Here is a 47,338-nt window from a genome sequence, read left to right as displayed (position 1 = left end):
GCGCCGGCCGCCGCCCCGGTCCCAGTGCCCGTCCCGGTCCCGGTGCCCGCCCCGGCCCCGGTGGCCGCGGTCGCCGCGCCGGTCCGGCACGAGGGTCCCGTCGCCGTCATCTCCCCCCTGGTGCGGCGCAGGGCCCGTGAGCACGGCCTCGATCTGCGCGCGCTGACGGGCTCCGGTCCCGACGGGCTCATCCTGCGCTCGGACGTGGAACGGGCCATCACGACCGGGTCCGCGGCGCCGGTCACCGTGGCCGCCCCCGCGGCGCCCGCGGCCCCCGCCGCCGAGGGCACCCGCATCCCGCTGCGCGGCATCCGCGGCGCCGTGGCCGAGAAGCTCGGCCGCAGCAGGCGGGAGATCCCCGACGCCACCTGCTGGGTGGACGCCGACGCGACGGAGCTGCTCGCGGCACGGGCGGCGATGAACGCCGCCGGAGGTCCCAAGGTCTCGGTGCTCGCGCTGTTCGCGCGGATCTGCGCGGCGGCCCTGGCCCGCTACCCGGAGCTCAACTCCACGGTGGACACCGAGCGCGGCGAGATCGTCGTGCTGCCGGAGGTGCACATCGGCTTCGCGGCGCAGACCGATCGCGGTCTGGTCGTGCCGGTCGTCCGGGACTCCCACCGGCGCAGCACCGAGGAGCTGTCGGCGGAGATCGGCCGGCTCACCGAGGCGGCCCGCTCCGGCGGCCTGACCCCGGCCCAGCTGACCGGTGGCACCTTCACGCTCAACAACTACGGCGTGTTCGGTGTCGACGGATCCACGCCGATCATCAACCACCCCGAGGCCGCGATGCTCGGCGTCGGCCGGATCACCCCCAAGCCGTGGGTGCACCAGGGCGAGCTGGCGGTGCGTCAGGTGGTCCAGCTGTCGTTCACCTTCGACCACCGGGTGTGCGACGGCGGCACGGCGGGCGGCTTCCTCCGCTTCGTCGCGGACTGCGTGGAACAACCGGCGGTGCTGCTCCGGGCGGTGTGAACGCGTCACGGTGGGCGATACTCCGGGCATGACTCCGGAGCCAGGTGAGCCGCGTGACCACTCCTCGCCGCGTTCGCCGCACGAGCAGCCCTACGACGCGGTCGTCCTCGCCGGCGGCGCCGCCAGGCGCCTCGGCGGGGCCGACAAGCCGGGACTGCCGGTCGCCGGACGCGCGCTGATCGACCGTGTCCTGGACGCGTGCGCGGGCGCGGCCACCACGGTGGTCGTCGGCCCGCGCCGCCCCACCGTCCGCCCGGTGGCCTGGGCCCGCGAGGAACCACCGGGCGGGGGCCCGCTGCCCGCGCTCTCCGCCGGGCTGCGCGAGGTCACCGCGGACGTCGTGCTGGTGCTCGCCGCCGACCTGCCGTTCCTCTCCCGCACGACGGTGGGCGCGCTGCTCGCCTCGCTGCGCGGCGGGCAGGGCGAGGACGGGGTCGTGCTCACCGACCCCGACGGGCGTGACCAGACGCTGGCGGCCGCCTACCGCACGGAGGCGTTGCGCCAGCACCTGGCGCTGATCGCCGCCGAGCACGGGACCCTCGCCGGGCTGCCGTTGCGGCTGCTCACCGGTGAACTGGCCCTGCGGAGGCTGCCCGACCCCACCGGGCAGGCCTCCTTCGACTGCGACACCTGGGACGACCTCTCCACAGCCCGGGCCCGCATCAGGGAGCATGGGGGCGTGTTGGATGAATGGATCACCGCAGCCAAGGCCGAACTCGGCATCGACCTCGACGTCGACATCCGTATGCTCCTCGATCTCGCCCGGGACGCCGCGCACGGCGTCGACCGCCCTGCCGCGCCGCTGACCACCTTCCTGGTGGGCTACGCGGCAGCCACGGCGGGCGGCGGCGAACAGGCCGTCGCGGAGGCCGTCAGGCGCGCCGCCGCACTGGCCGAGCGGTGGGCGAAGGAAGCGGAGAGCGGGGACCCGGGCGCATGAACCTGCCGGGTGCGGCGGGCGGTGCCCGCGACACCGGTGCCGGGGACGCCGCCGACGACGAGTTGGCCGCGGCGCTCGCCCTGGCCAACGGGCGGGCCACCGGCCGGCACGACCCCGTGCAGCCACCCTCCGGCGGCACCGGCGCCGACGGCTCCCGGTCGTCCCTCCCCCGTCCCCACGGGACCCATGGCGGGACCCACGGCGGGACCCGGGCCGGCGCCCACGGCGGGCACCACGACCTGGCGTGGCCGCGGGCGCGGCACATCGCAGGCTCCGCCGCGGGACCGCTGGGACGGCTGTCCGTGCCGCTCGGCGCCGCGCTGGGGCACGCGCTGGCCGAGCCGTTGACCGCGCTCACGGACCTGCCCGCCTTCGACACCTCCGCGATGGACGGCTGGGCCGTCGCGGGCCCCGGCCCGTGGCGCACGGCAGGCAGCGTCCTGGCCGGGCAGCGTTCCGCGGCCCCGCTGCTCGACGGCCACGCGACCGTCATCGCCACCGGGGCCGCACTGCCCCCCGGCACGACGGCGGTGCTGCGCCGGGAACACGGACGCGTCACCGCCGACGGGCACCTGCACGCCACGCGGGGCGGCCCCGGGCCCGGGCAGGACGTGCGGCCCCGCGGCCAGGAGTGCCGTGGCGGCGACGAGTTGCTGACGGCCGGCGTGCTGGTCACGCCCGCGGTGCTCGGCCTGGCCGCGGCGGCGGGCTACGACGAACTGACCGTCACCGCGCGGCCCTCGGTGGAGGTCCTCGTCCTGGGCGACGAGTTGCTGGACGCCGGAGCCCCCGGCGGCGGCCGGGTGCGGGACGCGCTCGGACCGCTGCTGCCCGCATGGCTCACCGCGCTCGGGGCCGGCACGGTCCGTGCGCGGCGGTTGAAGGACGACGCCGGCCTGCTGCAGGACGCCGTCACCGCGTCCACCGCCGATCTCGTCGTCACCACCGGTGGCACGGCGGGCGGCCCGGTGGACTTCGTCCACCCCGTGCTGGAGCGCATCGGCGCGCGGTTGCTCGTCGACGGCGTCGCGGTCCGCCCCGGCCACCCCATGCTGCTGGCCGAACTGCCCGGTGGCGGCCGCCTGGTGGGCCTGCCGGGCAACCCGCTCGCGGCGGTCTCCGGGGTGCTGACCCTGGCCGTCCCCCTGCTGCGCACGCTCGCGGGCCGCCCGGCCCCGGTGGCGTACGAGGCGCGGCTCGGCGGCGACGTGCACGGTCACCCCACCGACACCCGCCTGGTGCCGGTGGTGCTCGACGAGGAGTCGCAGGCGGCCCCGCTGCACTTCAGCGGTCCTGCCATGCTCCGCGGCATCGCGACGGCCGACGGCATGGCCGTCATCCCGCCCGGCGGAGCCGTCAAGGGCGACCGCACGGCCGTCCTGGAGACGGGCTGGGGACGGCTGTGAGGGAGGCGGGCCGCGGACGCGCCACCTCGGGGGCGGACGGCGACGTCGTCCACCTGCCCCGCAAGAGCCCCCTCGGCCCGCTGCACCAGGTCGTCCGGCGGTTGCTGATGGCGCTGTTCGTCCTGGTGCTCACCGTGCTGATCGTGTACCTGGACCGGGGCGGCTACCACGACAACGCCGGCGGTTCGATGTCGCTGCTGGACTGCGTCTACTACGCCACCGTCACCCTCTCCACCACCGGCTACGGCGACGTCGTCCCGTACAGCCCGAGCGCCCGGCTGACCAATGTGCTCCTGGTGACGCCGCTTCGCGTGCTCTTCCTGATCATCCTCGTCGGCACCACTCTGGAGGTGCTCACCGAGCGCACCCGCGAGCAGTACCGGCAGCAGCGCTGGAGGTCCACCGTGCGCGACCACACCGTCATCGTCGGATACGGCACCAAGGGCCGTTCCGCGGCCAGGACGCTGACCGGGCACGGTGTGCCCGCCCAGCAGATCGTGGTGGTCGACCCCGACCCCAAGGCGGTGGAGTCCGCGGTCGCCGCCGGGTTCGCGGGCGTCACCGGGGACGCGACCCGCAACGCCGTCCTGCTGCGCGCGGAGATCCAGCGGGCCAAGGAGCTGATCATCGCCGCGCAACGGGACGACACCGCCGTCCTGGTGGCGCTCACGGCCCGCCAGTTGAGCAAGCGGATCAACATCGTCGCGTCCGTGCGTGAGGAGGAGAACGCCCCGCTGCTCCGCCAGTCCGGCGCCAACGCCGTCGTCACCAGCTCGGGCGCGGCGGGCCGGCTGCTCGGGATGTCGATGCTCAGCCCGAGCGCCGGCGAGGTGATGGAGGAGCTGATCACCTACGGCAGCGGGCTGGACCTGATCGAGCGTCCCGTCACCAAGGCCGAGGCCGGGCTCGATCCGCGGGAGGTCGCCGACCTGGTGGTGGTCGTCAAGCGCGGCCACCGGATGCTCGACCACGACAACCCAGAGGCGAGCCCCTTGCAGTTGACCGATCGGCTCATCGTCATCCACAGGACGAGTCAGGACGACCCGTCGCACGTCCCGCAGGGGTAGCGTCGGCCCCATGCATGCGATCACCATCCCCGAACCCGGCGGCCCGGACGCGCTCGTCTGGGCCGAGGTCCCCGATCCCGTACCCGCCGAGGGCGAGGTGCTGGTCGAGGTCGCCGCGACCGCCGTCAACCGTGCCGACCTGCTGCAGCGGCAGGGCTTCTACGACCCGCCACCCGGCGCGTCCCCCTACCCGGGCCTGGAGTGCTCGGGCCGCGTCGCCGCCCTCGGCCCGGGGGTGAGCGGCTGGAGCGTGGGCGAGGAGGTGTGCGCGCTGCTCGCGGGCGGCGGGTACGCCGGGAAGGTCGCGGTCCCCGCCGGGCAGCTGCTGCCGGTGCCCAAGGGCGTGGGGCTCGTGGAGGCCGCGGCCCTGCCCGAGGTCGTCTGCACCGTCTGGTCCAACGTCTTCATGGTCGCCCACCTGCGCCCCGGCGAGACGCTGCTGGTCCACGGCGGTTCCAGCGGCATCGGCACGATGGCGATCCAGCTGGCCAAGGCGGTCGGCGCCAAGGTCGCGGTCACCGCGGGCAGCGAGGACAAGCTCGCGAAGTGCCGCGAGCTGGGCGCGGACCTCGGGATCAACTACCGCGAGCAGGACTTCACGGCCGAGGTGCGGGAGGCGTTCGGCGGCGCCGACGTCATCCTCGACATCATGGGCGCGAAGTACCTGGGCCGGAACGTCGACGCCCTCGCGGTCAACGGCAGGCTGGCAATCATCGGGCTCCAGGGTGGCGTCAAGGGAGAGCTCGACCTCGGCAAGATGCTGGCCAAGCGGGCCGCGATCACCGCGACGTCGCTGCGCGGACGGCCGCTGGAGGAGAAGGCGGCCATCGTGGCGGCGGTGCGGGAGCACGTCTGGCCGCTGCTGGAGTCCGGCGTGGTGCGCCCGGTGGTGGACTGCGCCCTGCCGATGAGCGAGGCGGCACAGGCGCACCGGCTGGTCGAGGCCAGCACCCACGTCGGCAAGGTGCTGCTCACGGTCTGAGCCGCCGCCGGACGGCCGGTACGGGCCCGGTGGGCACGACTGGCCGCCCATGACGCTCCGTGTGACGCTGAAAGCATGGAGTTGCGGAAGGTGGTCGTGGCGGCGACGGTGACCGGGGTCGCCCTCCTGGTCACCGGCGCGGCGGCGCCGCCCCCGCCCCATCCGGCGGCGTCCTCCGGGCCGGCCGGCAGCGAGGCCGGCGAGGGGCGCAGGCACCCGGGTCGGGTGGAGCCGCCCGCGACCCCGGGCGACGGTGGCGGCCGGCCCTCCGCGCCGCTCCCCGTCCACGTCGAGGAACCGCAGGACCAGGGCCCGGCCGCCGTCCAGGCGCCCATGGGACGGGTGCTGGAGGTGCTGCCGCTCGGCGCGGGGCTGGTGCTGATCGGGCTGGGTCTGGGCTTCCTCGGCCTGCGGCTGCGCCGTGGCCGCTGACCTCGGACGCCCCGCCCCCGTACACGGGTCCCCGGCACGTCCACCCGCCGCGCACCGCGTCCGGGTCGCACACCGGGCCGGCCTGGCCGAGGCGGACGAGTGCCGCGCGGGAGGGGTAGCGCGGGGCGTCGGGGGGCACAAATCCCGGAGGGGCGACGGTGCGCGACAATGGCGGCATGGAGATGCCGATGAACGAACGGTCGCAGGAGAGCCCGCAGGTCCTGGTCGTCGGCCCGGACGGGATGGCCCTCGGCGGCGGCGGACACGCCAACCGCGCCGGAGAAGGCGACGAGCAGCGCGAGGTGCCCGTGACGGAGATGGTCGAACAGCCCGCGAAGGTCATGCGGATCGGCAGCATGATCAAGCAGCTCCTGGAAGAGGTCAAGGCGGCGCCGCTGGACGAGGCGAGCCGGGCGCGCCTGAAGGAGATCCACCACAGCTCCGTGAAGGAGCTGGAGGCGGGGCTCGCCCCCGAGCTCGTCGAGGAGCTGGAGCGGCTCTCGCTGCCCTTCGCCGAGGACGGCGTGCCGAGCGACGCCGAGCTGCGGATCGCCCAGGCGCAGCTGGTGGGATGGCTGGAGGGCCTCTTCCACGGCATCCAGACCGCCCTGTTCGCCCAGCAGATGGCCGCACGCGCCCAGCTGGAGCAGATGCGCCGCGCGCTGCCGCCCGGTGTGGGCCACGAGGGCGACGAGGAGGGGCACGCCCCGGGCGGGGCGCGCACCGGCCCCTATCTGTGAGCGGTCGGCATGGACGGTACGTACGCGTAGGTACAGACGGCGGGGACCCGTGGGGTCACCCGCCGTCCCTCGTTCCGTCCGTCGTCGCCGCAAGGGCACGCCCGGGGCGGGTCAGCCGCCCTGGCCGGTGGAGACCCACAGGGTGATCTTGTCCTTCTCCGGCTTGAACGCCGTGTAGGTCTTGGGCTTCTGGTCGACGACCGCGCCCTTCCCGTAGATCTGCTCGTTGCGGTACTTGACCTCATACTTCCAACCGGCCGCGTCCATGCAGGACTTGACGGAGTCGACGTACTTGGTGAAGAAGTCCGGCATCACCACGGCGTCCGGGTCGTCGCCCAGGTAGCTCTTGGTGGCCTCGGTGCAGCGCGAGGCGTCGATGGTGCGGGTCTGGTCGGCCTGGCTGACGCCCGGCGCGGGTTCGTCACCCGCCGGCTGCGAGGGGGTCTCCTCGCGGGCGGTGGCGGAGGCGCTGCCCCGGGAGTCGTAGGTGGGGGTGCCGCCGGTGTCCCCGGTGTCGTCCTTGCCGCCCATCGACATCGCGATGATGACGACCACGACCACCGCGATCACGGCGACCGTGGCGCCGATGGCGACGACCGCCGTCGAGGCGCCGCCGCCCCTGCGGCCGCCGCCCGCCGGGGTGCCCGGGCGCATCGTGTAGGGCGGGGTGGCGTGCTGCTGCACGGCCTGCGGGTGGGGCTGGTGGGGCGCGTGCGGGGCGTTCTGCGGGTAGCCGTAGGACGGTCCCGGGCCGGGCGGCGGGGTGTGCGCGGGACCGCCCTGACCTGCGGTGCCCCACCGCTGCTGAGGCTGCGGCTGAGGCTGGGGCTGGGGCCGCGGATAAGGAGCCGGGGCCGGGGCCTGGTACGGGGTCTGCACGTTCGGCGGCGGGGTGCGCAGGTCTCCCTGCACCGGCGGGAAGACCGCGGAGGAGACCTCCTCGCCGCGGCCGCGCGGGCGCGGTCCGCCGCCGATGATCAGCGGTGTGGTGCCGGCGCCGCGCGCCGGTGCGGCGACCCGCTCCGCCTCGTCGCGCATGGTGTCGGCGGTGGGGAAGCGCTCGGCGGGGTTCTTCTTCAGGGCCCGCGCGACGAGCGCGTCGACGCCCGGCTGCACCGCCCGGTTGAGCGCCGACGGGGCCGGCGGGAGCTCCTGGACGTGCTGGTAGGCGATGGACAGCGGGGAGTCGCCGTCGAAGGGCAGCCGTCCGGTGAGCAGCTCGAAGAGCAGACAGCCCACCGAGTACAGGTCGGAGCGCTCGTCCACGCCGCGTCCCAGTGCCTGTTCCGGCGACAGGTACTGCGGGGTGCCGACCACCATGCCGGTCTGCGTCATCGACGAGACGCCGGACTGCATCGCGCGGGCGATGCCGAAGTCCATCACCTTCACCACGCCGCGCTTGGTGAGCATCACGTTGCCCGGCTTGATGTCGCGGTGGACCAGGCCCATGCTGTGGCTCTCGGAGAGCGCCGCGAGCACGTCGGCGGTGATCTTCAGGGCCTTCTCGGTGGGCATGGCCCCGAACTGCGCGATGTCCTCGTCGAGCACGTCGCGCAGCGGCTTGCCCTCGACGTACTCCATGACGATGTACGGCACGAGCGCGCCGTCGACGGTGTCCTCGCCGGAGTCGAAGACCGAGACGATGTTGGTGTGGTTGAGCTTGGCGACGGCCTGCGCCTCGCGCCGGAACCGCTCACGGAACGACTGTTCCCTGCCGAGGTCGGTGTGGAGCGTCTTGACGGCCACCGGCCGGTCCAGCACCGTGTCGTGCGCCAGGTGCACGGCCGCCATGCCGCCCTGCCCCAGCAGGTCGCGGAGGACGTAGCGACCGTTACCGACCGAACGCCCCGAATGAGTGCCCCGCGTGCCGTCCCCGCTCATCCGTACCCGTCCCCTTGACGATCCCCCTGGGCGCACCGCGTGTACGCACAAGACAGTTGCCCCGATCCTGACCGCCCAGTCTGCCGGACGGCCTGGACAGGTCAAGTTCGTTGACCTGTTCGTCACCGGATGCGTATGAATCCCTTCATCGGGGGCACGGGTGCCACGGGAGCGCGTCCGTCCTGGAACGCGGTAGCGTGGTGCGCTGGAGGACCCTGTACGGCGACGATCGACGGCGAGGACTGATGGCACAGACGACAGCCGCCGGGGGCCCTGACGAGCCCTCTGCCGACGGCCGGGGAGTGCCCGACTCGCCCGAGCTGTGGGGCGCCGCAGGCCTGGTGGGCGACGGCCGCTACCGGCTGACCCGGCGCCTCGGACGCGGCGGCATGGCCGAGGTCTTCGCGGCGGAGGACGTGCGCCTGGGGCGGACGGTGGCCGTGAAGCTGCTCCGCTCCGACCTCGCCGAGGACCCGGTGTCCAAGGCCCGCTTCACGCGCGAGGCGCAGTCGGTCGCCGGGCTCAACCACCATGCGGTGGTGGCGGTGTACGACTCGGGCGAGGACGTCACGCCGGGCGGCACCGTGCCCTACATCGTGATGGAACTCGTGGAGGGCCGCACGATCCGTGACCTGCTGGTGGGGTCTGACGAGCCGCCGCCGGTCGACCAGGCGCTCATCATCGTCTCGGGCGTGCTGGAGGCGCTGGCCTACAGCCACGCGCACGGCATCGTCCACCGGGACATCAAGCCGGCGAACGTGATCATCACCAACACCGGCGCGGTGAAGGTGATGGACTTCGGCATCGCGCGGGCGCTGCACGGCGCCTCGACCACGATGACGCAGACCGGCATGGTCATGGGCACCCCGCAGTACCTGTCGCCGGAACAGGCCCTCGGCAAGACGGTCGACACCCGCTCCGACCTGTACGCGACGGGCTGCCTGCTCTACGAACTCCTCGCGCTGAGGCCGCCGTTCACCGGTGAGACCCCGCTGTCGGTGGTCTACCAGCACGTCCAGGACGAGCCGCGCCCGCCCTCCGAGCTCAGCGACCGGGTGCCGCCGGAGCTGGACGGGCTGGTGCTGCACGCGCTGGCCAAGCAACCGGACGACCGCTTCCAGACCGCCGAGGAGATGCGCGGCGTCGTCCAGTACGCGCTGGCCATGCTGAGCGAGCGCGGCGGTCACACCGGTACCTGGAACACCGGTTACGTGCCCGTGGCGAACGCCGCCCCGACCGCGCCGATGGGCGTCCCCCCGCAGTACGGGCAGCAGCACCCGCACACCACCGCGGAGTTGCAGCCGCCCCTGCTGCTCGGCCCGCCCGGTGGTGACGGCGGCGGCCACGGCCACGGCTACGACGACGGACGGCCCCCGCACGGCGGCGGGCGGTGGGTGAAGCCCGTGCTGTTCGTGATCGCCGCGGTGCTCGCGGTCGCGCTCGGCATCTACTTCGCGGTCTCCAAGACCGGCGACAAGACGCCCCCGGCGGAGAAGGTGACGCCCACTCGGTCGCAGCCGGAGAAGCCGACGTCGCAGCCGACCCAGGACGACTCGACGGGCGGTACGCAGGACAGCAGCGGCAGCGTCTCGGAGCAGCCCTCGTACACCCCGAGCCCCTCCTACACGCGGCCGACCTCGCAGGCCCCCGCGACCTCCCCGCCGCCGACGCAGAAGCCGAGCACCCCGGCCACCTCCGCGCCGCCCACGCCGACGCCGACCGCGTCCGAGACCGGCGGCACCGAGGGGACCTCGGGGGACGTGTCCGGCGGCACGGCCGGCACCGAGGGCGCCGCGGACGGCGGCGTCACGGGCGGCTGACCGGCCGCCGGCCGCCGGGTCAGCCCGTGAAGGCCTCCAGCACGGCCTCGTACGCCGCGGTCCACCAGACGACCAGGGCGGACGAGGCCGGGAAGAGGGGGTCGGTCCTGCGGTCGTCGAGGACGTAGCGCCAGCGCAGCATCCAGAAGTCGTTGAGCCGTTCCCACCACACCCGGTGCACGGCCGCGGCCAGTTCGTCCCCGGGCACGCCCGCGGCGGCGCGGTAGGCCCGGGCGTACGCGCGGATCTTGTCGAGGTCCAGGGCGCCGCCGGGCTGCACGAAGAAGATCACGGCGGCCCGTACCGCCTCCTCGGCGCGCGGCTGCACACCGAGCCGGTCCCAGTCGACGATGGCGACGGGTTCGTCCTCGCGGTAGAGCAGGTTGAGCGGGTGGAAGTCGCCGTGCACCCAGCCGGACACCGGGCCGGCCGCGTCGGGCGGGCGGCGGTGGGCGTGACGTTCCAGCAGGGCGCGGCGCTCCAGCAGCCGGTGCTCGGCCAGTTCGTCGAAGGTCTCGCGCGGGGCGCTGGCGCGCACCCGCCGCAGCAGCGCGGTGATCAGCGCGTAGGTCAGTTCGGGGTCGGCGCTGGCGTGCCGGCCCGGCTCGGGGGCGGGCTGCACCTGGGCCAGGGTGGTGTGGACGAGACCGAGCAGGGCGCCCAGGCGGCGGGAGTCGCCGGTGGTGAGTTCGCCGCCCTCGCGGTGCCGTCCCTCCACCCACGGGTAGAGCGCGAAGCAGCGGCCGCCGACCACGGCGACGGTGCGGCCGTCGGCGTCGGGCACCGGGGAGGCGACGGGCAGGCCCACCTCGTCCAGCCGCTGGGTCGCCCGGTGCTGGCGGGCGATGACGGCGGAGTCGGCGGTGGCACCGTCGACGTACAGCTTGAGGAAGTAGCGGCCGCTGGTGGTGGCCAGCCGGAATCCCCGGTTCAGTAAGCCCTGGGCAACGGGTTCGCAGGACAGCGGGGCGCCGGCGTCCGTGTATCGGCGCAGCAGGGTGTCCAGTGTCCCGGCGGAGGGCGGCGCCGTCGCCGAACTCCCGATCACCAGGCAGATGCTAGATCATTCCGGTGGTGGACTCGCGGGTCGAGACGTACGTACACATGGCCCGGCTCCCGGCTTGTATCGTTTTGACGATCTGTGCCGAAGAGCGCCCGCTGTGCCGTCGAGGGATGGAAGGCGCGTGCCGTCCCGAGGAACTGCACCGCCCAGCCCGCTTCGACGTCGTCCGCCTGGTAGGCCACGACCGTGCCGTCCACGCCCCATGAGCGGTCGGTGCGGATCAGCACGGAGCCGTCGGCGACGACGTGCCGGGCCACGGCGATGTACGGCAGGGCCCCCCGCGTCAGCGCCAGCCGCCCGTACCGGACCTTTCCCAGCAGCGCCAGCGCAGCGCGCCCCTCGAGTTCCATGGGAACCACCTTGCCGGGCCGGCCCCCCGGAGGCGCAGAGCACTCCGCCCCCACCTCCGGGGCCGATGGTCCCTGATGGGGCCATACCGCCTCAACCGGCCGAATCCGGCACCGGCAGGCCCAGCACGCGGTCGCGCAGCACCGGGAAGTCCGCCCGGGTCTTGGCCACCAGGCCGGGATCGAGGTCGGCGGTGATGACCTCCTCGCCCGGTCCGGCCTCGGCGAGGACGGCGCCCCAGGGGTCGACGACGAGGCTGTGCCCGGCCAGCTCCACCCCGGCGTGGGTGCCCGCGGTGCCGCAGGCCACCACGTAGGCCTGCGACTCGATCGCGCGGGCCCGGGCCAGCAGGGTCCAGTGCTCGCGGCGCCGCGCGGGCCAGCCGGCCGGGAGGAGGACGACGGTGGCGCCCGCGTCGACGAGCAGCCGGAACTGCTCGGGGAAGCGCAGGTCGTAGCAGGTGGCCAGGCCCACGGGGACGCCCTGGACGTCGGTGGTGACGACGCGGTCGCCGCCGTGCATGAGCACGGCCTCGCCCTGGTCGAAGCCGAAGCGGTGGATCTTGCGGTAGGTCTCGCGCAGTTCGCCGTCGGGGGAGAAGAGCAGCGAGGTGTTGTACAGAGCGCCGTCGGGGGCGCGCTCGACGATCGAGCCCGCGTGCAGCCACACGCCCGCGTCGAGCGCGGCGGCGCTCATCACCTGCGCGGTGGGGCCCTGGAGCGGCTCGGCCTCTGGCTGGAAAAGATCGGCGGCGAAGGCGCCGACCGGCCACAGTTCGGGCAGGACGACCAGGTCCGACCCGGACTGTCCGCGGACGAGCGACGCGACCCGTTCACGCCGGGCGTCCACCGCTTCGCCGGGGTCGACGTCGATCTGGAGCAGGGAAACGCGCACAGTACCACCGCCCATGAGTTCGGCATGTTCTTGCGGGCCTACGATCGTCACACGAAAGCACTCCCGTGGTGTCACTGCGCAGCGTAATTTAAGGCGCACACCACGACCGCGCCCGACCGTCGAGGGGTCCCGTGACCGGCACCGTCCACAGCCAGATCCAGCCGTACATCGACGCCTGGACCCACTCCATAGAATCCATAGCCGAGTTGGTCCGCCCCGTTCCGGCGGGCGCCTGGAACCGGCCGACCGAGTGCCCGTACTGGTCCGTGCGCGACATCGTGTCGCACGTGATCGGGTTCGAGTGCGAGCTGCTCGGCGATCCCCGGCCGATCCACACGCTCCCCAGCGACCTGCGGCACATGACCACGGAGCACGCCCGTTACGTGGAGGTGCCGGTCGACAAGCGGCGGCACCACACCGCGCCCGAGGTCGTCGGCGAGCTCGACTACACGATCATCCGCCGGTCCCGGCAGCTGCGGAACGAGACCCGTGGCGCGCAGGACACCGTCCGCGGCCCCATGGGCAAGGAGATGACCCTCGAGGAGCTGCTGAAGTGGCGGGTCTTCGACGTGTGGGTGCACGAGCAGGACCTGCGCCGGGCGCTGGGCGAGCCCGGCAACCTCGACTCCCCGGGCGCGGTCGTCGCCCGGGACCACATCCTCTCCGAACTGCCCAAGGTGGTCGCCGGGCGCGCGGGCGCCCCGGCGGGTTCCGCCGTGGTGTTCGACGTCCACGGCGAGCTGGAGTTCATGCGGACGGTCCGGGTCGACACCGACGGCCAGGGCACGATCGACGGCAGCGTCTCGCTCGGCCCCGCGGTCACGCTGACCCTGGACTGGGAGACCTTCGTCCGGCTGAGCTGCGGGCGCACGCGCGCGCACGCGGTGGAGGGCCGGCTGAAGACCGAGGGCGACCAGGCGCTGGCCGACGCGATCCTGGCGAACATCGCCGTCACACAGTGACGCCGGGGGGAGCGTTCATGTCCCCGCGGGGACGTGGACGCTCTCGACGCGGCTGACCGCGATGCGCTGCCGCTCCAGCCGCGCCGCCCGGCCGCGCAGCCGCAGGATCTGGACCAGGCCGAGCGCCTGCAGGACGAACACGCTGCTCCACGCCACCCGGTAGTCGTCGCCGCTGGCGTCCAGAAGGACGCCGATGGCCAGCAGCGCGGCCATCGAGGCGGTGAAGCCGCCGATGTTGACGATGCCGGAGGCCGTGCCGAAGCGCTCGGGCGGGTTCGCCGGGCGCGCGAAGTCGAAGCCGATCATCGACGCCGGGCCGCAGGTGCCCAGCACGACGCAGAGCAGCACGAGCAGCCACAGCGGGGCGTGGTCCGCGGGCCAGACCAGGACCACCGCCCACATCACCGCGGTCGCCCCGACGACGCCCAGGGTGAGCGGCATCCGGGCACCGTGGTGGCGGCCGATGATCTGCCCGAAGAGCATCCCGAAGACCATGTTGGCGATCACGACGACCGTCAGCAGGGTGCCGGCCGTCTCGCGGGACAGCCCCTGGGCCTCGACGAGGTACGGCAGGCCCCACAGCAGCAGGAAGACCATCCCGGAGAACTGGGTGGTGAAGTGCGTCCACATCCCCAGCCGGGTGCCGGGCTCCCGCCAGGCGGCGGCGATCTGCCGCTTCACGTAGCCGCGTCCGGGGTGCTCCACGGGCGCCGGTTCGAAACCCTCGGGGTGGTCCTTCATGAAGGCCAGCACCAGGACGAGGACGAGCGCGCCGCCCAGCGCCGTGCCGACGAAGGTGGGGGTCCAGCCCGCGGAGTGCAGCAGCCGCGCGAGCAGCACGGTGCTCAGCAGGTTGCCCGCCACGCCGAACAGCGCGGCACCCTGCGCGATCATCGGCCCGCGGCGGGCCGGGAACCAGCGCGAGCCCAGCCGCAGCACGCTCACGAAGGTCATGGCGTCGCCGCAGCCCAGCACCGCGCGGGCGGCCAGGGCCGTGCCGTAGGTGTGGGAGAGGGCGAAGCCGAGCTGGCCCAGGGTGAACAGGACGATGCCGATGCTCAGCACCCTCTTGGTGCCGAGGCGGTCGACCATCAGGCCCACGGGTATCTGCATGCCCGCGTAGACCAGCACCTGCAGGATGGAGAAGGTGGACAGCGCCGAGGCACCGATGTGGAAGCGCTCCGCGGCGTCGATCCCGGCGACGCCGAGGCTGGTGCGGTGCACGACCGCGACCGTGTAGACGAGGGTGCCGATGCTCCAGACCGCGACCGCCCTGGTGCCGCCGGGCGGTTCGCCGGCCGGGGTGGCGCTCGCTGCCATCACTCCCCCCTGGCCAGGTGGTTCACCCAGCTGACGTGCCGTTCGACCAGCGTGGCCGCCAGGGCGGCGTCCCCCGCGCGCAACGCGTGGAGGATCTCGGTGTGTTCGGCGACGTTCTTGGCGATCCGGCCCGGCTCCGCGTGCATCGTCGCCACCCCCATGCGCAGCTGACGGTCCCTCAACTGGTCGTACAGGTGCGCCAGGATGCGGTTGCCCGCGGCGCGCACGATCTCGGCGTGGAAGCAGCGGTCGGCCGCCGCGAAGGCGGCCAGGTCGCCCGTCGCGGCGTGCCCGCGCTGCTCGTCCAGCAGCTCCTCCAGGCGGGTCAGCAGCCGCTCCGGGGCGGGCACCACCTTCATCACCGCGTGGCGCTCCACGAGCAGCCGGGTCTCCACCACGTCCGCGATCTCCTGCGCGGAGACCGGCAGCACCAGGGCGCCCTTCTTCGGGTAGAGCTTCAGCAGGCCCTCGGCCTCCAGGCGCAGCAGCGCCTCGCGGACCGGGGTGCGCGAGACGCCCACGGCCTCGGCCAGCTCGCCCTCGCTCAGGAGGGTGCCGCCCTCGTAGCGGCGGTCGAGGACCGCCTGTTTGACGTGCGTGTAGACCCGCTCGGCGGCGGGCGGCTGCTTGGCGGCCGGCTCGGCGGTGGTGCCGGCGGTCGCGACGGGGCTCCGGGTCATGATGCGCACATCATAGATACAAGACGTATGCGCCAGCAGCCCACGTCCGGCATACGGACTGGTACGTGGGTCGCCGGTGCCGGGATCCGGACCGTCAGGATCCGGACGGACCCGGGCCCGTCCCCGCTCCCGTGTCCGGGCCCGACGAGCCGCCGCTGCGCAGCCGGGCGACGTAGGCGGCGGCCTGGGTGCGCCGCTGCATCCCGAGCTTGGCGAGCAGGGAGGAGACGTAGTTCTTGACCGTCTTCTCCGCGAGGTGCAGCCGGTCGCCGATCTGCCGGTTGGTGAGGCCCTCGCCGATGAGGTCGAGGATCCGCTTCTCCTGGTCGGTCAGGTCGGCGAGGCGGCCCTCCTGGCGTTCCCCGCCGCCGCGCAGGCGCTCCAGGACACGGGCGGTGGCGACCGGGTCCAGCAGTGACCGGCCGGCGGCGACGTCCCGCACGGCGCCGACCAGGTCGGTGGCGCGGATGTCCTTCAGCACGTAGCCCGACGCGCCCGCCATGATCGCGTCGAAGAGCGCCTCGTCGTCCGCGTAGGAGGTGAGCATCAGGCACGCGACGCCGGGCTGCGAGGAGCGGATCTCCCGGCACACCTCGACGCCGCTGCCGTCCGGCAGCCGGACGTCCAGCACCGCCACGTCGGGCCGCACGGCCGGTATCCGGGCCAGCGCCTCGGCGGCCGTGCCGGCCTCGCCGACGACCTCGATCCCGTCCTCGGCGGCGAGGAGCTCGTGCACCCCCCGCCGGACGACTTCGTGGTCGTCCAGTAGGAACACCATGATTACCGACTTTTCGGTCACAACTTCAGCGTTGCACACGCGACCCGCGCCGACCTCTTACGAAGAATCGATCCTCGGGATACCGTGCCGTTGTCCCGGTGGCCTGCGAGAACGCCCATTTACTAGGAAATCCAAACAAAACCGCAGGTAGAACACCCTTCGCGCGAAAGCGGGAGGTGTGGGTAACGTTCACTTCGCAGGGCTGCCTGCCGGGTCGACCAACACTCCCGGCTCGGCCGTGCCGCACACACCCCGTGCGCCGCGACGAGTCGGGCAGGAGCCGCACTGGCCGCCGGCGGATCCCGGGGGCCGGACAGACGGAGGAGCAAGCGTGAGCGTGAAAAGCACTGCCGCGAAGCCCCGTACGCCCCGTACGGGCACGCGCGGTGGAGCGAAGCGCCGTGAGGGCGAGCCGGAGCTGGTGCAGCTCCTGACCCCCGAGGGCGAGCGCGTCCAGCACAGTGAGTACTCCATCGACCTGAGCCCCGAAGAGCTGCGCGGTCTGTACCGGGACATGGTCCTGACCCGCCGGTTCGACGCGGAGGCCACCTCCCTGCAGCGCCAGGGCGAACTGGGTCTGTGGGCGTCGCTGCTGGGCCAGGAGGCCGCACAGATCGGCTCCGGGCGGGCCACCAGGCCGGACGACTACGTCTTTCCTACCTACCGCGAGCACGGCGTCGCCTGGTGCCGCGGGGTGGACCCGGTCAACCTGCTCGGCATGTTCCGCGGGGTGAACCACGGCGGCTGGGACCCGAACGAGAACAACTTCCACCTGTACACGATCGTGATCGGCTCCCAGACGCTGCACGCGACCGGCTACGCGATGGGCATCAGCAAGGACGGCGCGGACTCCGCCGTCATCGCCTACTTCGGCGACGGTGCCTCCAGCCAGGGCGACGTCGCGGAGGCCTTCACCTTCGCCGCCGTCTACAACGCCCCCGTGGTCTTCTTCTGCCAGAACAACCAGTGGGCGATCTCCGAGCCCACCGAGAAGCAGAGCCGCGTCCCGATCTACCAGCGCGCCGCCGGCTTCGGCTTCCCCGGCGTGCGGGTCGACGGCAACGACGTCCTCGCGGTCCTCGCGGTCACCCGTGCCGCCCTGGAGCACGCCCGTTCCGGCCAGGGCCCGATGCTCGTCGAGGCCTTCACCTACCGCATGGGCGCCCACACCACGTCCGACGACCCCACCCGCTACCGCCTCGACGAGGAGCGCGAGCAGTGGGAGCACAAGGACCCGATCCTGCGGCTGCGCAGCTACCTGGAGAAGGACGGCATCGCCGACGAGGCCTTCTTCGCCGGTGTCGAGGAGGAGAGCGAGGCGCTCGGCAAGCGGGTCCGCGAGGCCGTGCGCGCCATGCCCGACCCCGACCCCATGTCGATCTTCGAGAACATCTACGCCGACGGCCACGCCCTCGTCGACGAGGAGCGCGCCCAGTTCGCGGAGTACCAGGCGTCCTTCGCCGACAGCACGGAGGGTCACTGACCATGGCAACGATGACCATCGCCAAGGCCCTCAACGAGGCACTGCGCAAGTCCCTGGAGACCGACCCCAAGGTCGTCCTCATGGGTGAGGACATCGGCAAGCTCGGCGGTGTCTTCCGGATCACCGACGGCCTGCACAAGGACTTCGGCGAGCAGCGGGTGATCGACACCCCGCTCGCGGAGTCCGGCATCGTCGGCACCGCGATCGGCCTGGCCCTGCGCGGCTACCGCCCCGTCGTGGAGATCCAGTTCGACGGCTTCGTCTTCCCCGCGTACGACCAGATCGTCACCCAGCTCGCCAAGATGCACGCGCGCGCCCTGGGCAAGATCAAGCTCCCGGTCGTCATCCGCATCCCCTACGGCGGCGGCATCGGCGCCGTCGAGCACCACAGCGAGTCGCCCGAGGCGTACTTCGCGCACACCGCCGGGCTCAAGGTCGTCTCCCCGTCGACCCCGCAGGACGCCTACTGGATGCTGCAGCAGGCGATCGACTCCGACGATCCGGTGATCTTCCTCGAGCCCAAGCGCCGCTACTGGGACAAGGGCGAGGTCGACACCGACGGCATCCCCGCGCCGCTCCACAGGGCCCGTACCGCCCGGGAGGGCACCGACCTCACCCTGGCCGCGTACGGCCCCATGGTGAAGGTCTGCCTGGAGGCGGCCGCCGCGGCCGCCGAGGAGGGCCGTAGCCTGGAGGTCGTGGACCTGCGGTCGCTGTCCCCGCTCGACTTCGACGCCGTCCAGGCGTCGGTGGAGAAGACCCGCCGCCTGGTCGTCGTGCACGAGGCGCCGGTGCAGCTCGGCATGGGCGCGGAGATCGCGGCCCGCATCACCGAGCGGTGCTTCTACCACCTGGAGGCCCCGGTGCTGAGGGTCGGCGGCTTCCACGCCCCGTACCCGCCGGCCCGGGTGGAGGAGGAGTACCTGCCCGGCCTGGACCGGGTGCTGGACGCCGTCGACCGATCGCTGGCGTTCTGAGGAGAGGGTTGTGACGACAGTGGCAGCACCGCAGCGCTTCCGTGAGTTCAAGATGCCGGACGTCGGCGAGGGACTCACCGAGGCCGAGATCCTCAAGTGGTACGTCAAGCCCGGCGACACCGTCACCGACGGCCAGGTGGTCTGCGAGGTGGAGACCGCCAAGGCCGCGGTCGAGCTTCCGATCCCGTTCGACGGGGTGGTGCACGAGCTGCGCTTCCCCGAGGGGGAGACCGTCGACGTCGGCACCGTGATCATCGCCGTCGACACCGGTGAGGGCGAGGGCGGCGAACCGGCCGCCGGGACCGCACCGGAGCCGGCCGCCGCGCCGGCCCCCGCCGCGGAGCCGGCGCAGAAGCGCCAGCCCGTGCTGGTCGGCTACGGCGTCGCCGCCTCGTCGACCAAGCGCCGGGCGCGCAAGCAGCCCGCCGTGCCGGCGCAGACCGGGGCGCAGCAGGCCGTCCAGGGCGAGCTCAACGGCCACGCCCCGGCGCCGGCCGCCGCAGCCCCGGCCCCGGCGGCCCACGCCGGGTTCGCCCCCGCCGAGGTCCGCCCGCTGGCCAAGCCGCCGGTGCGCAAGCTCGCCAAGGACCTGGGCGTGGACCTGGCCGCGGTCACCCCGACCGGGCCGCAGGGCACGATCACCCGCGAGGACGTCCAGAAGGCGGCGGCCCCCACCGCCGCGCCGGTCGCCCCCGCGCAGGTCACCGCCGCCCCGGTGGCGGTACCGGCTCCCGCCGCCCTGGCACCCGCCGCGGGCGCGCTGGAGACCCGCGTCCCGATCAAGGGCGTCCGGAAGGCGACGGCCGCGGCCATGGTCGCCAGTGCCTTCACCGCGCCGCACGTGACCGAGTTCGTCACCTTCGACATCACCCGGACCATGCGGCTCGTGCAGGAGCTCAAGACCGACCCGGCCTTCGCCGGGCTCAAGGTCAGCCCGCTCCTGCTGGTCGCCAAGGCCCTGCTGGTCGCGATCCGCCGCAACCCGGAGGTCAACGCCGCCTGGGACGAGGCCAACCAGGAGATCGTCCACAAGGGCTACGTCAACCTGGGCATCGCCGCCGCAACCCCGCGCGGGCTGATCGTCCCCAACATCAAGGACGCCCAGGGCAAGACCCTGCCCGAACTGGCGTCCGCCCTCGGTGACCTGGTCGCCACGGCCCGTGAGGGCAAGACCTCGCCGGCCGACATGCAGGGCGGCACGGTCACCATCACCAACGTCGGCGTCTTCGGCATCGACACCGGCACGCCCATCCTCAACCCCGGGGAGTCCGCGATCCTCGCCTTCGGCGCGGTCAAGGAGCTGCCCTGGGTCCACAAGGGCAAGGTCAAGCCCCGCCAGGTCACCACGCTCGCGCTCTCCTTCGACCACCGCCTGGTCGACGGCGAGCTCGGCTCCAAGGTCCTCGCCGACGTCGCGGCGGTCCTGGAGTACCCCAAGCGCCTGATCACCTGGGCCTGATCGGCCCCTGGCACGGCAACGGGAAGGGCCCGGACATTTGTGCGTCCGGGCCCTTCCCGCGCGTGTCGCCCCCACCCGGGCGCCGATCTGTGACGTCATACGGCCATGGCGGTATCCATCTCCGTGGTCCTGCTCCTGATCGTGATCACGCTCATCCTGCTGCGGGCGAAGTCGCTGAAGGTCTCCCACGCGATCCTCTGCGTCCTCCTCGGCTTCTGCCTCGCCGGCTCCAGCCTCGCCCCCACCATCCACTCCGGCCTCGTCGCCACCACGGACGTCGTGAACGACCTGCGGCCCTGAGCCCCCCGCACCGCCGGACCTCCCGGCGGACTCCGCCGTCCGGCGCGGGCGGCACGGGGAAGGGCCCGGGCGAGCGGCTGCCCGGGCCCCTTCCGCCGTCGAACCCCGCCCCCGCTACTGCGGGAACGCGGCGAGCAGCGGGATCACCCGGGCGGAGGCCGCGGTGATGCCCTTGGTGCCGCCGGGCAGCAGCACGCCCGACGGGTCGTAGCTGCCCCCGGAGGCCAGGAGGTCGGCGTCGCCGTCCCGGTCGAGGTCGCGCAGACGGACGAACCAGCCGAACCCGGAGTACTCCGTGGCATCGCCGGGGACGCCCGCGGTCTGCAGGCTGAACCACTGGGAGCCGGTGCCGGTCAGACCCTTCTTGCCGCCGCGCAGGACGTGCACGCCGCCCGCGTGCTTGGCGGTGCCGATCTTCTCCCCGGGCACACCGACCGCGAGGTCCGGGTAGCCGTCGCGGTTCGTGTCACCCGCGGAGAGCGTGGTGCCGAACGCGTCGCCGCCGGTGGCGCCGGTGGCGACACCGGCGGTGGCCTGGGTGAGGCGGTAGCCGGTCGTGGGGCCGCCCGAGCCGCCGCGCAGCACGAAGACGGCCCCGGCGCCCTTGTTGTACGGGTGGTCGCCGACCGCGAGGTCGCCGTAGCCGTTCTTGTCGAAGTCCGCGATCACGCCCGAGGGGCCGTAGTTCGGGGACGAGGTGTTGTACGTGGTGAACTTGCCCGCCTTGACGGTGGAACCGCCGCGCAGGAACCAGGCGACCGAGGTGGCCTTGTCATTGCGGTAGCCCTGGCCGAGGACGTACAGGTCGGTGGCGGCGTCCTTGGTGACCTTCCCGGCGACGAGCCCGGCAGGTTCGAGCATGTTGTCCGCGCCCGGGGCCGGGGTGTGGCGGGTGACCTTGCCCGTGGTGCCGGACTTGGCGAAGCCGCCCCGGTAGATGTACACGGACTCGACGTCCGTGACGGCCAGATCGATCTTGCCGTCGCCGTTGAAGTCGCCGGTCGCGAGTGCGTAGCCGAACTCGTATCCGGCGTGGGGGGACTTGAGCGGTATGCGGGTGGCGGTGGACGACAGCCCCGACTTGGAGCCCCAGACGACGGTGACCGCGCCCGCGGCGGCGCGGCTGCCCACCTTCTCGGAGCCGTCGCCGACCGCGAGGTCGGCGTACCCGTCGCGGTTGAAGTCGGCGGCCGCCAGGGCGTCGCCGAACATGTCGGCGTATCCTCCGCTGTCGCCCGCGGTGCCGGGGATGCCGGCGCTGCTCTGGGTGAAGGTCTTGACCTTGGTTCCTGGGCCGTTCGCGGTCCCGTACGTGACGGTGACCGAACCGCTGCCGCCGGTGGCGAAGTCGCGGTAGCCGTCGCCGTTGAAGTCGTCGGCGTACTTGGCGGGTGCGGCGGCTGCGGTCCCCGCCGAGACGGTGAGCAGCCCTCCGGTCAGTGCGACGGCTGCGGCCGTCGCGGCGACCAGGCGGAGGTTCTTGCGCGTGGGCATGCGAGCTCCTGCTGCGTGCGGGGGCCTTTCGGCGGCCCGCGCCGGTCTGGATCGCCCGTCCGGACGGGGGAGCACGACGCGGCGGAACGCTGCGGTGCCCCTGGTCGTGCCGTGGCACGAGGGACGGTCGGTACAGGAGAGACGGTCCACGACGGGCAAAGGTTGTACCGGGCCCACGGCTGCGATCGCCCCTCGCGCGGGGTGGCACCCTTGCAGCATGAACGATTCCGCCTCCGCCTCCTCCCCCAAGCCCCGCCGTGCCCGTGTCCGTGCCCCCGAGCTGGTCGGGAAGGGCGGCTGGCTCAACACCGGCGGCAAGCAGCTGGATCTTTCCGACCTGCGGGGATCGATCGTGATCCTCGATTTCTGGACCTTCTGCTGCATCAACTGCCTGCACGTCCTAGACGAGCTGCGCGAGCTGGAGGAGAAGCACCGCGACACCGTGGTGATCGTCGGCGTCCACTCGCCGAAGTTCGTGCACGAGGCGGAGCACCGGTCGGTCGTGGACGCCGTGGAGCGCTACGGGGTGCACCACCCGGTGCTGGACGATCCGGAGCTGGCCACCTGGAAGCAGTACGCCGTGCGGGCATGGCCGACGCTGACCGTGATCGACCCGGAGGGCTACGTCGTGGCCCAGCACTCCGGGGAGGGGCACGCCCACGCGCTGGAGGCGCTGGTCACCGAGCTGGAGGCGGAGCACGCGGCGAAGGGGACGCTGCGCCGCGGCGACGGGCCGTACGTGCCGCCGGAGCCGGTGGCGACGGACCTGCGGTTCCCGGGGAAGGCGCTGCGGCTGCCGTCGGGGAACCTGCTGGTGTCGGACTCGACCCGGCACCAGCTGGTGGAGATGGAGCCGGACGGGGAGACCGTCGTGCGGCGGATCGGCGGGCCGGGGGACTTCAACGAGCCGCAGGGGCTGGCGCTGCTGCCGGACGGCACCGTGGTCGTCGCGGACACCGTGAACCACCGGCTGCGGACGTTCGACCCGGCGGGCGGGGCCCTGGAGACGGTGGCCGGCACCGGACGGCAGTGGTGGCAGGGGTCGGCGACCTCGGGCCCGGCGCTGGGGACCGACCTGTCCTCGCCGTGGGACGTGGCGTGGTGGGACGGCAAGGTGTGGATCGCCATGGCGGGCGTCCACCAGCTGTGGACGTACGACCCGGCGGACGGGACGGTCGCCGTGGCGGCCGGGACGACGAACGAGGGGCTGGTCGACGGGCCGGCGGAGCAGGCGTGGTTCGCGCAGCCGTCGGGACTGGCGGCGGCCGGCGAGCGGCTGTGGGTCGCGGACTCCGAGACGAGCGCGCTGCGCTGGGTGGAGCGGGCCGGTGACGGCGCGGGGTACGGGGTGCGCACCGCCGTCGGCACGGGGCTGTTCGACTTCGGTCACCGTGACGGTGCCGCGGAGCAGGCGCTGCTGCAGCATCCGCTGGGGGTGACCGCGCTGCCGGACGGGTCGGTCGCGGTCAGCGACACGTACAACCACGCGCTGCGCCGCTTCGATCCGGCGACCGGTGAGGTCGGCACGCTCGCGACGGACCTGCGGGAGCCGTCGGGCGCGGTGGTGGACGGCGCGGAGATCGTGGTGGTGGAGTCCGCCCGTCACCGGCTGACGCGGCTGCGCCTGCCGGAGGAGGCGGCGCGGGTCGAGGGTGCGGCGCACCGTACGCAGCGGCCCGCGACGGACGTGGCGCCGGGGCCGCTGCGGCTGGACGTGGTGTTCTCCGCCCCGGCCGGCCAGAAGCTCGACGAGCGCTACGGCCCCTCGACGCGGCTGCTGGTCAGCGCGACACCGCCGGAGCTGCTGCTGGAGGGGGCCGGCAAGGGCACGGACCTCTTCCGGGACGTCGTCCTGAACGGGGACGTCGGCGAGGGGGTGCTGCACGTGTCGGCGATGGCCGCGTCGTGCGACGACGACCCCGACAACGAGTTCCCGGCCTGCCATGTGCACCAGCAGGACTGGGGTGTCCCCGTCCGGCTGACCGCCGAGGGGGACACCCGGCTCGCCCTGGTGCTCGCGGGGATGGACGCCTGACGCCCCCGCACGTCCGTCACACGTGCGGGTAGTTGCGGGCGCGCTCGTCCATCACCGGCATCGGCTCCACGACCCGGCGCTTCTTGAAGATGCTGACGTACGCGGCCAGACCGATGACGCCGACCGCCATCATGATCAGTCCGACCAGGTCAAGGTTGACCCCGGCCATGTGCCAGTCGGTCGCGAAGGTGAGGATGGCCCCCACCGCGATCAGACCGATGCAACCGCCGATGCCCATGATGTCCGCCTCCGAACTGGGTTGGCACTACGGACTCGTAGAACCCGTGTACCCCGGGGCGGGCATCTCATGACCGGTCCCCGCCGGTGAAGTCCGCTCCCGGCGGGCGGACTTCACCGGCGGGGCCGCGGATCAGCCCTCCAGGAACGCCTTCAGGGCGCTGGCCAGCAGGTACGGGTCGTCGGCGCCGCACAGTTCGCGCGCGGAGTGCATCGAGAGGATCGGCACGCCGACGTCCACGGTCGTGATGCCGTGCCGGGCGGCGGTGATGGGGCCGATGGTGGTGCCGCAGGGCATGGCGTTGTTGGAGACGAAGGCCTGCCAGGGCACGCCGGCCCGCTCGCAGGCGGCGGCGAAGATGCCGCGGCCGGTGCCGTCGGTGGCGTAGCGCTGGCTGACGTTGACCTTGAGGATCGGGCCGCCGTTGGGCATCGGGCGGTGCGTCGGGTCGTGCTTCTCCGCGTAGTTGGGGTGGACGGCGTGGCCGGTGTCGGAGGAGGCGCATACGGTGCCGGCGAAGGCGCGGGCGCGGTCCTCGTAGCTGCCGCCGCGGGCGAAGACGGAGCGCTCCAGGACGTTGCCGAGCAGCGGGCCGACGGCGCCGGTGTCGGACTCGCTGCCGGTCTCCTCGTGGTCGAAGGCGGCCAGTACGGGGACGTACGGCAGGTCGGCCCCGGCGACGGCCGCCAGGGCGGCGGTGCCGGCGTGCACGGAGAGCAGGTTGTCGAGCCGGCCCGCGGCCAGGAACTCGCGGTCGCGGCCGAGGTAGGCGGGCGGCTGGACGTCGTGGGTCATCAGGTCCCAGCCGACGACGTCGGCGGCGGCCACGCCGCTCTCCTCCGCGAGGAACGCGATCAGGGCGCCCTCGTCGACCTCGCCGAGGCCCCAGACGGGCTGCATGTGGCGCTGCTTGTCGAGCTTGAGGCCGTCGGTGTTGACGGCGCGGTCGAGGTGGACGGCGAGCTGCGGCACCCGCAGCAGCGGCCGGTCGACGTGGACCAGCGTCGTCGTGCCGTCGCGCAGCACCAGCCGGCCGGACAGGCCCAGGTCGCGGTCGAGCCAGGTGTTGAGGAGGGCGCCGCCGTAGATCTCGACGGCGATCTGGCGCCACCCGAAGGAGCCCGAGTCGGGACGCGGCTTGACGCGCAGGTTGGTGGAGTCGGTGTGGGCGCCGACCACCCGGAAGGGGGTGGCGGGTCCGGCGCCCTCGGGCACGTACCAGGCGATGATCGCGCCACCCCGCAGCACGTACTTGCCGCCCGCCCCGGCGCCCCACGCCTCGGTCTCGGCCACCTGCTGGAATCCGGCCTTCTCCAGGCGCTCGGCGGCGCTCGCGACCGCGTGGTACTGAGACGGGCTGGCGGTGAGGAAGGCTGCGAGGTCGTCGGTGTGGCCGCGGCCGAAGTGGGGCTGAGGGTTCATGCTTCAAGCATAAGGACGCGCGACGGCCCGCTCCTCGTGGGAGGAGCGGGCCGTCGTTGCCGTATCGGTCCCGGCCGGAACCGGTCAGGGCCGGGTCAGAACGCCTCTTCCGGCAGGTCCATGACGTCGAGGGTGACGCCGTCGGCGACGGACCGCGCGACGGAGACCTGCGGCAGGACCTCGGCGGCGAAGTGCTTCGCGGCGGCGATCTTGCCGGTGTAGAAGGCGGTGTCCTTGGCGGAGGCGCCGGCGGCCAGCTTCCCGGCGGCGACGGCGGCGCCCTTGAGCAGCAGGTAGCCGACGACGACGTCGCCGGAGGCGAGCAGCAGGCGGGTGGTGTTCAGGCCCACCTTGTAGATGGACTTCACGTCCTGCTCGGTGGCGGCGAGGTCGGTGAGCATCTTGCCGACGATGGCCTCCAGGTCCACGGCGGCCTTGGCGAGCTGCTCGCGGGCGGCGGCCAGCTCGTCGCCACCGGTGGCCTCGGCGAGGAACTTCTTGATCTCCTCGGAGAGGGTGGTCAGCGCGGCGCCCTGGTTGCGGACGATCTTCCGGAAGAAGTAGTCCTGGCCCTGGATCGCCGTGGTGCCCTCGTAGAGGGTGTCGATCTTGGCGTCGCGGATGTACTGCTCGATCGGGTACTCCTGCAGGAAGCCGGAGCCGCCGAAGATCTGCAGGGACTGGGCGAGCTGCTCGTAGCCCTTCTCGGAGCCGTAGCCCTTGACGATCGGCAGGAGCAGGTCGTTGAGCGCCTCGAGGGCCTTGGCCTCCTCGCCGGCCGCCTCGGCGACGGCGATCGCGTCCTGGACGGAGGCGGTGTGGAGGACCAGCGCGCGCATGCCCTCGGCGTAGGCCTTCTGCGTCAGCAGGGAGCGGCGCACGTCGGGGTGGTGGGTGATGGTGACCTTGGGTGCGCTCTTGTCCATGAACTGCGCGAGGTCCGGGCCCTGCACGCGCTCCTTGGCGTACTCCAGCGCGTTGAGGTAGCCGGTGGAGAGGGTGGAGATCGCCTTCGTGCCGACCATCATGCGGGCGAACTCGATGATGCGGAACATCTGGCGGATGCCGTCGTGCTTGTCACCGATGAGCCAGCCCTTGGCGGGGTGCTTGTCGCCGAAGGTCATCTCGCAGGTGTTGGAGGCCTTCAGGCCCATCTTGTGCTCGACGTTCGTGGCGTAGACGCCGTTGCGCTCGCCCAGCTCGCCGGTCTCGAAGTCGAAGAGGTACTTCGGGACGAGGAAGAGGGACAGGCCCTTGGTGCCGGGGCCGGCGCCCTCGGGGCGGGCGAGGACGTAGTGGAGGATGTTCTCCTCCATGTCGTGCTCGCCGGAGGTGATGAAGCGCTTCACGCCCTCGATGTGCCAGGAGCCGTCCTCCTGCTCGACGGCCTTCGCGCGGCCGGCGCCCACGTCCGAGCCGGCGTCCGGCTCGGTGAGGACCATCGTGGAGCCCCAGGTCTTCTCGACCGCGATCCCGGCGATCTTCTTCTGGACCTCGTTGCCCTCCTCGAAGAGGATGCGGGCGAAGGCCGGGCCGGAGGAGTACATCCATATCGCCGGGTTGGAGCCGAGGATCAGCTCCGCGTACGACCAGATCAGGGACGGCGGGGCGGTGGTGCCGCCGATGCCCTCCGGCAGGCCCAGGCGCCAGTACTCGGAGTCCATGAAGGTCTTGTAGCTCTTCTTGAAGGAGTCCGGCACGGGGGCGGTGTTGGTCTCCGGGTCGAAGACCGGCGGGTGGCGGTCGGCGTCGGCGAAGGAGTCGGCGAGCTCGTTCTCCGCGAGGCGTGCGACCTCGGACAGGATGTCCTTGGCGGTCTCGACGTCCATCTCGGCGAACGGGCCGGTCCCGTACAGCTTGTCGCGTCCGAGGACCTCGAAGAGGTTGAACTCGATGTCGCGAAGGTTTGACTTGTAGTGGCCCATGGCGACGGCTCCGTCGGGGTCGGTCGGACGGCGGGAAGGGTTCGCAGTCCTCGCAGCTTTATCACTTACCAGGCGGTAATGATGCTACCCGCGGGTAATAAAAACAACCCCTATCCGGCCGGATGTGACGGAGGGCCTTCGACTTCTGGAGGAACGTCCGGCTCGTGGCGCCGGAGTTCGTCCAGGGCCCCGAAGGCGGCGGCCGCGATCGGCACCGCCAGCAGCATCCCGAGGATGCCCGCCAGGCTCGCCCCCGCGGTGATCGCCAGCAGCACCAGAGCGGGGTGCATGTGCACCGTACGGCTCTGCACCATCGGCTGCAGTACGTGCCCCTCCAGCACCTGCACCGCCAGCACCACACCCAGGGCCCACACGCCGATCACCCACCCGCGGTCGGCGAGGGCGACGAGCACCGCCACCGCGCCGGAGATGAACGCCCCCAGGTACGGGATGTAGGCGCCGATGAAGACCAGCGCGGCCAGGCCCGGCGCCCCCGGCACCCGCAGGATCAGCAGGCCGATGCCGATGAGCGTGGCGTCGATCAGCGCGATCACCGTCGTGCCCCGCATGAAGCCCTGGACCGCGGCGAAGGCGCGGTGGGCGATCCGCTCCAGCAGGGGACCGGTGCCGTGCGGGGCGGCCTCGCGCAGCAGTGCGGGGAACCGGGCGCCGTCGCGCAGGAAGAAGAAGGTCAGCAGCAGCGCCAGCACGGCGGTCGCGATGAGCTGTCCCACGATGCTGATGCCGGACACCACCCCGGAGGCGGCGCGGGCGCCGTACTTGGTGGCGAAGGACTTGAGGCTGTCGATGGTGTCGTTCAGCGAGGTCCCCGACGCGCCCAGGCGTGGCAGCAGTTTCCGGGCCGCGTCCTTGAGCGAGGCCACGATCTCGTCCCCGGTCTCCAGCAGGCTGTGGACGACCACGAACCCCGCGGCCGCGACGAAGACCACCAGGGCCACGCAGGTCAGCGCCGCCGCCGCCGACCGCTGCACCTTGACGGCCCGCAGCCGCCGGTACAGCGGGCCCAGCAGGGCGCTGCCCAGCAGGGCCAGCAGGACGGGGGTGACGACCGACGCGAAGGTGACGACCAGCCAGACGACGAGCGCGCCCACACCGGCCACCAGCAGCACGACGCCGCACCACGCGGCCGTCCGTCGCGCGGAGGCCGGCAGAAGGGGCGCGTCCACCCGGCCAGCCGATCACGGCCCCGGCCGTGTCCGCATGCCGGAAAGGGCGAACGGGTGGACCTTCCCGGTCGGATACGATATTGACGGTCCGTAGAGGAAATCCTCACCCACAGTAGCGACTTGGGAGCAGCCGGCAATGGCTCGACACCTCATCACCAGCGCCCTTCCGTACATCAACGGGATCAAGCACCTGGGCAACATGGTGGGGTCCATGCTCCCGGCCGACGTCTACTCCCGGTACCTGCGCCAGCGCGGCCACGAAGTGCTGTACATCTGCGCCACCGACGAGCACGGCACTCCGGCCGAGCTCGCCGCGCAGGAGGCCGGCCTGCCGGTCGACGCGTTCTGCGCGCAGCAGCACGACGCGCAGAAGGCGGTCTACGACGGCTTCGCGCTCTCCTTCGACTACTTCGGCCGCAGTTCCTCGCAGCAGAACCGCGAGATCACCCAGGCCATCGCGCGGGAGCTGAAGGAGAACGGCTTCATCGAGGAGCGCGCCATCCGCCAGGTCTACTCCCTGGACGACGAGCGCTTCCTGCCCGACCGCTACATCGTCGGCACCTGCCCGCACTGCGGCTACGACAAGGCGCGCGGCGACCAGTGCGAGAACTGCACCCGTGTGCTGGACCCGACCGACCTGATCGAGCCGCGCTCCGCGATCAGCGGCAGCAGCCGGCTGGAGGTCCGCGAGACCAAGCACCTCTTCCTGCTGCAGTCCAAGCTCTCCCACGAGGTCGAGGCCTGGGTCGACGAGCACGGCAAGGACTGGCCGACGCTCGCCTCCTCCATCGCCCGCAAGTGGCTGACCGAGGGCCTGCAGGACCGCGCCATCACCCGCGACCTCGACTGGGGCGTGCCGGTGCCGGCCGACACCTGGCCGGACCTGGCGGCCGAGGGCAAGGTCTTCTACGTCTGGTTCGACGCGCCGATCGAGTACATCGGCGCCACCAAGGAGTGGTCGGACGCCGCGGGCGACGGCGAGACCCGCGACTGGCGCTCCTGGTGGTACGACGTCGACACCGACGTGCGCTACACCGAGTTCATGGCCAAGGACAACGTCCCCTTCCACACGGTGATGTTCCCGGCGACCCTGCTGGGCACCCGTGACAAGTGGAAGAAGGTCGACTACGTCAAGGCCTTCAACTGGCTGACCTACTACGGCGGCAAGTTCTCCACCTCGCAGCGGCGCGGCATCTTCACCGACGCCGCCCTGGAGATCCTGCCCGCCGACTACTGGCGCTACTTCCTGATCGCGAACGCGCCGGAGTCCGACGACACCTCCTTCACCTGGGAGCACTTCGCGGCCTCGGTCAACAAGGACCTCGCCGACACCCTCGGCAACTTCGTCAACCGCGTGCTGTCCTTCTCCCGCAAGCGCTTCGGCGACGAGGTGCCCGCGGGCAGGGAGGCCGGGGAGGCCGAGGAGCGCCTGGGCGCGCAGATCGCCGAGCTCCTCGCCGAGTACGAGCGGCACATGGAGGACCTGCAGTTCCGCAAGGCCGCGCAGGCGCTGCGCGCCCTGTGGAGCGCCGGAAACTCCTACCTGGAGGAGAAGGCCCCCTGGCTGGAGATCAAGACGGACGCCGACGGCGCCGCCCTGACCCTGCGCACCGCCATGAACCTGATCCACCTCTACGCGGTCGTCTCCGAGCCCTTCATCCCGGCCACGGCCGCCGCCATGCGCGGGGCCTTCGCCCTGACGGACGACACCGCGGCCTGGGTCACCCCCGAGGAGGCCCGCGCGCTGGCCGCCGTCCCGGCCGGGACGCCCTTCACCGTCCCGCCGGTGCTCTTCGCGAAGATCACCGAGGAGGGCCTGGACGCCTACCGCGAGCGCTTCGGCGGGGAGCCGGAGGCGGTCTGATGCCGACCACGGTCAGGGACAGGTCCCCGCTGGTGCTGATCCTGGCGGTGGGCCTGACCCTGGTGCTGGTGGTGGCCGGGGTGATCCTCGCAGTCTCGCTGACCGGCTCGGACGACCGCCGCTCCGGTGCCGCCCCGGACCGGGACGGGGCGTGCCGCGGCAGCAACGTCACGCTGGCGGAGGCCGCCGGGCGCTTCGGCCTGCGACTGCCCGACGACCCGCAGGACGTGCACTACCTCGCGCAGGGCGGCGGGCTGTCCGGCGAGCACGACCTCGAACTGAGCTTCCGCACCACCGCCGCAGGCCTGGAGCGGTTCCTGTCCGCCTCCGGCTTCGGCGCGCTCGGCCCAGACGTGCAGGCCCTGCGGGTCGGCGAGCCCCCCGCCGACCCCTGCCGCCGCGCCGCCGGTGGCCTCACGCACGCCCGCTACGCCGGCGACCACGTGCCCGCCGGCGCGGACCACGGCGCCTACAGCCGCGGTGTCGCCGTCGACGACAGCGACCCTGCCCACCCGGTGGTCGCCCTCGTCGCCCTGGACGGCTGAGCGTCCGGCCGGGCGTCGCCACCGGGCAGGAGGCTCAAGGGCCTGTACCGAACCGCGTACGCCGAAGGGCCCGGAACCGTACGGTTCCGGGCCCTTCGGCGTACGCGGCGTGGTGCGGGCCGTCAGGCCTTCTTCTCCGGCGGCAGCCGCAGCGCGAGGTGGAGCTCCTTCAGCCGCGCCTCGTCGACCGTGCTCGGAGCGCCCATCAGGAGGTCCTGGGCGTTCTGGTTGAGCGGGAAGGCGATGGTCTCGCGGATGTTGGGCTCGTCCGCGAGCAGCATGACCATGCGGTCGACACCGGGGGCGATGCCGCCGTGCGGCGGGGCGCCGAAGTGGAAGGCGCGGAGCATGCCGCCGAACTCGTGCTCGACGGTGTCGCGGTCGTAGCCGGCGATCTCGAAGGCCTTGTACATGATCGCGGGCTCGTGGTTCCGGATGGCGCCGGAGGACAGCTCGACACCGTTGCAGACGATGTCGTACTGCCAGGCGAGGATGTCCAGCGGGTCCTTGGTCTCCAGCGCCTCCAGGCCGCCCTGCGGCATGGAGAAGGGGTTGTGGGAGAACTCGATCTGCCCGGTGTCCTCGTTCTTCTCGAACATCGGGAAGTCGACGATCCAGCAGAAGCGGAAGACGTCCTCCTCGAACTGGCCGGCCCGCTTCGCGGCCTCGACCCGGACGGCGCCCATGATCTTGGAGACCTCGTCGAACTCGCCCGCGCCGAAGAAGACCGCGTGGCCGGGCTTGGCGTCGACGGCGGCGAGCAGCGCCTTGACGTCGTCCTCGGTGAGGAACTTGGCGATCGGGCCGGTGAGGGTGAGGTCGTCGCCGACCCGGACCCAGGCCAGGCCCTTGGCGCCCTGCTCGACGGCGTAGTCGCCGAGGTTGTCGAAGAACTTGCGCGGCTGCTCGGCGGTGTCCGGCACCGGCAGGGCGCGGACGTGCTTGCCGGCGAAGGCCTTGAAGCCGGAGTCCGCGAACACCGACGAGACGTCGACCAGCTCCAGGCGGGCGCGCAGGTCGGGCTTGTCGTTGCCGTACTTGACCATCGACTCGCGGAACGGGATCCGCGGGAACGGCGAGGTCACGTGGCGGCCGCCGCCGAACTCCTCGAAGAGGTCGGTCATGACCTTCTCGATGACCCCGAAGACGTCCTCCTGCTCGACGAAGCTCATCTCGACGTCGAGCTGGTAGAACTCGCCGGGCGAGCGGTCGGCACGGCTGTCCTCGTCGCGGAAGCAGGGCGCGATCTGGAAGTAGCGGTCGAAGCCCGCGATCATCAGCAGCTGCTTGAACTGCTGCGGGGCCTGCGGCAGCGCGTAGAACGTGCCGGGGTGCACGCGGGAGGGCACCAGGAAGTCGCGGGCGCCCTCGGGCGAGGTCGCGGAGAGGATGGGGGTGGCCAGCTCGTTGAAGCCCAACGCCGTCATCTCGCGGCGCAGGAAGCTGATCACCTGGGTGCGCAGCATGATGTTGCGGTGCATGCGGGCGCGGCGCAGGTCGAGGAAGCGGTTGGTGAGCCGCATCTCCTCGTTCGCGTTGTCCTCCGGGAAGACCGGGAAGGGCAGCTGGTCGGCGGCGCCGAGCACCTCCAGCTCGGTGACCTCGACCTCGACCTCGCCGGTGGGCAGGTCGGGGTTGACGTTCTCCCCCGAACGGGCGACGACGCGTCCGTCGACGCGGAGCACCGACTCCTTGGACTGGTGGCTCAGGGCCTCGTACGCGGGCGAGCCCGGACGGGCGACGAGCTGGACCACCCCGTAGTGGTCCCGGAGATCGACGAACAGGATGCCGCCCAGATCCCGGCGATTGTGCAGCCAACCACTCAGGCGCACTTCCGCGTCTACGTCGGTGGCGCGCAGCTCACCGCAGGTGTGGGACCGGTACCGATGCATCGTTCATCCAAGTCGTCTGATTTCGGGGATGAGGCCTCCCCAGTCTACGGGGGTACGTGCGCCCGACCCCATTCGTATGAAAGCCGCGGAAAACCATAAACTATGCGAATGCGCATCGAGGACGTGCTGGCCGCGCTGGGCACGGGCGTCTGGCGCTGGGACAGCGCCACCGACACGGTGGAGCTCGACGCCGTGAGCGCCGGGCTGATAGGGCTTCCGCCCCAGCCACAGAAGGTCCATTCGGGGGTGACCCGGGCCCGTTACCACGCCTCCGACTACGTGGACATGGCGGCGGCGGTCGTCCTGGCGATAGCCGAGGGCACCGCGTCGGAGTCGCTGCTGCGCGTGGTCCGGGAGGACGGACGGGTCGTCCGCACGGTGGTGATGCGCACCTTCGGGCTCCCCTCCGCGGGCGGCCGGCCGGAGGAGGTCGTCGGCACGCTGCAGGAGGCCCCCGCGGTGCACGGTCTTCCGGGCGCGGGCACCGGCACCCGCCCCACCGCGGCGGCACCCGCCGCCCCCGCGGACTGGCGGCGGTCCCGCGAGGCCTTCCTGCTGGACGCGGGCCGGGCGCTGGCGGAGGCGGACAGCACCGAGGAGGTGCTCCGCGTGGCCGCCCACCTGTCCATGCCGGGGTTCTCCCCCGACCGCCTCGCCGTCTTCGGGGTCCAGGGCGACCGGCTCCGCGCCATCGGGTTCCACGGGCACCGGCCGGGCGACGAGGTGCCCTTCCTGGACATGCCGCTCCGCACGGAGTACCCGGCGGCGGTCGTGGTGCGCACCGGCCGTGCGGTCTACCTGCCGAGCCCGCAGGCGTACGAGGAACGCTTCCCGGCCACGTGGCCGCTGGTGCGGGACTTCGGGCGGTCGTCCTGGGCGTACCTGCCGCTGGTCGCCGCGGGCCGCACGATCGGCGCGTGGATGGCCGCCTTCAGGGAACGCGTCGCCTTCACCCCGGACGAGCGGTCGGTGCTGACCACCGTCGCCCGGATGCTCGCCCAGGCGCTGTCCCGGGCGCATCTGCACGAGTCGGAGCGGGAGCTCTCCGACGGGCTGCAGCGCGCGATGCTGCCGGGGCGGCGGCCGCAGGTCGAGGGGATGAGGCTGACCGCGCGCTACGTGCCGACCGGCGGCGGGCTGCAGGTGGGCGGCGACTGGTACGACGTGATCGACCTGCCGTCGGGGCGCACCGCCCTGGTCGTCGGCGACGTGCAGGGCCACGACGTCCGCGCGGCGGGGGTGATGGGGCAACTGCGCATCGCGCTGCGCGCGTACGCCGCCGAGGGGCACCGCCCGGACGCGGTGATGTCCCGGACCTCCCGCTTCCTGGCCGGCCTCACCCAGTGTTCCGCCGACGGGGAGGACGGCCGCTTCGCCACGTGCCTCTACCTGGAGGTCGATCCGGTCAGCGGCACCCTGGACGTCGTACGGGCGGGGCACCTGGACCCGGTCGTCCGGCTCGCGGACGGCACGACGATGATCCGGCGCACGGCCGGAGGCCTCCCCCTGGGGATCGCCCCCGACTCCGACTACCCGACCACGCGGCTCACCCTGGAGCCGGGCGAGACGATGCTCATCTGCACGGACGGGCTGGTCGAGACCGGCGGCCACGACCTGGGCACGGGGTGGCGGCGGCTGCGCTCGGTGCTGGAGGACGCGGTCGACGACGGGCTGGAGGCGCTCGCCGACACCCTGGTCGAAGCGGTGCACGGCCCGGCCTCGCACCATCTGACCGGCCCGTTCGCCGACCGCCGGGAGGACGACATCGCGCTGCTGCTGGTGCGCCGCGACCCCGCCGGGACGCTCCGTGACGTCCCGGTGCGGCGCAGCGTGCTCACCGTCGGCCAGACCGACCCCCGGCAGCTGCGGGCGGCCCGGGAGGAGGTCCGCGCGCTGCTGCACGACTGGACGTGCGGGGACCAGGTCGACGCGGCCGTGCTGCTGGTGTCGGAGCTGGTCACCAATGTGCTGCTGCACACGGACGACGACGCGGTGCTGGGCGCGCAGCTGCTCGGCGTGCCGGGTGTCCGGCGGCTGCGGGTCGACGTGACCGACCGCAGCGACGACATGCCGCACCGCCGCACCCCGGGCGAGATGGCCGCCTCCGGACGCGGGCTGCTGCTCCTGCAGGAGATGGCGGACGCCTGGGGCGTGGATCCGCTCGGCGACGGCAAGGCGATCTGGTTCGAACTCCACGAGGCTCCCGTGCCGGGCTAGCGGCCCGATACGCTGTGTGCCGTGTACGGCTACGACCAGAACGGGATGGCAGGGGCGGCGCCGCCGATGGGCGGGGCGCCGATGGGCGCGGGCTACCCCGAGCCGTCACCGCCCTCGCTGGCGGACGCGGTGCGCGCGTTCACGACGGGCTCGATGTCGGCGGAGGACTTCCAGGCGGTCTTCGCCACGTCCAAGGTCTACTGCCCGCGCGGCGACAACCCCGGTTTCCTGGCGCTGCACGACACGCAGCAGCCGGTGATCCCCATGTTCTCCTCGCTGAAGCAGCTGCGCCGCTACGCCGGCAAGGAGTCCAAGTACTTCGTGATCACGGGTGCCGAGGTGCTGGACCTGCTGCCGACCGGCTACGGCTTCGTGCTGGACATGGAGGGCGAGCACCGGATGGTGTTCGACGCGAAGGCGGTCGAGCAGATGGTGGAGTTCACCATGCGGCGGATGTACGGCTGATCCGGCCCTCACCCCACGTAAACCGGACAAAGGCCGGGGAACGGTTGCGGGAAGTTCAGCGTTCAACTATGTTGAACGTTGAACAATCCGAGGAGGATCCTGGCCATGCCTGCAGTGACCGTCGAGAACCCGTTGACCCTGCCGCGCGTCCACGCCCCCGCCGACGCGGTGCAGCGGCGTGCGCTGCAGGTGACCACCGCCCCGAGCGGCTTCGAGGGGGAGGGCTTCCCCGTCCGCCGTGCCTTCGCGGGCATCGACTACAAGAACCTCGACCCGTTCATCATGATGGACCAGATGGGTGAGGTGGAGTACGCGCCCGGCGAGCCCAAGGGCACGCCCTGGCACCCGCACCGCGGCTTCGAGACCGTCACCTACATCATGGACGGCGCGTTCATCCACCAGGACTCCCACGGTGGCGGCGGCACCATCACCGACGGTGACACGCAGTGGATGACGGCCGGCAGCGGCCTGCTCCACATCGAGACGCCGCCGGAGGAACTGGTCATGACCGGCGGCCTGTTCCACGGCCTGCAGCTGTGGGTCAACCTGCCCGCCCGGGACAAGATGATCGCGCCGAAGTACCAGGACATCCGCGGCGGCAACGTCAAGCTGCTGGCGTCCGAGGACGGCGGCGCGCTCATCCGGATCATCGCCGGCGACATCGACGGCCACCAGGGCCCGGGCGCCACGCACACCCCGATCACCATGCTGCACGTCTCGGTGAACCCGGGCGCCCAGCTCACGCTGCCCTGGCGCGCGGACTTCAACGCCCTGGCGTACGGCCTGGCCGGCCGCGGCACCGCGGGCCCGGAGAACCGGCCCTTCCGCATGGGGCAGGCGGTGGTCTTCGGGCGCGGCGATTCCCTCACGATCCGCGCCGACGAGTCCCAGGAATCGCGCAGCCCCAACTTCGAGGTCGTCCTTCTGGGCGGGCTGCCGATTCGTGAGCCGATGATGCAGTACGGCCCGTTCGTGATGAACACCCACGCCGAACTCGCCCAGGCCTTCGACGACTTCAAGGCCGGCAAGCTCGGCACCGTTCCCGCCGGTCAGGAGTGACGGCAGCGGCTCAGGTGCCTCCGGCATTAAACGGCCCCGCCCGGGAATCCGATTCCCGGGCGGGGCCGTCGCATACGGTGGGAGCAATTCCGGCGGGCGGTTCGTTGGCCCTTCATTGGCCGCTACATTCACCCTGAGTGACTGCACGTGCACCTGCACGTGCAGATGCACGTGACACCGTCTCTGGCTATCATCTCCCCTGTCCTGCACGGCACTTACCTGGAGAGAAGCATGCGCCACACGTACAACGGCATGGCAGCGTCCGATCTCCACGGACTGGTGTGGCAGAAGAGCCGGCACAGCAATGCGAACGGTCAGTGCGTGGAGCTGGCCGCGCTTCCGGACGGGGACGTGGCCGTGCGCAATTCACGTTTTCCGGACGGACCGGCGCTGATATATACGAAGGAAGAGATTGAATCCCTCATCGTGGGGATGAAGAACGGGGAGTTCGATCACTTCGTGGCGAGCTGACCGCGGTCGTCCCCGGTACGGCTCAATGTGACGGACCGTCGTCCTGTCCGGGCATACGGAAGAGCGCCCAGACGACTTTCCCCATGCCGGTGAGGGGGTGCCAGCCCCAGGTATCGCTGAAGGACTCCACCAGATGCAGCCCGCGCCCGGACTCGGCGACGAAGTCCGGGGCCTTGGCGACGGGTCCGTGGCTGCTGGGGTCGCGCACCGCGCACACTACGCGCGTTGACCACCTGACCAGGCTGAGCCGGACGCACCCGTGGGCCGCGTCCTCGGGGACCGCGTAGCGCAGGGCGTTGGTCACCAGTTCCGAGGCGACCAGTTCGATGCCGTCCTGGAGTTCTTCCAAGTGCCAGGCGTGCAGGGTCGTCCGCGCGAATCTTCGTGCGTCGCCGACCGCCTCGTAACGCGGCGGCAGTGGGCAGGAGGTGGCACTCGACGACGAAAGGCGCTCCGGAACCAGCCCGTCCCATAAAGGCTGCACCCCGGCCGAGCTCTCAGTCCACATGCGCACCACCCGGTATCGGCACGTACGCAATCGTCCCGTACGGCCTGCGGCCGATGCAAGGGGCGGATGCACGTGCATTTGCATGGCACGAGGCAGATGGGCCGGGAGTGACGATCGAGAGTGACCGATCGAGTACTGAACGCAGCGCGAAGGTGGCAGACTGCTGGATGCCACGGGGAGAAGGTAGGCGCAAATGACCACAGTGCAGTCAGGAAGCGGATCGATGGTGCGCCGCATCCTCCTGGGCTCGCAGCTGCGCAGGCTGCGCGAAGCGCAGGGCATCACCCGTGAGGCCGCGGGCTACTCGATCCGCGCGTCCGAGTCGAAGATCAGCCGCATGGAGCTCGGGCGCGTGAGCTTCAAGGAGCGCGACGTGGCCGACCTGCTCACCCTCTACGGCATCACGGACGACGGCGAGCGCACGGCCCTGCTCGGCCTGGTGCGCGAGGCGAACGTCGCCGGCTGGTGGCACGGCTTCGGCGATGTCCTGCCGGCGTGGTTCCAGACGTACGTGGGTCTGGAGGAGTCCGCCTCGGTCATCCGCTCCTTCGAGACGCAGTTCGTGCACGGGCTGCTCCAGGCCGACGACTACAGCCGCGCCGTCATCGAACTGGGCCACCCGGACGCCCCCGCCGACGAGGTGGAGCGCCGGCTGGACCTGCGGCACAAGCGGCAGAAGCTGCTGACCTCGGAGCTCGCCCCGCAGATCGTGGCCGTGATGGACGAGTCCGTGGTGCTCCGCAGGTTCGGCGGGCGGGAGGTGATGCGGGCCCAGCTCGTGCACCTCATCGAGGCCTCGCAGCAGCCGAACGTGACGGTGCAGCTGCTGCCGCTGGAGTTCACGGGGTACTCCGCGGGCGCCAGCGGGACCTTCACCCAGCTGACCTTCCCGGAGTCCGACGTCCCGGACGTCGTGTACGTGGAGCAGCTCACCGGGGCGATGTACATCGACAAGCGCGAGGAGGTCGACCAGTACCGCGTCGTCATGGCGAAGCTGCGCGCCGACAGCCTCTCGCCGGACGCCACCCGGGACCGGCTGAACGCCGTCCTCCGCGCCGTCTGAGCGCACCCGGCGGCGACGCCGGGTACCGCTCTCCTCCCCTGTGAACAGGGGTTTTGCAGCTTTTCACAGGTCTCACTCGATCGAGTGAAGTGGACCTTGACGCATTGGTCGGCTCATCGGCCCGGTGATCTTATGCTCCGGTGAGCCCGTACCTGCGTACCCGCACGATCGACGGGTGCGTCGTGGTGGAACTCAGCGGGGAGATCGACATCGTCGCGGCGATGGAGATCATTCCGCTGCTCGACGCGCTGACCCGCGCCCCTGGCCCCGGTCTCGTCGTCGACCTGGGCCCCGTCGACTTCATCGACTGCTCCGGACTCGCGGTCCTGTGCCGGCTGCGGAGCCGGGTCCGCGGCCACGGCGGGCAGGTGCAGTTCGTCTGCGCCCGCCCCCCGACCCTGAGGATCCTGCGCGCCACCGGGCTGATGAGGGCCTTCCGCCCGGTGCCGAGCGTGGACGAGGCGCTCGCCCGGATCGGGCGGACGTGACCGCCCCGTCCACATGGCCCCGGTCAGTCCGAGCAGACGGCCGTGACGAACTCGGCGACCCGTTCCTGCGGCAGGTGGCGGGCCACGTCGGCCTCGCTGATCATGCCGATGAGACGGTGCGCGGGATGGTCGATCACCGGCAGCCGGCGCACCCGGTACTCCTCCATCAGTTCCAGCACCCGGTCGATCTGCTCGTCCCCCTCGATGATCTGCGGCCGGCCCATGGCCAGCTCGCCGCAGGAGACCTCGGACGGGTCGCGTCCCTCGGCGACGCACTTCAGCACGATGTCCCGGTCGGTGACGATGCCGACCAGCACGTCGTCGTCCCCGCAGATCGGCAGCGCGCCGATGTCCTGCTCACGCATGATCCGGGCCGCGTCGGCGAGGCTCTCCCGCTCCCCGACGCACATGGCGCCGGGATGCATGATGTCCAGTGCGGTGGTCATGACGGCGCCTCCTCGTGGCAGGGACCGATTTCCTTTTGCTCCATCGTCACCCTGGTGGAGTAGTTCCGCGATAGGGAGCACGCTGGAAGGAGACACCGGGACCGGGACCGCTGGAGGTGTTCCGTCATGCAGACCCTCGTCGGATGGCACATCGAGATGGACTTCCGGGAGGACGGCGCGAGGACGAAGGCCGCCGCGCTGCTCCGCCTTCCGGACGGCACGGAGGTCAGGTCGCACGGCCACGCCAACCGGCACCCCTCCGACCCGGACCAGGAACGGGTCGGCGAGGAACTCGCGGCGGCCAGGGCGCTCAACGACCTCGCGCGTCAGCTCCTCGGCAAGGCCGCGCACGAGATCGAGGAGGTCACGCACGTGCCCGCGCATCCCAGGATCTGAGCCCGCGGGGCCCTCACAGCCAGCCGCGCCGTTTGAAGACCAGGTAGAGGCTGACGCAGACCACGCCCATGAGCAGGATCGCGAAGGGGTACCCGAGCAGCCAGTGCAGTTCGGGCATGTGGTCGAAGTTCATGCCGTAGATGGTTCCGACGAGCGTGGGCGCGAAGAGGATGGCGGCCCAGGCGGAGATCTTCTTGATCTCCTCGTTCTGCTCGAAGCCGGCCTCCGCCAGCGCCCGCATCTCGGCGTTCTGCTGCTGCGCGACCAGGGTCGCGTTGAGGGTGAGCAGGTCGCCGAGCGCCTGCCGGAAGCCGTCCACGCGCTCGATGGTGTGCGTGACGTGGTCGGCGACGTCGCGCAGGTAGCGCTGCAACTCCTCGTCCGTCCCGTACTTCACGAAGCCCGCCTGCAGCCCGTCCAGCATGGGGATGAGCGGACGGGTGGCGCGCTGGAACTCCAGCACCTCCTGGGAGAGCTCATAGATCCGGCGGGAGACCTGGGGGTCGCCGCCGAAGACCTGGATCTCGCTCTCCTCCATGTCCTTCTCGACCCCTGCGACGACCGGTGCGTAGCCGTCGACGACCGTGTCGAGTATCGCGTAGAGCACCGCCTCCGGTCCGAGCGTCAGCAGCTCGGGGTTGCTCTCCATGCGGCGCCGCACGGCGGACAGGTCGGGGGCCGCACCGTGGCGGACGGTCAGGACGAAGCCGGGGCCGACGAAGATGTGCAGCTCGGCGAAGTCGACCTCCTCCGGGGCGTCCAGGTAGCGGGCGGCGCGGAGCACGACGAAGAGGGTCTCCCCGTACCGCTCCAGCTTGGGGCGCTGGTGGGCCTGGATGGCGTCCTCCAGGGCCAGCGGGTGCAGGTCGAACTCCTTCGCCAGCGAGACCAGCTCGGCCTCGCTCGGCCGGTAGAGCCCGATCCAGGCCATCGCGCCGGGCTCGGCGCGCAGCTGTGTGTACGCCTCGGCGAGGGAGGAGGGCGTCGCGATGCGCCGGCCGTCCCGGTACAGGGCCGCGTCCATCACGCTGCTCACGGCGGCGGCCGCGGGGCCCGCGATCCGCGGCTCCAGGGGGCCCTCCCCCTCGCCGGCCGGCGGTGCGGAGGCCTGGGCGGGACGGGCCGACCTCGCCGTCCTGGCCTTCTCCTTCGCCGAGTTCCTCAGTGCGCGCAGGGCACGCAGTCGACGCCCGGACACCGGCAGCACCCCCTCTTTCGGGCCTTCCGAGCAGGGTAGCCCGAGCCCGCCGGGGAAACGGCCGCACCGCACCCGGTCCCCGGCACACCCGCGGTCAGGCGTCCCGGCCCCGGTCCTCCTCCCCGCCGCCGCGTCCGTACGTCGGCCGCCGCCAGCCGCGGGCTCTTCGGCGGACCGGCAGTGCCGGCGACCAGCCCACCGAGGCCGCGAACGGATGAGCCATGGGCCACGCCGCCCGCGGGGCGTCGGCGATCCGGGCGGCTCGCGGTCTTCGTCCCCTCGGCGATACGGCGGTACGCACGCGGGGGCGCTGACCGGGGCCGACGAGTAATCTGATTTCGCGGGGGACACGGGGGCCGTACTCCGGAGGTCTTGATGGACGTCCCGGTGCTCTTCGGCCGGTCTCTCCCCGCGCCGCCCGTTCCCGCGGGGGCCGCCGGCCGCCCCGAGGACCCGTCCCCGCCGGGCACGTTCCTGAGGCCGCCCACCCTCCCCTCCCGCTCCGGCCACGAGCCCGGGCGGGCAGCGGACGGCCCGCTCTCCTTCTTCCCGTGACGCCGTGAGCGGCGTTCGCCGAGTGGGAAGAACAAGAACGGTGAGCGGAGCGTAACGTTGCGGGCGGATACGGAGTGGCTGGCCATGGGGACTCCCGAGGAACGCGTGGACGCGGGCGTGGCGGACGCCGTCACGTTGCTGCTCGACGCCGAGGGGCGGCTGCTGAGCTGGCCGCCCGCCGCCGAGCGGCTGCTCGGCCGGCGGGCAGCGGACGTCATCGACACCCCCGCGGTGGACCTGCTTGCCCCGGAGGACGCGGCGCGGCCGCCGGAGATCGCCGAGCGCTGCCGCACCGAGGGCGGCTGGACGGGTGTGCTGCGGCTCCGCCGTGACGACGGCATGAGGGTCACGCTGGGCGTACGGGTGGCCGGGCTCCCGGAGGGGATCGGCGGCACGTCCGTCCGCTGGATGGTCCTGGCGGCGGAGTCCCGCAGCACCGCCCGCTCCGTGGCGTCCGGGATGACCCCGGTGATGCTGGAGCGGATCGTGGGCCAGACGCCGATCGGGCTGGCCGTGGTCGACACCGAACTGCGCTGCGTGTGGTCGAACGCGGCACTGGAGCGCTTCGGTGGTGGCCCCTCCCAGGAGCGGATGGGGCGCCGGCTCGGGGAGATCCAGCCGGGCCTGAACGCCACGGTCCTGGAGGCGCAGATGCGGCAGGTCCTGGAGACGGGCGTGCCGGTGATCGACTACGAGCACGTCGGGCGGTTCCGCACCGATCCACGCCGCGAGAAGGCGCATGCGATGTCCTTCGTACGGCTGGAGGACGAGCGCGGCGTACCGGTAGGCGTCTGCTACTCCGTGGTCGACATCAGCGACCGCTGGCGGGCCCGGCAGCGGCTGTCACTACTGGACCGGGCCAGCGAGCACATCGGCCGCACCCTGGACGTGATGCACACCGCGCAGGACCTGGCGGACGTGGTCGTGCCCGACCTCGCCGACTACGTCGCCGTGGAGTTGCTGGAGTCGGTCATCAAGGGCGCGGAGCCGCAGCCCGGCCCGCTGGGCGACGCCGTCACCGTGCCGCTGCGCCGCGCCGGGATGCGGGCGGCGCGGCAGGGCGAGCCCGAGCCGGCGTTCGGCATCGGGGCGGTCTCCGCCTACCTGGAGGACACCCCGCCCATCCGGTGCCTGACCGACGGCACCTCCTGGCTCAGCTCCCGGCTGGACCCGCTGGAGCTGGAGTGGGCCGCAGGACCGGCCGGCGACCGCGCGCTCCACTTCGGCGAACTCGGGCTCCACACGGCGATGGTGGTGCCGATCCGCGCCCGCGGGGTCACCCTCGGCGTGACCCTCTTCTTCCGGGTGCGCCGCGCCGACCCCTTCGACGGGGAGGACCTGCGCCTGGCGGAGGAGGTGGTGGCCAGGGCCGCGGTCTGCCTGGACAACGCGCGCCGCTACACCCGCGAGCGGGACGCCGCCCTCGTGCTGCAGCGCAGCCTGCTGCCGCACACCTTCCCGCCGCAGGAAGCGGTGGAGGTCGCCACCTACTACCGGCCGGCCGACGAGCTGTCGGGCGTGGGCGGCGACTGGTTCGACGTCATCCCGCTGTCCGGGGCCCGGGTCGCGCTCGTGGTGGGCGAGGTGGTGGGTCACGGCATCGAGGCGGCCGCGACCATGGGCCAGTTGCGCACGGCGGTACGGACCCTGGCCGACCTCGACCTGCCGCCCGAGGAACTGCTGGCGCACCTGGACGACCTGGTCGTCCAGGTCTCCCGGGAGGCCGGGGAGTCCGCGACCGTCGGGGTGGGCGGCAGCGCGCTCGGGTCGAGCTGCCTGTACGTGACGTACGACCCGGTCAGCAGGCACTGCGTCATGGCCAGCGCCGGGCACCTGCCGCCCGCGGTGCTCCGGCCCGCCGGCGAGCGGTGCGGGGCCGAGGGCGGGGAGGCCGTCCGCTTCCCCCGGCTGCCCATCGGGCCCGCGCTGGGCCTGGGCGGACTGCCCTTCGAGGCGGCCGAGTTGACGATGGAGGAGGGCAGCGTCCTCGCGCTGTACACGGACGGCCTGGTCGCGCCGGCGGACGGCGCGGGCGACGTGCCGGACAGCGGGCGGAGCCGGCTGCGGACCGCCCTGGAAGCCGAGGACCTGCCGCTGGACGCGTTGTGCCGCAGCGTCGTCGACGAACTGGCCCCCGCCCGCCCGCACGACGACGTGGCGCTGCTGCTGGCCAGGACCCGCAGCCTGGACATCGGCCGGGTCGCCTCCTGGGACCTGCCCACCGACCCCGCGGTCGTGGCCCGGGCCCGCGAGTTGTCCACCCGGCAGCTGGAGGACTGGGGCCTGGGCGACCTCGCCTTCACCACCGAACTGGTCGTCAGCGAGCTGGTCACCAACGCGATCCGGCACGGCTCCGGTCCGATCCGCCTGCGGCTGATCTTGGAGCGGGCGCTGACCTGCGAGGTCTCCGACGCCAGCAGCACCTCCCCGCACCTGCGGCACCCCCGCACCACCGACGAGGGCGGTCGCGGGCTGTTCCTGATCTCGCAGTTCGCCCAGCGGTGGGGCACCCGTTACACCGACGACGGGAAGATCATCTGGGCCGAGCAGTTCCTCGACGGGCACGGCCCCGACGTCGGCATCGGCATCGGCATCGACACGGTCACCGTGCGCGAACCGGCCTGACGCCGGACGCCGCCCCCGCGCGCTCCTTCGTTCGCCCGTACGCCCCGGCGAGGTCGCCGGGGCGTCGTGCTCCAGGCCGAGGGGTCGAGATGGTCCAGACCTATTGCCATCTGGTCCAGACCTTTCTACTCTGCCAGGGAACTGTGGTGGGCATGACATGGAGTCAATCGCCCACCAGGCGGCACTGGTTTCCCCGTCGGCCCCCACTCGAGGAGCACCCCTTGAGCACTGGAGACACCCCACGCACTCCACGCACCAGACGCATCAGGACCACAGCCGCCGCGGGGCTCACCGCGCTGCTGCTCCCGTTCGCCGCGCTCGTCGGTCTGGCCACGCCGGCCCATGCCGCGGGTACCACCGCCACGTACACCAAGACCCAGGACTGGGGCACGGGGTTCGAGGGCAAGTGGACGATCACCAACAGCGGCACCTCGTCCATCAGCAGCTGGACCGTCGAGTGGGACTTCCCCGCCGGCACGTCGGTGACCTCGGCGTGGGACGCCGACGTGACCGCCTCCGGCACCCACTGGACCGGCAAGAACAAGAGCTGGAACGGCACGCTGGCCCCGGGCGCCAGCATCAGCTTCGGCTTCAACGGCACCGGTAGCGGCAGCCCGAGCGGCTGCAAGCTCAACGGCGGTTCCTGCACCGGCGGTGGCGGCGGCGACCCGACGCCCACGCCGACCCCGACGCCCACCCCGACCCCGACCCCGACGCCCACGCCGACCCCGACGCCGACCCCCACCGGCCCCGCGGGGAACAAGATCCGCCTCGGCTACTTCGCCGAGTGGGGCGTCTACGGCCGCAACTACCACGTCAAGAACCTGGTGACCTCCGGCTCGGCGAGCAAGCTGACCCACATCAACTACGCCTTCGGCAACGTCACCAACGGCCAGTGCGCGATCGGCGACTCCTACGCCGACTACGACAAGGCCTACACCGCCGACCAGAGCGTCGACGGCGTCGCCGACACCTGGGACACCGGCGCCCTGCGCGGCAGCTTCAACCAGCTGCGCAAGCTGAAGAAGCAGTACCCGAACATCAAGATCCTCTGGTCCTTCGGCGGCTGGACCTGGTCCGGCGGCTTCGGCCAGGCGGCCGCCAACCCGACCGCCTTCGCCAACTCCTGCTACAACCTGGTCGAGGACCCGCGCTGGGCCGACGTCTTCGACGGCATCGACATCGACTGGGAGTACCCCAACGCCTGCGGTCTGTCCTGCGACACCAGCGGGGCCTCGTCCTTCAAGACGCTGATGTCCGCGCTGCGCACCAGGTTCGGCTCCAACAACCTGGTCACCGCGGCCATCACCGCCGACGGCACCAACGGCGGCAAGATCGACGCGGCCGACTACGCGGGCGCCGCGCAGTACGTGAACTACTACAACGTGATGACGTACGACTACTTCGGCGCCTTCGACGCGGACGGCCCGACCGCCCCGCACTCCCCGCTCACCTCCTACAGCGGCATCCCGATCGCCGGCTTCTACTCCGACGCGGCGATCCAGAAGCTGAAGAGCAAGGGCATCGCGTCGAACAAGCTCAACCTGGGCATCGGCTTCTACGGCCGCGGCTGGACCGGCGTCACGCAGTCGGCGCCGGGCGGTTCGGCGACCGGCGCCGCTCCCGGTACGTACGAGGCGGGCAACGAGGACTACAAGGTCCTCAAGAACACCTGCCCGGCCACCGGCACCGTCGCGGGCACCGCGTACGCCCACTGCGGCAACAACTGGTGGAGCTACGACACCCCGTCGACCATCGCGGGCAAGATGGCCTACGTGAAGAACCAGGGCCTCGGCGGCGCGTTCTTCTGGGAGTTCAGCGGCGACACCGGCAACGGTGAGCTGATCACCGCGATCAACAACGGTCTGAGCTAGTCCTCGGGAGCGGGCCGTACGGGCCGGAGGGGCGGAATCGTGACCGCCCCTCCGGCCCGGTCGCGTTGGGCGCGGCGGGGTTCGTCAGCCGGTGGCGCAGGACGCGCCGTCGAGGGTGAAGCCGGTGGGCGGGGCGGAGACGCCCGGCCGGGTGCCGACCAGGCCGAAGCTGACCGAACCGCCCGCGCGCACCGACCGGTTGTAGCCCTTGGCCCGGGCGGTGACCGATCCGCCGCGCTGGGCGAAGTCGGCGTCCCACATCTGCGTGACGCGCCGGCCGTCGGAGTACCTCCAGCCGACCCTCCAGTCGTCGAGGTCCTTGCGGGTCGTCAGGGTGACCGTGGCCTGGAAGCCGTCGTACCACTGCTCGTTCACCTCGTAGGTGATCGTGCAGGACGGCGCCGGCTCCTTCGGGGCCTCGTGCGCGGGCGGCGCGGCGGAGGACGGTGCGCGATCGGCGGCGGGGATGGTGTGCTCGGCTGCGGAGGGCCCGATCTCCTCGGGGAACGGCGCGCTCTCGGCGGGCTCCGGCGCCCCGGAGGCGCCGGACGCGCCCGGTGACGGCAGCGGGGGGAAACCGGGACCGTCCGGGGCGGTGCCGTCCTTGCCGCCCTGGGCCGTCGGAAGGGCCCGGGCGGACCGGGGGGCGGAGTCGTCGGTGGTGACCAGGGCCGTCAGGCAGATCACGGCGGCCAGCACCGCGACCGCCCCGGCCACGGCGGCCCTGCCCCCGGGGACGCGGGTCCTCGCCCGTGCGGCACGGGCGGCGCGCGGCTGGCGGGCGGCGGGGCCGGCGGCCCCGCCGCCGACGCCGCCGCCGGCGCGGGCGACGCCCCGGAGGCGCCCCGCCTCACCGACCGCGAGACC

42 protein-coding genes are annotated in these 47,338 nt (G+C 72.4%); 25 read left to right on the top strand and 17 right to left on the bottom strand.

The features are described from left to right. The 7 genes from PV410_RS40355 to PV410_RS40325 form a co-directional block, all read left to right on the top strand. Positions 1–972, top strand: a 972-nt coding sequence (locus PV410_RS40355; RefSeq protein ID WP_500331497.1) for a dihydrolipoamide acetyltransferase family protein, incomplete at its 5' end; no start/stop codon positions are given. Between the two features lie 28 nt (positions 973–1,000). Then, positions 1,001–1,912: an NTP transferase domain-containing protein gene (locus PV410_RS40350; protein WP_500331495.1), complete on the top strand. Its 912-nt coding sequence runs from the start codon at positions 1,001–1,003 to the stop codon at positions 1,910–1,912. Next, a complete protein-coding gene (locus PV410_RS40345; protein WP_500331493.1) occupies positions 1,909–3,318 on the top strand; it encodes a molybdopterin molybdotransferase MoeA in 1,410 nt (469 codons plus the stop codon). Before PV410_RS40350 ends, PV410_RS40345 begins: the two co-directional genes overlap by 4 nt. After that, complete coding sequence (locus PV410_RS40340) at positions 3,315–4,385, top strand: potassium channel family protein (RefSeq protein WP_500331491.1); 1,071 nt, start codon at positions 3,315–3,317, stop codon at positions 4,383–4,385. Before PV410_RS40345 ends, PV410_RS40340 begins: the two co-directional genes overlap by 4 nt. 10 nt (positions 4,386–4,395) lie before the next feature. Continuing rightward, entirely contained in the window at positions 4,396–5,367 is a 972-nt protein-coding gene (locus tag PV410_RS40335) for an NAD(P)H-quinone oxidoreductase (RefSeq protein WP_500331490.1), read from the top strand. A gap of 75 nt (positions 5,368–5,442) precedes the next feature. Next, entirely contained in the window at positions 5,443–5,799 is a 357-nt protein-coding gene (locus tag PV410_RS40330; protein WP_500331488.1) for a hypothetical protein, read from the top strand. 176 nt (positions 5,800–5,975) lie between these two features. After that, positions 5,976–6,539, top strand: a complete 564-nt coding sequence (locus PV410_RS40325) for a bacterial proteasome activator family protein (RefSeq protein ID WP_500331486.1) — start codon at positions 5,976–5,978, stop codon at positions 6,537–6,539. A gap of 111 nt (positions 6,540–6,650) precedes the next feature. Here the strand turns inward: PV410_RS40325 and PV410_RS40320 are convergent, their stop codons facing one another. Continuing rightward, positions 6,651–8,420, bottom strand: coding sequence for a Stk1 family PASTA domain-containing Ser/Thr kinase (locus tag PV410_RS40320; protein WP_500331484.1), 1,770 nt, complete (start codon positions 8,418–8,420; stop codon positions 6,651–6,653). A 245-nt stretch (positions 8,421–8,665) separates the two neighbouring features. On the opposite strand from PV410_RS40320, the gene PV410_RS40315 reads away from it, so the two are divergent. After that, a complete protein-coding gene (locus PV410_RS40315; RefSeq protein WP_500331482.1) occupies positions 8,666–10,240 on the top strand; it encodes a protein kinase domain-containing protein in 1,575 nt (524 codons plus the stop codon). 19 nt (positions 10,241–10,259) lie between these two features. On the opposite strand, the gene PV410_RS40310 is transcribed toward PV410_RS40315, so the two are convergent. The 3 genes from PV410_RS40310 to PV410_RS40300 all read right to left on the bottom strand — a co-directional run bounded on the left by PV410_RS40310 (position 10,260) and on the right by PV410_RS40300 (position 12,545). Beyond that, positions 10,260–11,288 carry a phosphotransferase gene (locus tag PV410_RS40310; protein ID WP_500331480.1) on the bottom strand — a complete coding sequence of 343 codons (1,029 nt, stop codon included), beginning with the start codon at positions 11,286–11,288 and terminating at the stop codon, positions 10,260–10,262. Continuing rightward, a complete protein-coding gene (locus PV410_RS40305; RefSeq protein ID WP_499512835.1) occupies positions 11,285–11,653 on the bottom strand; it encodes a PNPOx family protein in 369 nt (122 codons plus the stop codon). The genes PV410_RS40310 and PV410_RS40305 overlap by 4 nt, the downstream gene beginning before the upstream one ends. Before the next feature lie 91 nt (positions 11,654–11,744). Next, positions 11,745–12,545, bottom strand: a complete 801-nt coding sequence (locus tag PV410_RS40300) for a carbon-nitrogen family hydrolase (RefSeq protein ID WP_500331502.1) — start codon at positions 12,543–12,545, stop codon at positions 11,745–11,747. A 131-nt stretch (positions 12,546–12,676) separates the two neighbouring features. Between PV410_RS40300 and PV410_RS40295 the strand changes: the two genes are divergently transcribed. Further along, positions 12,677–13,507 carry a maleylpyruvate isomerase family mycothiol-dependent enzyme gene (locus PV410_RS40295; RefSeq protein WP_500331478.1) on the top strand — a complete coding sequence of 277 codons (831 nt, stop codon included), beginning with the start codon at positions 12,677–12,679 and terminating at the stop codon, positions 13,505–13,507. 15 nt (positions 13,508–13,522) lie between these two features. On the opposite strand, the gene PV410_RS40290 is transcribed toward PV410_RS40295, so the two are convergent. The 3 genes from PV410_RS40290 to PV410_RS40280 all read right to left on the bottom strand — a co-directional run bounded on the left by PV410_RS40290 (position 13,523) and on the right by PV410_RS40280 (position 16,285). Then, positions 13,523–14,827, bottom strand: a complete 1,305-nt coding sequence (locus tag PV410_RS40290) for an MFS transporter (protein WP_500331477.1) — start codon at positions 14,825–14,827, stop codon at positions 13,523–13,525. Next, positions 14,827–15,507 (bottom strand): GntR family transcriptional regulator, encoded by a 681-nt coding sequence (locus PV410_RS40285; protein WP_500331476.1) that lies wholly within the window; start codon positions 15,505–15,507, stop codon positions 14,827–14,829. Before PV410_RS40285 ends, PV410_RS40290 begins: the two co-directional genes overlap by 1 nt. 94 nt (positions 15,508–15,601) lie before the next feature. Then, positions 15,602–16,285, bottom strand: coding sequence for a response regulator (locus PV410_RS40280; RefSeq protein WP_500331474.1), 684 nt, complete (start codon positions 16,283–16,285; stop codon positions 15,602–15,604). 331 nt (positions 16,286–16,616) lie between these two features. Here PV410_RS40280 and pdhA point away from each other — a divergent pair, with 331 nt between their 5' ends. From pdhA to PV410_RS40260, 4 genes are all read left to right on the top strand, one after another. Then, positions 16,617–17,768 (top strand): pyruvate dehydrogenase (acetyl-transferring) E1 component subunit alpha, encoded by a 1,152-nt coding sequence (gene pdhA, locus PV410_RS40275; RefSeq protein ID WP_499512830.1) that lies wholly within the window; start codon positions 16,617–16,619, stop codon positions 17,766–17,768. A gap of 11 nt (positions 17,769–17,779) precedes the next feature. Continuing rightward, on the top strand, positions 17,780–18,745 hold the full coding sequence (locus PV410_RS40270) for an alpha-ketoacid dehydrogenase subunit beta (protein WP_500331500.1): 966 nt from the start codon (positions 17,780–17,782) through the stop codon (positions 18,743–18,745). 52 nt (positions 18,746–18,797) lie between these two features. Then, a complete protein-coding gene (locus tag PV410_RS40265; RefSeq protein WP_500331499.1) occupies positions 18,798–20,204 on the top strand; it encodes a dihydrolipoamide acetyltransferase family protein in 1,407 nt (468 codons plus the stop codon). 105 nt (positions 20,205–20,309) lie between these two features. Continuing rightward, positions 20,310–20,504, top strand: coding sequence for a hypothetical protein (locus PV410_RS40260; protein ID WP_500331472.1), 195 nt, complete (start codon positions 20,310–20,312; stop codon positions 20,502–20,504). 114 nt (positions 20,505–20,618) lie between these two features. On the opposite strand, the gene PV410_RS40255 is transcribed toward PV410_RS40260, so the two are convergent. Next, positions 20,619–21,998, bottom strand: a complete 1,380-nt coding sequence (locus PV410_RS40255) for an FG-GAP and VCBS repeat-containing protein (RefSeq protein ID WP_500331470.1) — start codon at positions 21,996–21,998, stop codon at positions 20,619–20,621. A 217-nt stretch (positions 21,999–22,215) separates the two neighbouring features. Here PV410_RS40255 and PV410_RS40250 point away from each other — a divergent pair, with 217 nt between their 5' ends. After that, entirely contained in the window at positions 22,216–24,033 is a 1,818-nt protein-coding gene (locus PV410_RS40250) for an NHL domain-containing thioredoxin family protein (RefSeq protein WP_500331468.1), read from the top strand. A 16-nt stretch (positions 24,034–24,049) separates the two neighbouring features. Here PV410_RS40250 and PV410_RS40245 read toward each other — a convergent pair whose 3' ends face one another. The 4 genes from PV410_RS40245 to PV410_RS40230 form a co-directional block, all read right to left on the bottom strand. Then, on the bottom strand, positions 24,050–24,271 hold the full coding sequence (locus PV410_RS40245) for a hypothetical protein (protein ID WP_499512825.1): 222 nt from the start codon (positions 24,269–24,271) through the stop codon (positions 24,050–24,052). A 132-nt stretch (positions 24,272–24,403) separates the two neighbouring features. Continuing rightward, entirely contained in the window at positions 24,404–25,693 is a 1,290-nt protein-coding gene (locus PV410_RS40240; protein WP_500331466.1) for a M18 family aminopeptidase, read from the bottom strand. Between the two features lie 95 nt (positions 25,694–25,788). Further along, a complete protein-coding gene (locus tag PV410_RS40235; RefSeq protein ID WP_500331464.1) occupies positions 25,789–27,618 on the bottom strand; it encodes an acyl-CoA dehydrogenase in 1,830 nt (609 codons plus the stop codon). 110 nt (positions 27,619–27,728) lie between these two features. After that, positions 27,729–28,805 (bottom strand): AI-2E family transporter, encoded by a 1,077-nt coding sequence (locus PV410_RS40230; protein WP_500331462.1) that lies wholly within the window; start codon positions 28,803–28,805, stop codon positions 27,729–27,731. A 136-nt stretch (positions 28,806–28,941) separates the two neighbouring features. On the opposite strand from PV410_RS40230, the gene metG reads away from it, so the two are divergent. Both metG and PV410_RS40220 read left to right on the top strand, forming a co-directional pair. After that, complete coding sequence (metG, locus tag PV410_RS40225; RefSeq protein WP_500331461.1) at positions 28,942–30,669, top strand: methionine--tRNA ligase; 1,728 nt, start codon at positions 28,942–28,944, stop codon at positions 30,667–30,669. Continuing rightward, complete coding sequence (locus PV410_RS40220; RefSeq protein WP_500331459.1) at positions 30,669–31,214, top strand: hypothetical protein; 546 nt, start codon at positions 30,669–30,671, stop codon at positions 31,212–31,214. Before metG ends, PV410_RS40220 begins: the two co-directional genes overlap by 1 nt. Positions 31,215–31,336: 122 nt before the next feature. Here PV410_RS40220 and aspS read toward each other — a convergent pair whose 3' ends face one another. Then, complete coding sequence (gene aspS, locus PV410_RS40215; protein WP_500331458.1) at positions 31,337–33,106, bottom strand: aspartate--tRNA ligase; 1,770 nt, start codon at positions 33,104–33,106, stop codon at positions 31,337–31,339. Positions 33,107–33,214: 108 nt separating this feature from the next. Between aspS and PV410_RS40210 the strand changes: the two genes are divergently transcribed. The 4 genes from PV410_RS40210 (at position 33,215) to PV410_RS40195 (ending at position 37,318) form a co-directional block, all read left to right on the top strand. After that, positions 33,215–35,323 (top strand): ATP-binding SpoIIE family protein phosphatase, encoded by a 2,109-nt coding sequence (locus tag PV410_RS40210; RefSeq protein WP_500331456.1) that lies wholly within the window; start codon positions 33,215–33,217, stop codon positions 35,321–35,323. A 21-nt stretch (positions 35,324–35,344) separates the two neighbouring features. Continuing rightward, positions 35,345–35,788: an SseB family protein gene (locus PV410_RS40205; protein WP_499512817.1), complete on the top strand. Its 444-nt coding sequence runs from the start codon at positions 35,345–35,347 to the stop codon at positions 35,786–35,788. A 105-nt stretch (positions 35,789–35,893) separates the two neighbouring features. Then, on the top strand, positions 35,894–36,847 hold the full coding sequence (locus PV410_RS40200; protein WP_500331454.1) for a pirin family protein: 954 nt from the start codon (positions 35,894–35,896) through the stop codon (positions 36,845–36,847). A 231-nt stretch (positions 36,848–37,078) separates the two neighbouring features. Then, positions 37,079–37,318: a DUF397 domain-containing protein gene (locus PV410_RS40195; protein ID WP_500331452.1), complete on the top strand. Its 240-nt coding sequence runs from the start codon at positions 37,079–37,081 to the stop codon at positions 37,316–37,318. Positions 37,319–37,340: 22 nt separating this feature from the next. Here the strand turns inward: PV410_RS40195 and PV410_RS40190 are convergent, their stop codons facing one another. Beyond that, a complete protein-coding gene (locus PV410_RS40190; protein ID WP_500331451.1) occupies positions 37,341–37,826 on the bottom strand; it encodes an ATP-binding protein in 486 nt (161 codons plus the stop codon). A gap of 193 nt (positions 37,827–38,019) precedes the next feature. On the opposite strand from PV410_RS40190, the gene PV410_RS40185 reads away from it, so the two are divergent. Together PV410_RS40185 and PV410_RS40180 are read left to right on the top strand one after the other, a co-directional pair. Beyond that, on the top strand, positions 38,020–38,889 hold the full coding sequence (locus tag PV410_RS40185) for a Sco1979 family transcriptional regulator (protein WP_500331449.1): 870 nt from the start codon (positions 38,020–38,022) through the stop codon (positions 38,887–38,889). A gap of 140 nt (positions 38,890–39,029) precedes the next feature. Continuing rightward, complete coding sequence (locus PV410_RS40180; protein WP_500331447.1) at positions 39,030–39,377, top strand: anti-sigma factor antagonist; 348 nt, start codon at positions 39,030–39,032, stop codon at positions 39,375–39,377. A 23-nt stretch (positions 39,378–39,400) separates the two neighbouring features. Here PV410_RS40180 and PV410_RS40175 read toward each other — a convergent pair whose 3' ends face one another. Further along, the gene (locus PV410_RS40175) at positions 39,401–39,823 is read right to left on the bottom strand and encodes a CBS domain-containing protein (protein ID WP_499512811.1); all 423 of its coding nucleotides are present in this window, start codon (positions 39,821–39,823) and stop codon (positions 39,401–39,403) included. Positions 39,824–39,949: 126 nt separating this feature from the next. On the opposite strand from PV410_RS40175, the gene PV410_RS40170 reads away from it, so the two are divergent. After that, positions 39,950–40,219, top strand: a complete 270-nt coding sequence (locus PV410_RS40170) for a DUF1876 domain-containing protein (protein WP_499512810.1) — start codon at positions 39,950–39,952, stop codon at positions 40,217–40,219. Between the two features lie 13 nt (positions 40,220–40,232). Here the strand turns inward: PV410_RS40170 and PV410_RS40165 are convergent, their stop codons facing one another. Further along, entirely contained in the window at positions 40,233–41,417 is a 1,185-nt protein-coding gene (locus tag PV410_RS40165) for a magnesium and cobalt transport protein CorA (RefSeq protein WP_500331444.1), read from the bottom strand. A gap of 639 nt (positions 41,418–42,056) precedes the next feature. On the opposite strand from PV410_RS40165, the gene PV410_RS40160 reads away from it, so the two are divergent. Together PV410_RS40160 and PV410_RS40155 are read left to right on the top strand one after the other, a co-directional pair. Continuing rightward, complete coding sequence (locus PV410_RS40160; protein WP_500331442.1) at positions 42,057–44,597, top strand: SpoIIE family protein phosphatase; 2,541 nt, start codon at positions 42,057–42,059, stop codon at positions 44,595–44,597. 221 nt (positions 44,598–44,818) lie between these two features. After that, positions 44,819–46,471, top strand: coding sequence for a glycosyl hydrolase family 18 protein (locus tag PV410_RS40155; protein WP_500331440.1), 1,653 nt, complete (start codon positions 44,819–44,821; stop codon positions 46,469–46,471). A gap of 84 nt (positions 46,472–46,555) precedes the next feature. Here the strand turns inward: PV410_RS40155 and PV410_RS40150 are convergent. Beyond that, positions 46,556–47,338, bottom strand: a 783-nt coding sequence (locus tag PV410_RS40150) for a cellulose binding domain-containing protein (RefSeq protein ID WP_500331438.1), incomplete at its 5' end; no start/stop codon positions are given.

This window comes from Streptomyces sp. PA03-5A, assembly GCF_033792725.1.
Taxonomy (GTDB): Bacteria; Actinomycetota; Actinomycetes; order Streptomycetales; family Streptomycetaceae; genus Actinacidiphila.
The sequence above is the reverse complement of the archived record's forward strand: the minus strand, read 5'-3'. Positions and strand labels throughout refer to the sequence as shown.

What these genes read in the sequence shown, in the direction of transcription:
- PV410_RS40345 (WP_500331493.1), top strand. Translation starts at nt 1,909, where the DNA reads ATGAACCTGCCGGGTGCGGCGGGCGGTGCCCGCGACACCGGTGCCGGG.
- PV410_RS40220 (WP_500331459.1), top strand. Translation starts at nt 30,669, where the DNA reads ATGCCGACCACGGTCAGGGACAGGTCCCCGCTGGTGCTGATCCTGGCG.
- PV410_RS40160 (WP_500331442.1), top strand. Translation starts at nt 42,057, where the DNA reads ATGGGGACTCCCGAGGAACGCGTGGACGCGGGCGTGGCGGACGCCGTC.
- PV410_RS40325 (WP_500331486.1), top strand. Translation starts at nt 5,976, where the DNA reads ATGGAGATGCCGATGAACGAACGGTCGCAGGAGAGCCCGCAGGTCCTG.
- PV410_RS40185 (WP_500331449.1), top strand. Translation starts at nt 38,020, where the DNA reads ATGACCACAGTGCAGTCAGGAAGCGGATCGATGGTGCGCCGCATCCTC.
- metG (WP_500331461.1), top strand. Translation starts at nt 28,942, where the DNA reads ATGGCTCGACACCTCATCACCAGCGCCCTTCCGTACATCAACGGGATC.
- PV410_RS40350 (WP_500331495.1), top strand. Translation starts at nt 1,001, where the DNA reads ATGACTCCGGAGCCAGGTGAGCCGCGTGACCACTCCTCGCCGCGTTCG.
- PV410_RS40250 (WP_500331468.1), top strand. Translation starts at nt 22,216, where the DNA reads ATGAACGATTCCGCCTCCGCCTCCTCCCCCAAGCCCCGCCGTGCCCGT.
- PV410_RS40175 (WP_499512811.1), bottom strand. Translation starts at nt 39,823, where the DNA reads ATGACCACCGCACTGGACATCATGCATCCCGGCGCCATGTGCGTCGGG.
- aspS (WP_500331458.1), bottom strand. Translation starts at nt 33,106, where the DNA reads ATGCATCGGTACCGGTCCCACACCTGCGGTGAGCTGCGCGCCACCGAC.
- PV410_RS40235 (WP_500331464.1), bottom strand. Translation starts at nt 27,618, where the DNA reads ATGGGCCACTACAAGTCAAACCTTCGCGACATCGAGTTCAACCTCTTC.
- PV410_RS40245 (WP_499512825.1), bottom strand. Translation starts at nt 24,271, where the DNA reads ATGGGCATCGGCGGTTGCATCGGTCTGATCGCGGTGGGGGCCATCCTC.
- PV410_RS40190 (WP_500331451.1), bottom strand. Translation starts at nt 37,826, where the DNA reads ATGTGGACTGAGAGCTCGGCCGGGGTGCAGCCTTTATGGGACGGGCTG.
- PV410_RS40285 (WP_500331476.1), bottom strand. Translation starts at nt 15,507, where the DNA reads ATGACCCGGAGCCCCGTCGCGACCGCCGGCACCACCGCCGAGCCGGCC.
- PV410_RS40210 (WP_500331456.1), top strand. Translation starts at nt 33,215, where the DNA reads ATGCGCATCGAGGACGTGCTGGCCGCGCTGGGCACGGGCGTCTGGCGC.
- PV410_RS40260 (WP_500331472.1), top strand. Translation starts at nt 20,310, where the DNA reads ATGGCGGTATCCATCTCCGTGGTCCTGCTCCTGATCGTGATCACGCTC.
- PV410_RS40330 (WP_500331488.1), top strand. Translation starts at nt 5,443, where the DNA reads ATGGAGTTGCGGAAGGTGGTCGTGGCGGCGACGGTGACCGGGGTCGCC.
- PV410_RS40305 (WP_499512835.1), bottom strand. Translation starts at nt 11,653, where the DNA reads ATGGAACTCGAGGGGCGCGCTGCGCTGGCGCTGCTGGGAAAGGTCCGG.
- PV410_RS40255 (WP_500331470.1), bottom strand. Translation starts at nt 21,998, where the DNA reads ATGCCCACGCGCAAGAACCTCCGCCTGGTCGCCGCGACGGCCGCAGCC.
- PV410_RS40280 (WP_500331474.1), bottom strand. Translation starts at nt 16,285, where the DNA reads ATGGTGTTCCTACTGGACGACCACGAAGTCGTCCGGCGGGGGGTGCAC.
- PV410_RS40270 (WP_500331500.1), top strand. Translation starts at nt 17,780, where the DNA reads ATGACCATCGCCAAGGCCCTCAACGAGGCACTGCGCAAGTCCCTGGAG.
- PV410_RS40290 (WP_500331477.1), bottom strand. Translation starts at nt 14,827, where the DNA reads ATGGCAGCGAGCGCCACCCCGGCCGGCGAACCGCCCGGCGGCACCAGG.
- PV410_RS40240 (WP_500331466.1), bottom strand. Translation starts at nt 25,693, where the DNA reads ATGAACCCTCAGCCCCACTTCGGCCGCGGCCACACCGACGACCTCGCA.
- PV410_RS40315 (WP_500331482.1), top strand. Translation starts at nt 8,666, where the DNA reads ATGGCACAGACGACAGCCGCCGGGGGCCCTGACGAGCCCTCTGCCGAC.
- PV410_RS40335 (WP_500331490.1), top strand. Translation starts at nt 4,396, where the DNA reads ATGCATGCGATCACCATCCCCGAACCCGGCGGCCCGGACGCGCTCGTC.
- PV410_RS40265 (WP_500331499.1), top strand. Translation starts at nt 18,798, where the DNA reads ATGCCGGACGTCGGCGAGGGACTCACCGAGGCCGAGATCCTCAAGTGG.
- PV410_RS40195 (WP_500331452.1), top strand. Translation starts at nt 37,079, where the DNA reads ATGCGCCACACGTACAACGGCATGGCAGCGTCCGATCTCCACGGACTG.
- PV410_RS40200 (WP_500331454.1), top strand. Translation starts at nt 35,894, where the DNA reads ATGCCTGCAGTGACCGTCGAGAACCCGTTGACCCTGCCGCGCGTCCAC.
- PV410_RS40170 (WP_499512810.1), top strand. Translation starts at nt 39,950, where the DNA reads ATGCAGACCCTCGTCGGATGGCACATCGAGATGGACTTCCGGGAGGAC.
- PV410_RS40320 (WP_500331484.1), bottom strand. Translation starts at nt 8,420, where the DNA reads ATGAGCGGGGACGGCACGCGGGGCACTCATTCGGGGCGTTCGGTCGGT.